At 45.5% G+C, this 57671-nt stretch carries 52 protein-coding genes, 1 tRNA gene and 1 riboswitch (1 of these 54 running past the window's edge); of the genes, 41 read left to right on the top strand and 12 right to left on the bottom strand.

All coding sequences use genetic code 11. The features are described 5' to 3' along the window. The 3 genes in view from FT12353_RS08150 to lepB are tightly spaced (at most 48 nt apart) and all read left to right on the top strand, a layout consistent with a single transcriptional unit that may run on beyond the window. On the top strand, positions 1–129 hold the final stretch of the coding sequence (locus tag FT12353_RS08150; protein ID WP_059394129.1) for a ribokinase. Its footprint begins 807 nt before the window's first position; 129 of the gene's 936 nt are visible here — the last part of the coding sequence; its start codon lies off the left edge, out of view; the stop codon is at positions 127–129. Between the two features lie 44 nt (positions 130–173). Next, positions 174–488 (top strand): hypothetical protein, encoded by a 315-nt coding sequence (locus tag FT12353_RS08145; RefSeq protein ID WP_059394128.1) that lies wholly within the window; start codon positions 174–176, stop codon positions 486–488. A 48-nt stretch (positions 489–536) separates the two neighbouring features. After that, on the top strand, positions 537–1166 hold the full coding sequence (gene lepB, locus FT12353_RS08140) for a signal peptidase I (protein ID WP_059394127.1): 630 nt from the start codon (positions 537–539) through the stop codon (positions 1164–1166). A 252-nt stretch (positions 1167–1418) separates the two neighbouring features. Here the strand turns inward: lepB and FT12353_RS08135 are convergent, their stop codons facing one another. Further along, entirely contained in the window at positions 1419–3077 is a 1659-nt protein-coding gene (locus FT12353_RS08135) for an alpha-keto acid decarboxylase family protein (protein ID WP_059394126.1), read from the bottom strand. Positions 3078–3183: 106 nt separating this feature from the next. Between FT12353_RS08135 and FT12353_RS08130 the strand changes: the two genes are divergently transcribed. After that, positions 3184–3594 (top strand): MarR family transcriptional regulator, encoded by a 411-nt coding sequence (locus tag FT12353_RS08130; RefSeq protein ID WP_059394125.1) that lies wholly within the window; start codon positions 3184–3186, stop codon positions 3592–3594. A 354-nt stretch (positions 3595–3948) separates the two neighbouring features. Here the strand turns inward: FT12353_RS08130 and FT12353_RS08125 are convergent, their stop codons facing one another. Together FT12353_RS08125 and FT12353_RS08120 are read right to left on the bottom strand one after the other, a co-directional pair. Continuing rightward, complete coding sequence (locus FT12353_RS08125) at positions 3949–4458, bottom strand: hypothetical protein (RefSeq protein ID WP_148666526.1); 510 nt, start codon at positions 4456–4458, stop codon at positions 3949–3951. Positions 4459–4777: 319 nt separating this feature from the next. Further along, the gene (locus FT12353_RS08120) at positions 4778–5326 is read right to left on the bottom strand and encodes a YbhB/YbcL family Raf kinase inhibitor-like protein (protein WP_059394122.1); all 549 of its coding nucleotides are present in this window, start codon (positions 5324–5326) and stop codon (positions 4778–4780) included. Between the two features lie 98 nt (positions 5327–5424). Here FT12353_RS08120 and FT12353_RS08115 point away from each other — a divergent pair, with 98 nt between their 5' ends. The 4 genes from FT12353_RS08115 to FT12353_RS08100 all read left to right on the top strand — a co-directional run bounded on the left by FT12353_RS08115 (position 5425) and on the right by FT12353_RS08100 (position 7643). Beyond that, positions 5425–5919: a DUF1440 domain-containing protein gene (locus FT12353_RS08115; RefSeq protein WP_203619373.1), complete on the top strand. Its 495-nt coding sequence runs from the start codon at positions 5425–5427 to the stop codon at positions 5917–5919. A 192-nt stretch (positions 5920–6111) separates the two neighbouring features. Next, positions 6112–6414 carry a helix-turn-helix transcriptional regulator gene (locus tag FT12353_RS08110; RefSeq protein WP_059394120.1) on the top strand — a complete coding sequence of 101 codons (303 nt, stop codon included), beginning with the start codon at positions 6112–6114 and terminating at the stop codon, positions 6412–6414. 16 nt (positions 6415–6430) lie between these two features. Then, entirely contained in the window at positions 6431–7111 is a 681-nt protein-coding gene (locus FT12353_RS08105; protein ID WP_059394119.1) for an HD domain-containing protein, read from the top strand. 16 nt (positions 7112–7127) lie between these two features. Continuing rightward, a complete protein-coding gene (locus tag FT12353_RS08100; protein WP_203619372.1) occupies positions 7128–7643 on the top strand; it encodes a GNAT family N-acetyltransferase in 516 nt (171 codons plus the stop codon). Between the two features lie 96 nt (positions 7644–7739). On the opposite strand, the gene zwf is transcribed toward FT12353_RS08100, so the two are convergent. Beyond that, positions 7740–9200 (bottom strand): glucose-6-phosphate dehydrogenase, encoded by a 1461-nt coding sequence (gene zwf / locus FT12353_RS08095; RefSeq protein ID WP_168778607.1) that lies wholly within the window; start codon positions 9198–9200, stop codon positions 7740–7742. A gap of 236 nt (positions 9201–9436) precedes the next feature. On the opposite strand from zwf, the gene FT12353_RS08090 reads away from it, so the two are divergent. The 8 genes from FT12353_RS08090 to dnaB all read left to right on the top strand — a co-directional run bounded on the left by FT12353_RS08090 (position 9437) and on the right by dnaB (position 17661). Continuing rightward, positions 9437–10663, top strand: a complete 1227-nt coding sequence (locus tag FT12353_RS08090) for an MFS transporter (protein WP_203619371.1) — start codon at positions 9437–9439, stop codon at positions 10661–10663. Between the two features lie 6 nt (positions 10664–10669). Beyond that, positions 10670–12043 (top strand): Na+/H+ antiporter NhaC family protein, encoded by a 1374-nt coding sequence (locus FT12353_RS08085; protein WP_059394115.1) that lies wholly within the window; start codon positions 10670–10672, stop codon positions 12041–12043. Between the two features lie 196 nt (positions 12044–12239). After that, a complete protein-coding gene (gene rpsF / locus FT12353_RS08080) occupies positions 12240–12536 on the top strand; it encodes a 30S ribosomal protein S6 (RefSeq protein WP_059394114.1) in 297 nt (98 codons plus the stop codon). 31 nt (positions 12537–12567) lie between these two features. Beyond that, on the top strand, positions 12568–13092 hold the full coding sequence (gene ssb / locus FT12353_RS08075) for a single-stranded DNA-binding protein (protein WP_047974918.1): 525 nt from the start codon (positions 12568–12570) through the stop codon (positions 13090–13092). Between the two features lie 30 nt (positions 13093–13122). Further along, on the top strand, positions 13123–13386 hold the full coding sequence (rpsR, locus tag FT12353_RS08070) for a 30S ribosomal protein S18 (RefSeq protein ID WP_047974917.1): 264 nt from the start codon (positions 13123–13125) through the stop codon (positions 13384–13386). A gap of 219 nt (positions 13387–13605) precedes the next feature. Then, positions 13606–15639 (top strand): DHH family phosphoesterase, encoded by a 2034-nt coding sequence (locus tag FT12353_RS08065; protein WP_059394113.1) that lies wholly within the window; start codon positions 13606–13608, stop codon positions 15637–15639. Positions 15640–15722: 83 nt separating this feature from the next. Then, positions 15723–16175, top strand: a complete 453-nt coding sequence (gene rplI, locus FT12353_RS08060; protein ID WP_047974915.1) for a 50S ribosomal protein L9 — start codon at positions 15723–15725, stop codon at positions 16173–16175. Position 16176: 1 nt separating this feature from the next. After that, entirely contained in the window at positions 16177–17661 is a 1485-nt protein-coding gene (gene dnaB / locus FT12353_RS08055; RefSeq protein WP_114679981.1) for a replicative DNA helicase, read from the top strand. A 73-nt stretch (positions 17662–17734) separates the two neighbouring features. Here the strand turns inward: dnaB and FT12353_RS08050 are convergent, their stop codons facing one another. Then, a complete protein-coding gene (locus FT12353_RS08050) occupies positions 17735–18241 on the bottom strand; it encodes an aminoacyl-tRNA deacylase (RefSeq protein ID WP_059394112.1) in 507 nt (168 codons plus the stop codon). A 91-nt stretch (positions 18242–18332) separates the two neighbouring features. Here FT12353_RS08050 and FT12353_RS08045 point away from each other — a divergent pair, with 91 nt between their 5' ends. From FT12353_RS08045 to FT12353_RS08010, 8 genes are all read left to right on the top strand, one after another. Further along, positions 18333–19061 (top strand): GntR family transcriptional regulator, encoded by a 729-nt coding sequence (locus tag FT12353_RS08045; RefSeq protein ID WP_047974913.1) that lies wholly within the window; start codon positions 18333–18335, stop codon positions 19059–19061. A gap of 218 nt (positions 19062–19279) precedes the next feature. Beyond that, positions 19280–21733: a phosphoketolase family protein gene (locus FT12353_RS08040; RefSeq protein WP_059394111.1), complete on the top strand. Its 2454-nt coding sequence runs from the start codon at positions 19280–19282 to the stop codon at positions 21731–21733. Between the two features lie 113 nt (positions 21734–21846). Then, positions 21847–22665 carry a Cof-type HAD-IIB family hydrolase gene (locus tag FT12353_RS08035; RefSeq protein ID WP_059394110.1) on the top strand — a complete coding sequence of 273 codons (819 nt, stop codon included), beginning with the start codon at positions 21847–21849 and terminating at the stop codon, positions 22663–22665. Positions 22666–22798: 133 nt separating this feature from the next. Beyond that, the gene (locus tag FT12353_RS08030; protein ID WP_059394109.1) at positions 22799–23788 is read left to right on the top strand and encodes a ribose-phosphate diphosphokinase; all 990 of its coding nucleotides are present in this window, start codon (positions 22799–22801) and stop codon (positions 23786–23788) included. A 157-nt stretch (positions 23789–23945) separates the two neighbouring features. Then, positions 23946–24659 (top strand): response regulator YycF, encoded by a 714-nt coding sequence (gene yycF, locus FT12353_RS08025; protein ID WP_059394108.1) that lies wholly within the window; start codon positions 23946–23948, stop codon positions 24657–24659. A gap of 165 nt (positions 24660–24824) precedes the next feature. Further along, on the top strand, positions 24825–26573 hold the full coding sequence (locus tag FT12353_RS08020) for an ATP-binding protein (protein ID WP_373299358.1): 1749 nt from the start codon (positions 24825–24827) through the stop codon (positions 26571–26573). A 71-nt stretch (positions 26574–26644) separates the two neighbouring features. Continuing rightward, entirely contained in the window at positions 26645–27778 is a 1134-nt protein-coding gene (locus FT12353_RS08015; protein WP_059394106.1) for a S1C family serine protease, read from the top strand. A 146-nt stretch (positions 27779–27924) separates the two neighbouring features. Next, positions 27925–28572, top strand: coding sequence for a deoxynucleoside kinase (locus tag FT12353_RS08010; protein ID WP_203619370.1), 648 nt, complete (start codon positions 27925–27927; stop codon positions 28570–28572). Between the two features lie 137 nt (positions 28573–28709). Here the strand turns inward: FT12353_RS08010 and FT12353_RS08005 are convergent, their stop codons facing one another. Continuing rightward, entirely contained in the window at positions 28710–29666 is a 957-nt protein-coding gene (locus FT12353_RS08005; RefSeq protein WP_059394105.1) for a nucleoside hydrolase, read from the bottom strand. 76 nt (positions 29667–29742) lie between these two features. On the opposite strand from FT12353_RS08005, the gene FT12353_RS08000 reads away from it, so the two are divergent. Both FT12353_RS08000 and FT12353_RS08700 read left to right on the top strand, forming a co-directional pair. Next, complete coding sequence (locus FT12353_RS08000) at positions 29743–30738, top strand: NAD(P)/FAD-dependent oxidoreductase (RefSeq protein WP_059394104.1); 996 nt, start codon at positions 29743–29745, stop codon at positions 30736–30738. A gap of 327 nt (positions 30739–31065) precedes the next feature. After that, complete coding sequence (locus FT12353_RS08700) at positions 31066–32724, top strand: peptidoglycan amidohydrolase family protein (protein WP_239061202.1); 1659 nt, start codon at positions 31066–31068, stop codon at positions 32722–32724. A 134-nt stretch (positions 32725–32858) separates the two neighbouring features. Here FT12353_RS08700 and FT12353_RS07990 read toward each other — a convergent pair. Together FT12353_RS07990 and FT12353_RS07985 are read right to left on the bottom strand one after the other, a co-directional pair. Then, positions 32859–32931: transfer RNA gene (locus FT12353_RS07990), tRNA-Lys, on the bottom strand. Positions 32932–33049: 118 nt separating this feature from the next. Then, on the bottom strand, positions 33050–33379 hold the full coding sequence (locus FT12353_RS07985; RefSeq protein WP_203619369.1) for a VOC family protein: 330 nt from the start codon (positions 33377–33379) through the stop codon (positions 33050–33052). 137 nt (positions 33380–33516) lie between these two features. On the opposite strand from FT12353_RS07985, the gene FT12353_RS07980 reads away from it, so the two are divergent. The 8 genes from FT12353_RS07980 to FT12353_RS07945 all read left to right on the top strand — a co-directional run bounded on the left by FT12353_RS07980 (position 33517) and on the right by FT12353_RS07945 (position 43614). Next, entirely contained in the window at positions 33517–35073 is a 1557-nt protein-coding gene (locus FT12353_RS07980; RefSeq protein WP_047974944.1) for an ABC-F family ATP-binding cassette domain-containing protein, read from the top strand. 225 nt (positions 35074–35298) lie between these two features. After that, positions 35299–36939 (top strand): peptide ABC transporter substrate-binding protein, encoded by a 1641-nt coding sequence (locus tag FT12353_RS07975; RefSeq protein ID WP_203619368.1) that lies wholly within the window; start codon positions 35299–35301, stop codon positions 36937–36939. Positions 36940–37124: 185 nt separating this feature from the next. Beyond that, positions 37125–38042: an ABC transporter permease gene (locus tag FT12353_RS07970; RefSeq protein ID WP_059394099.1), complete on the top strand. Its 918-nt coding sequence runs from the start codon at positions 37125–37127 to the stop codon at positions 38040–38042. Between the two features lie 9 nt (positions 38043–38051). After that, complete coding sequence (locus FT12353_RS07965) at positions 38052–39074, top strand: ABC transporter permease (protein WP_059394098.1); 1023 nt, start codon at positions 38052–38054, stop codon at positions 39072–39074. A 10-nt stretch (positions 39075–39084) separates the two neighbouring features. Next, positions 39085–40137 carry an ABC transporter ATP-binding protein gene (locus FT12353_RS07960; protein ID WP_059394097.1) on the top strand — a complete coding sequence of 351 codons (1053 nt, stop codon included), beginning with the start codon at positions 39085–39087 and terminating at the stop codon, positions 40135–40137. Beyond that, positions 40137–41072: an ABC transporter ATP-binding protein gene (locus FT12353_RS07955; RefSeq protein ID WP_059394096.1), complete on the top strand. Its 936-nt coding sequence runs from the start codon at positions 40137–40139 to the stop codon at positions 41070–41072. Before FT12353_RS07960 ends, FT12353_RS07955 begins: the two co-directional genes overlap by 1 nt. A gap of 138 nt (positions 41073–41210) precedes the next feature. Continuing rightward, positions 41211–42722, top strand: a complete 1512-nt coding sequence (locus tag FT12353_RS07950) for a peptide chain release factor 3 (RefSeq protein WP_059394095.1) — start codon at positions 41211–41213, stop codon at positions 42720–42722. Positions 42723–42860: 138 nt separating this feature from the next. Further along, a riboswitch (THF riboswitch) is annotated at positions 42861–42955 on the top strand. A 32-nt stretch (positions 42956–42987) separates the two neighbouring features. Further along, complete coding sequence (locus FT12353_RS07945; RefSeq protein ID WP_059394094.1) at positions 42988–43614, top strand: folate family ECF transporter S component; 627 nt, start codon at positions 42988–42990, stop codon at positions 43612–43614. Positions 43615–43755: 141 nt separating this feature from the next. Here FT12353_RS07945 and FT12353_RS07940 read toward each other — a convergent pair whose 3' ends face one another. The 3 genes from FT12353_RS07940 to FT12353_RS07930 all read right to left on the bottom strand — a co-directional run bounded on the left by FT12353_RS07940 (position 43756) and on the right by FT12353_RS07930 (position 47270). Next, a complete protein-coding gene (locus tag FT12353_RS07940; protein WP_059394093.1) occupies positions 43756–44466 on the bottom strand; it encodes a DUF6198 family protein in 711 nt (236 codons plus the stop codon). A gap of 90 nt (positions 44467–44556) precedes the next feature. Further along, complete coding sequence (gene rlmD / locus FT12353_RS07935; RefSeq protein ID WP_373299357.1) at positions 44557–46065, bottom strand: 23S rRNA (uracil(1939)-C(5))-methyltransferase RlmD; 1509 nt, start codon at positions 46063–46065, stop codon at positions 44557–44559. Positions 46066–46097: 32 nt separating this feature from the next. Further along, complete coding sequence (locus FT12353_RS07930) at positions 46098–47270, bottom strand: DUF998 domain-containing protein (protein WP_059394091.1); 1173 nt, start codon at positions 47268–47270, stop codon at positions 46098–46100. Between the two features lie 210 nt (positions 47271–47480). Here FT12353_RS07930 and FT12353_RS07925 point away from each other — a divergent pair, with 210 nt between their 5' ends. The 3 genes from FT12353_RS07925 to FT12353_RS07915 all read left to right on the top strand — a co-directional run bounded on the left by FT12353_RS07925 (position 47481) and on the right by FT12353_RS07915 (position 51713). Further along, complete coding sequence (locus FT12353_RS07925; protein WP_059394090.1) at positions 47481–47762, top strand: hypothetical protein; 282 nt, start codon at positions 47481–47483, stop codon at positions 47760–47762. A 61-nt stretch (positions 47763–47823) separates the two neighbouring features. Further along, positions 47824–49986 carry an AAA family ATPase gene (locus FT12353_RS07920; RefSeq protein WP_059394089.1) on the top strand — a complete coding sequence of 721 codons (2163 nt, stop codon included), beginning with the start codon at positions 47824–47826 and terminating at the stop codon, positions 49984–49986. Between the two features lie 431 nt (positions 49987–50417). Further along, complete coding sequence (locus tag FT12353_RS07915; RefSeq protein WP_203619367.1) at positions 50418–51713, top strand: acetylornithine deacetylase; 1296 nt, start codon at positions 50418–50420, stop codon at positions 51711–51713. Between the two features lie 274 nt (positions 51714–51987). On the opposite strand, the gene FT12353_RS07910 is transcribed toward FT12353_RS07915, so the two are convergent. After that, complete coding sequence (locus FT12353_RS07910) at positions 51988–52284, bottom strand: GNAT family N-acetyltransferase (RefSeq protein ID WP_059394087.1); 297 nt, start codon at positions 52282–52284, stop codon at positions 51988–51990. Between the two features lie 116 nt (positions 52285–52400). On the opposite strand from FT12353_RS07910, the gene dut reads away from it, so the two are divergent. The 4 genes from dut to cysS all read left to right on the top strand — a co-directional run bounded on the left by dut (position 52401) and on the right by cysS (position 57406). Beyond that, positions 52401–52871, top strand: a complete 471-nt coding sequence (dut, locus tag FT12353_RS07905; protein WP_059394086.1) for a dUTP diphosphatase — start codon at positions 52401–52403, stop codon at positions 52869–52871. Next, positions 52871–54241 (top strand): DNA repair protein RadA, encoded by a 1371-nt coding sequence (gene radA / locus FT12353_RS07900; RefSeq protein WP_203619366.1) that lies wholly within the window; start codon positions 52871–52873, stop codon positions 54239–54241. Before dut ends, radA begins: the two co-directional genes overlap by 1 nt. A 158-nt stretch (positions 54242–54399) precedes the next feature. Beyond that, positions 54400–55896: a glutamate--tRNA ligase gene (gltX, locus tag FT12353_RS07895; RefSeq protein WP_203619365.1), complete on the top strand. Its 1497-nt coding sequence runs from the start codon at positions 54400–54402 to the stop codon at positions 55894–55896. A 97-nt stretch (positions 55897–55993) separates the two neighbouring features. Then, entirely contained in the window at positions 55994–57406 is a 1413-nt protein-coding gene (gene cysS, locus FT12353_RS07890; RefSeq protein ID WP_059394084.1) for a cysteine--tRNA ligase, read from the top strand. Positions 57407–57671 lie beyond the last annotated feature (265 nt).

Raw genomic sequence — 57671 nt, 5'->3', positions numbered from 1 at the left:
TTTGCCAATATCGAAGGCGCCATCAAGTACGGCGTGGCGGCGGCTTCTTTGACGGTTGCCCAGCCGGGAGCCATGCCATCCATCCCATTTGAGGATGCGATTTTGGCGCAATTACCAAAGACTAAGTAAAATGTAAAACAAGGCGAAAGAAGTAAGGAAGGAGGCTCTTAGCGTTGAAAATTGCTGAGATGAACCTAACGAGAAAGGATTACTGGGTCTCGGTCCAGGAAGAGGTTGACTCTGGGGCTGAAGCCACTCAACCACCCGTGTTGGATTACCGGGTCCTGGCCTTTTCCTTTGAGAACAACCTGATTATTGACTGGCAGAAGGCATTTCCTGGCCCTAACCCGACGGATATCGTTCCTGATTTATACATGGATTCGGACTTAAAAGACCTGCATTTGGCGCACGGTATCTATCATTTTGATACAAACGGGCGAACAAGTGATAAAATCTATCATATAACGATTAATACGGTGCGCTCCTGATTTTTTGTTCAGGACTACATAATAGTAAAATCAATTAAGGAAATGAATATGAAAAAATTTTTGAGCTTTCTTTGGAATTGGATTGCTCCAATTGCTTTTGGTATTGCAGTTTATTTGGTCATAACCACTTTTTTGGTGAACGTCGTGACCATCAATGGTGATTCGATGGCGCCAAACTTGTTAGATGAGCAAAAGGTTTTGGTGACTAAGACCCATGAAGCCAAGCGCGGGGATGTCATTGTTTTTGATGCCCGGAAGGAAGATCCGCGAATCCAGGCCGGCAACAAGGACTACGTTAAGCGTGTGATTGGTTTGCCTGGTGACACGGTTGAATACCGTAATGGTGACCTGTACGTCAACAATAAGAAGGTCAACGAGTCCTTTATTTCATCAGACGAACAGCAGACCGGAACGGAAGCTAGCTTCGGTTCGACTTGGTCGCTTGGTACGCTTTCTTCAACGGGTATGTGGAAGAAATCAGACCAGGGAAAGACGGTTGTTCCCAAGGATGCTTACTTCGTGCTTGGTGATCACCGTTCTGTTTCAAACGATAGTCGTTACTTTGGTTTCGTTTCCAAGGAACACGTCGTGGGTCGTGTAATTGTGCCCTTCTGGTATAGTGACACCGTCAAGAAGAACGTTGAAAAAGAACGTAATCACTTCTTTGCTACTAATTAAAAATAATCAGCCGTTTGGCAGGATAAAACGAGCAATGCCGAAATTTGAACCAATAAGTTTCGTAGTTGTGAGCCAAAAAATCTGCTGAACGGCTTTTTTGCGCCCACAATTGTGGCTTAAGTGGTGGCGATTGATTTTAAAAGTGGCATCAAGTTTTAATAACTAAAAAAGCACCCCCTTTGCCGAAGCGAAGGGGGTGCTGATTTTATATAAGCAATAAGCAGAAAAGTAAATTGGTGAGGATAATGAATCTTAGTGGTTTTGAGCTTCGAAACGGATACCAGTTTCAATCAACTGAGCAGGAGCGTCCTTCATGCCCATGTTGGCCTGAACGATGACCATCTTGTCAGTTTCTTGGTCGGCCTTCTTCATGGCGGCAATCAATTCTTCTTCAGTTGAAACTTCGATGAAGTCGTATTGGTCGTCGCTGGCACCAAAGGCAGGAGCAATCAAGTCATAACGGTACTTTGGTACATCGTTATAAGGTTCGTTCATACCGTGAATAACACGTTCAACCGTGTAGCCGGTGTTTTCAATAATGAACAAAACAGGGTTCAAGCGTTCCTTCAAGGCCAAACCAAAGTCTTGGATAGTCAATTGAAGGGAACCTTCACCAGTAGTCAAGACGGCACGGCGGTCAGGGTTAGCCAATTGAGCACCAATAGCTGCTGGGAAGGCGTAGCCAATTGATCCCCACAATGGTTGGCCGAAGAACTTAGCACCGCTGGCCAAGTTTTGACTTGCCAAACCGAAGAAAGAGGTTCCTTGTTCAGCAATCAAAGTCTTGTTGCCGGTGATGAAGTCTTGCAAGGCTCGGTCATAGAAGGCCTGAGTCAAAGGTTGGTCGCTAGCCTGTAGAGCAGCGGGTTCTGCTGGCTTTTCTACAGCAGGCAAGGCCAAGTTCAAATCAGTTGTGGCCAAGCCTTGGATAGTGGCAACAAAGTCAAAGTCTGCTGGCAAAGATTGACCAAAGATTGTGCCACGGCGTGTGGAGAGCGTGATGGTTTGGCTGTCATCGAATTCCTGCGTGAAGCCACCAGTAACAGAGTCGGTCAACTTGGCACCCAAGACAAAGACAACATCTGCATCAGCAACGAAGTGATTAATTGATTCGTCAGAAATTGTTCCGTTGTAAGTACCAACGAAGTTGGCAAAGCTTTCATCAACGGCTGCCTTACCAAGGCCAAGATCGACAACGGGGATGTTGTTCTTCAATGAGAAGTCTTGAACAGCTTGGCCCAAGTTAAAGCGATCGATTTCGTGTCCAACAACAATCACTGGGTGGCTAGCCTTGGCTGCGGCCTGCTTGATTGCTGCGATTGAAGCAGGAGCTTCTTGCTTTGTTGTGGTGAACAAAGAGCTAATACCTTCCTTTAGGGCAGGGTTAACGGGAGCGTTGACCAAGTCACTTGGCAAAACAAGGTAAGCAGGCTTCTTTTCATTAGCAATGTAAGTCAACGTTTCATTGATCTGATCAATGGCGTGATCTTCATCCAAGACGGTTGTCTTGATGCCCAATGTTTCGTGAGCCTTGATGAAGCGGTCGAAGTTGCTATCACCAAAGGTATGGTGAACTAATTTACCAGCGCGTTGTACGCCGTTTGTTGGGGCACCAACAATTTCCAAAACAGGAACGTGTTCGGCGATACTTCCGGACAAACCGTTGATGGCGCTTAATTCACCAACACCGAAGGTTGTCACAAAGGTCGCAAAACCTTTTTCGCGAGCATAGCCGTCAGCCATGTAAGAGGCATTCAATTCGTTGGCATTGCCGACCCATTTCATATCGTTACGATGGGTGATATGGTCCAGGAATTGGAGGTTGTAATCACCGGGGACACCGAGAATCTCGTCGCCACCCATGGTTTTGATTACATCCAAGAGATAATCTGATATAGTATATTCAGTCATAAAAGTTCTTCCTTTCTTTTAGGTCAATTAACTTTACCTATAACAAGAACTATAGACCCTGTTTTTAATTATGTCAACCTAATTGACCTAAAAAGGAGGATTCCCTTTGGAAATCGATCAAAAATTACCAACAATCTTCTTTGCCTATCAGGAATTTGCTTCACTGGTTGACCTCTCGCAATACGATTTAACCAAGAACCAACACCGGATGCTCTTTATTATTTCTTCCTTAGAGGACGTCAGCATCAAGAAAATTTTGGTCCTCATTGGCATCTCCAAGCAAGCTGCCAACGTTGCCATCCGCGATTTAATGGATAAAGGCCTGGTGACAGAACATCGGTCGACGGTGGATAAGCGCGTCAAATATTTGCAGTTAACCCCAGCAGGCCTTGCCCTTAATGATCAAATCAACTTGGAACAAAAACGTCTCCTGGACCGCTATTTTGATGAGGCAAACGGCGATTGGGAAAAGGCAATGACGAAGCTGGCGCAAAAGTACCTGGACAGGGTGGAATAAAATACAGTAAATTGGAGTACGCATTGAAAACTAAATTGAAACAATATGTATCGATTTTTTTGATCATTGTCTCTTATAAGTTTTTAATAGTCGGTTTGGTTGATTTTATTTATTCACATCAGTATGATTGGACCAACTATTTGCTCGATACGTCTGGTTTGCTATTGTTCTTTATTTTAATCGATATTGTTTATAGAACGATTATTAGTATCTTTAGCAAGCGTTAGAAAATAAAAAATTTTTATTTTTAGTTAGTGGAAAAGTTATCCTTTTTAATACAAGAAGTACAAATCAAGCAAAAAAAGGCCAGTCACCGATAGCATATCGGCGACTGGCCTTTTAGGTCTTAGATTTTTACTTGCTCTGGTCGTTCTTGTCTTTTTTGCTACGAGACCACCAGTGCTTTTTTTGCTCGTCTTCCATTTCAATTCGTTGAACACGAGAGGTAACCTTGTCTAACTGTGACAGGGTTGCCATTTGAATATGTTGTTGCTGGTCAACGGTTGTTTGCGTTTTTTCCAGGTTCTGTTCGGCCTTTTCCAAAGTCGACTTTAAGGTATCGATGTGCTGTTTGCGATCATCGAGTTGTCGGTCCTTATAGCCAAGCTGGGATTCCAACATTTCCAGACGCATCTTTAAGATTTCGATTTCAGCCTCGCTATCAATGTTTAAATCAGCAAGAGCAGACTCTTTGGCGGGCTTTAACGCCGTTAATTCTTCTTCGGTATACGTGCCGTTTAAATCAATCCCGCGCATCTTAGCTCGTTGAAAGAGCGTTTCACGCTCGATGCCCAAGAACAGTGTTAGTTCGGCAGTCGAGGTGAAAGTATAGTAATCTTTCATATTTTCGCGTTTAATTTTCAACAGACAATCCTCCGTTTGTATCTTAAATACCAGGATATAGAACTTGTTTCCGGGTTGTCAAAAAACGCAATAGTTGATTGACAGCTTTATATGAAAAAGTTTCGCCGAGTACTCCTGAAAAAATCAGGATTTGCAAGTGCCATCCAAGGGTTAAGTATACCAAAGAAAAAAATGACCAGGACAAGCTTAAGCATTTCTTAGACAAAAAATGTGAAACTTAAACTTTTAAAAAGTGTTTTTACGGTGATAATCGTTAAGCTGTGGTCAAGATATCAACAAGCGTCGTTTTCGGTCAGTAGTTGGCTATTGGTGAAAACCACTAGGCTTTGGCTAAGATATCAACGCTTGTATCAGCCAAAATGATGGCTGGATTGTCTTGCTTTAAGTGATGAAGTTCGTTTAAGAAAAATCCGGTTTTCACAGGCAATTTCTCCCTGCAAGCAATCACCATCAGGGTGTAACGGTGGTCATGGTCTGGTGGTACGGGACCGATATAAGTCTGCTTGAGTTTGGAATCTTTTTCTTGAATATAGCGAGAATAAGAGGAATTTTCCCCCTGGACGAAACCATCATTGACAACGTCTGTTTCATGATTAGCAGCGAGTTGGGCTAAGTTCGCTGGTATCGAGACCGTGTCTTGAGTCACCGGGTAGTTGGCAGCTAGCCAATGAATCCAAGGAAAACCCATCACGGGAATTGAATCAAAATCAATGAAAGCCCAGGACAGGTACTTGGTGCCAGCGGGGAGGTCTGTCACCTCAAAGGGAAATGATTGAATGGGGTAGCGACCTGATTTTTCGCTATCGTTGGCAAACTTGCTGTAAGCGTCTGGCAAGTAGCCATCTTCTGTTGTCACTTGAATCTGCATAAATGTGACTCCTATCGTCTTTTTCTGCATTATAACACTGCTTTTTCTAAGGGCAAAGTGTTATGATTAAAAAGAATTATTTGAGGAGAAACAGTTCTATGTTCAACATCATCTTTAACGCAGTTTGGGTCGGTGCCCTTGCTGGTTTGTTTGGCGGCATGGTCCGATTCGGTTGGACGAAAACCCTGCCTCCCCGCAGTCAAATGGCTACGGCAAATGGACCGATTACGGTTTTCTTACAGCAACTTGGTTTAACTAAAAAAGAAGCGCAAAAAAGTCTGACCGTTGCCGGCGACCAGGCTGTTCCGGTCGTTGCCCTCAGTGTTTACTACGTTTACTCGATGCTGGTGGCTATCTTCTTTGTTCTAGCCGCAAACTTTGATGGCCGCCTGACCTATGGGCTGGGCACGATGTTTGGCTTCGTTCTTTGGATCGTGGTTGATATTCTTTTTCTACCAGCTTTTAAGACGATTCCGTTTTTCTGGCATCGTTCTGTTTACGAATTAGCGGTCGAGATGGTCGGTTATTTAATCTTTGGTTGGGCCGTTTACTTGGTGGCTCTTGGATTACCCATTTCTGGTATTTACCTATAAAAATTAATCTTGTTAAAAAGTGCTCCGAATTGCTGAAAAATCAGTATTCGGGGCTTTTTAATTAGCAACGAACCGGCTTTTTCTTGGCGCGATAATCTACGGTGCAAATTTGGTCGTTTTTCGTTACAATAGAGGCAAGAATTTAGTATAGGAATTTTTTGATTACGCTCTTCATTCATTGGAGGACGTAATATGGTCACAAATTTCAACTGGGGACCGTCTGGTGATTTGAAAAAGGTTTTAAGAGACCTTTCTTTTCGCTATCGGCTCCAAAAGAAGATTGCGCACGAACTCAAAGTTGGACGCAAGGAAGCCCATTTGACACAGGTTCAGGTGGCGGATGCGTTGAACATTTGTCAAAGTGCGGTTTCTAAGTATGAGGCGGGGAAGGTCAGTCCTGATTTGACCCTCTTACTGTCTTTTTGCTACCTCTACGGTTGGACATTTGAGGAGTTTTTGCTCCGATTAAACATTCGAACGAAGGGGCGTTTTTGAATAGAAGGGGTATCTAGTGGCAATTAACTTAACGGCGATTCGAAACTTTTCAAGAGAAACATTGCAGGATGACACTTCTGGGCATGATTTTTTGCATGCCAAGCAAGTGGCTCGGTTGGCAGTCACACTCTACGAGGAAGACCATGGTCAGGTCAGTGAACAGGACCAGGCAATTTTGGAGGCCGCGGCCTTGCTTCACGACACCATCGACGATAAGGTGGTGGCGGATGTTGCTGCTCAGGAAGTTTTAGTGGAAGACTTACTTCGTGAGTCTGGGATTGCGCCGATTGGCCAGGCGTTGGTAGCCGAAACAATTACCCACCTCTCCTATTCCGCCAACCTGAAAAAACACTATGACCTTCCCTTATTAGGTCAGTATGTCCAAGATGCTGATCGCTTGGAAGCGTTGGGAGCAATTGGGATTGCTCGGACATTTGCTTATGGTGGGCAAAAGGGCCATCCACTGTATGACCCAGCGATTAAACCAGTGCAACTGCAAACGAAGGACCAATACCGTCACCACCAAACTACTTCTGTTAACCATTTTTATGAAAAGTTATTGAAATTAGCGGATCAATTGAATACGCCGGCCGGACAAGAAGAAGGTCAGCGACGGTCTGCCTTTATGGAAAACTTTTTGGCCGAATTTCAGCGCGAAACAGAGGCGTTGTCGGACCCGGCCTTTCGGGTGCAGTAAGAGAAGGAGTGAATTGATGGACAAAATGAAAGAAGTAACGGTCGCGGATATTGCCGACTTACAGGATATTAGCCGGAAAACATTTGCGGAGACCTTTGCCGATGATAATTCAGCGGCTGATTTAAACGAATACTTGGATACCGCTTATGCTACTGATAAATTACTGGCGGAAGTGGAAAATCCAGAGAGCGAGTTCTATTTTGTCTTTCATGAAGATGAGTTGGCGGGTTATTTAAAGGTCAATTGGGGTTCGGCCCAGTCAGAAGAGCAGGGCGACGGTTCACTTGAAGTCGAACGAATTTACCTCTTGGCTGCCTTTCAACGTCTTGGTTTGGGTCGGCAGTTGCTGGACCAGGTCTTTGACCAGGCGAATGCACTTGGCAATAGTCGGGTGTGGTTGGGCGTTTGGGAACACAATCAAAACGCACTCGCTTTTTACCAAAAAATTGGCTTTACGCCCTTTTCCGACCATGTGTTCCAGCTGGGAACGGATGCCCAGCGTGACATTTTAATGGAAAAAGTTTTAAATTAGCAAAAAGCACTGACCTAAAGGTCAGTGCTTTTTTGTGAACTGATTTTTGTGAAAGAAAAAAAGCCCACTGAAGTGGACTTTCTTAGTTTGAAAAGCTTATTCGCCTCGGAAAACCCAAGCGTCGCCGTTCTTGGCCAAAAGGTCATCAGCGGCTTGTGGGCCCATGGTGTCAGATTCGTAAATTTCAAGCGGTGCCTTGTCGGCAGCGTAGACATCTGAGATGGCGTCGGTAAACTTCCAGGCAGTGGCAACACCGTGCCAGTCAGCGAAGTTTGATCCGTTACCGTCCATGGCATCATGGAGCATCCGTTCGTAAGGTGCTGGCGTAACAGCCTTTTGTTCGGCTGTTGGTGCCCAGTTCAACTTAATCGTTTGAGTGTTGAAGTTGTCAGAAACTTCCTTGGCATTCAATGACCAAGTGATTTGTTCATCTGGTGAAACCACGATTGAAAGCACTGTTTCTTGTGGCTCTTGAGCAGAACCAAATGAGAAGGCACCGGCCTTGAAGACAACGTCAATGCGAGTCGTCTTCTTGGTCATGCGCTTTCCTGAACGGACATAGAATGGCACGCCTTCCCAACGAGGGGTGTTGAAGTGCAATTCACCAGCGATATAAGTGTTTGTCTTTGAATCGGCTGGAACGTCTGGTTCTTGGTTGTAGGCAATGTGACCAGCAGTCTTGCCAGCACCGTATTGTCCACGAACGAAGTAACGGTTGACACCGGCTTCGTCATAAATTTCAAGGGCAGAGAAGGCGGCGTTCTTGGCGTCACGGATGGCGACGTCAGAGAAGTCCTTTGGTTCTTCCATGGCCAACCAACCGATGATTTGCATCGTGTGGTTTTGAATCATGTCCAAGAGGGCACCGGCGGTGTCGTAGTAACCAGCACGTTCTTCGACACCCAACGTTTCGGCCAAAGTAACTTGGACGTTCTTGATGTAGTCCTTGTTCCAGGCGTTGTTAATCAATGGGTTACCAAAGCGCAATGGCGCGATGTTCAAGACCATTTCCTTGCCCAAGAAGTGATCGATACGGTAAACCTGGTCTTCGTTGAAGGCTTCCGTTAATTCGTTTTGGAGCTTTTCGGCCGTTGCATAAGAAGTTCCGAAAGGCTTTTCAATCATGATGCGGTTGTAGCCCTTGTCGGCCAAAAGTCCTTCAGACTTCAAGAACTTCGCGATTGTTCCAAAGAAGCGAGGGGCAACAGACATGTAGAAGATGCGGTTGCCAACAACACCAAACTTTTCAGAGGCGTTTTCGATTTCCTTCTTCAGGCCAACGTAACCAGCAGCATCGGTTACGTCAGAGGCACGGTAAGAAAAGTGGGCGATAAAATCAGCAACCTGCTTTTCGTCTTGACCAGCTGAGATTGATTCCTTGACCATGTCTTGGTATTCAGCGTCCGTCAAGTCCTGACGAGCGGTTCCAACCACGGCGAAGTGTTCTGCCAAGTAGCCCTTTTTATATAAGTTAAAGACTGATGGGTAAAGCAAGCGCTTGGCCAAATCGCCAGTTGCGCCGAAGAAAGTTACTAAAGTATTAAGTTCTGCAACCATAAGAGTCCCCTTTATCTATTTTGCGTTCGTTATTATTATAACGGAAACGAGCAAAAAAATCACAAAAAAGGTCAGAATTGAAAAAACTCTAACCCTTAGAGCCAAAAAGAAGTAAGCACTTACATTTATTTTTCCAAACAAAAAAGTAAGCACTTACATTTAGTGGGTGAAAAAAGCTAAATAACCCAGCATGAAAGAACATTCATGTTATACTAATGTAATAATAAGGAGGGATTATGCAAGTCATTCAAAGCAAAAAATTATCAGAACGCTGGCTCTTAACAGCCAATTTATTCGCCAATACTGGTAATGCCATGATTTGGCCCGTCACAACCCTCCACATGACCGTTTCTTTGGGGCAAGATTTGACGATGTCAGGTGTTGTTATTTTGTTTTCTTCCCTGATGAATATTTTGGGAGCCTACATTGCCGGTAAGCTCTTTGACCGTTGGCGACCTTATCCAACATTGATTGGGGCCAGTTTAATCGCCTTTTTCTCCTTGGTGACCTTGTTCTTCTATAATGGCTGGCCGGTCTTTGCCTTTTTGATGATGACAGCTTCATTTGGGATTGGTTCGGTTAACACGCTGCTTAATGCTTATGCAACGACCGTGACCGGCAAGAACACACGAATTATTTTTAATAATATGTACATCGTCCTTAATGTTGGGGTGGTAATTGGAACCTTAGCCGTTGGCTATCTTTTTGACTACGGTTTCCAGTGGTTAATGCTTTTGGCAGCGACGCTTTTTCTGATTTTGACAGGGATTGCGGTCAGCATTTTTAATGTCAATACGGAAATTGCGCCAGTCATGGATGATGATCAGGCTGAAGAAATCAGTCACGAAGATCATGCAGAACCAATCCTGACGCGCGACCAAGAAGCGGTTAAGGAACCCGCTAAGTTTGAGATGTCACCGTTACTTTGGTTTTTGGCCGCCTTCCTCTTTGTCATTTATCTTTCTTATATGCTGTGGGAAACCGTTATGGCCCCACATTTACGCTCGATTGGGATTTCAACCCGTCATTATGCAGACCTCTGGGTCTTGAATGGCTTGACAATTATCCTTTTTCAAAAGATAATTTCAACTTGGGCAAATAAGCATCCGTATCGTCTCTCGGTAATTACGGGTGGCTTTGTCTTTGCCTCATCATTTATTTTAATGTTGTTTGTTGACCAATTCTGGCAAATTGTTTTGGTTTTTGAGTTACTGACTCTTGGGGAAATGTTGGCGTCACCACAGGTACCAGCCTGGGTTGCCCAGTTAACGCCGAAAGAAGTTTCCGGTCAGGCACAAGGCTTTGTCAGCATTATGATTTCACTTGGACGAATGGTTGGGCCTCTGTATGGAGGGATTATGTTGGACCATGGTTGGTTTAACCCGCTGTTCTTCTCCGTATTTATCGCCATGATTGTGGCAAATGTGGGTCTGTTAATTGTGGCCCGAAAAAAGAAGGAATAGTTTTTTATGCAACGTGAAGTAAACCGTAAATTGGCAGTTGGCCTTCTGGCCGGTGTCATTTTTATTTTGGCTGGGGGCATTATTGGCCTTGGTCTTGCACCAATTGCACCTTTGTTGGTTGCCATTGCTTGGATTATCTTAGTCATGCGACTAGCGGGTGTCACTTTTCAAGACGCGCAGGCTGCCTTGATTAAGGGAATTGAGGCCGGGATTGCGCCTTTGTTCCTGTTCTTGTTGATTGGCTCAATGATTGCCCTTTGGTTGGGGACGGGCGTGATTCCAACCATGATTTGGTTGGGCTTTAAATTAATTAACCCAGCCTGGTTTTTGCCAACGGCGCTGTTAACCTCTGCTTTAGTTGGAACGATGATTGGTTCTGCCTTTACGACGATGTCAACGGTCGGGGTGGCCCTGATGGGGGTTGGAACAACCCTGGGCTTTAACCCAGCCTTGGTAGCGGGGATGATTATTTCCGGTGCTATCTTCGGGGATAAGAGCTCACCATTGGCCGACTCGACTAACTTGGCGGCCGCCGTTTCTGGCACTGATCTCTTCGCCCATTTGAAAAACTTGATGTGGACAACCTTGCCAGCAATGGCGGTGACACTGATTTTAGCCTTTGCCTTTGGCTTCTCTGCTCACCATACAGGTGGGGTTAGCGTGAAGACGGCAGCGGTGACACAGTTGATCCAGCCAACCTGGTGGACAATCGTACCGATTGCCTTGATTCTGATTTCGGCTTTGGCTAAGATTCCGGCTATCCCATCACTATTGATTAACGTGGTGGTCAATACGGTTTACTACCTGTTGTCTGGACACTCTTTGAAGGCCTGGGCGAACTTGGTGGTTAACGGTTACAAGACGCCATCAACGAATGCGACACTGGTTGCCTTGTTGGACCGTGGTGGGATGACTGCGATGATGGAAACCATCATGTTGATCATGTTGGCCTTGGCCCTAGGTGGTCTCTTATCAAACCTTGGTATTTTACGAGCAGTGATGAATCCAATCGTTTCGTACCTGAAGAGTCAAAAGTCCATCGTCTTTGCAACCTTGTTGACGGGGATTGCTACGAACTTCTTAGTGGGTGAGCAATATCTGTCAGTGATGTTACCTGGACAAATTTTTAAGGAAGACTACAAACGCTTTGGCTTGTCGCCATTGGCCTTATCGCGGGCAATGGAAGATTCCGGGGCGATTGCCAATTACCTGGTTCCATGGGGGGTTGCCGGGGCCTTTGCAAGTCAGACGCTTCACGTGCCAGTCTTGTCCTTCGTGCCCTTTACCTTTTTAGCCTTGTTCTCACCGGTCTTTTCATTGCTTTCGGCTTTGACTGGAATCGGATTGCGTCAGGCTTCCCAAGACGAGGTAGCCAAATAAGTTATTTACTCGCTATAAAAAATCAGGAGTCGGTCAGAAATGGCCGACTCTTTTCGTCTAATGAATTAACGGTGGAAAACGATGTTGTGCTTGCAAAAAGGCGCCTGATTTAGTATAGTAAATGGATGTGAGTGCAAAGAATGCACGCACTCCTTGCAGCCGTTTGGTTGCCAGAGACCAAAAGGAGGAAAAATACATGGCTACAGCATACGAATTAACATACATTATTCGCCCTGACATGGAAGCAGATGCAAAAAAGGCGCTCGTTGAACGCTTTGACAAGATCTTGACTGACAACGGTGCGGAAATTATTAAGTCAGCTGACTGGTCTAACCGTCGTTTCGCTTACGAAATCGCTGGTTACCGTGAAGGTACTTACCACGTCATCAACTTCAACGCTGCATCAGACGAAGCAGCAACTGAATTTGACCGTTTGGCTAAGATCTCATCTGACATCTTGCGTCAAATGATCGTCAAGCGCGACGCTGAATAAGACACAATTCCACCGGGAAAGGACCTAAAAGATGATTAATCGAGTTGTTTTAATTGGACGGTTAACCCGTGACGTGGAATTGCGCTATACCCAATCTGGTGTAGCGGTTGGCTCCTTTTCACTTGCCGTGAATCGGAACTTTACCAATGCCAATGGAGACCGTGAAGCTGATTTTATCAACGCCGTTATCTGGCGAAAATCAGCTGAAAACTTTGCCAACTTTACTGGTAAAGGGGCTTTGGTGGCAATCGAAGGTCGGTTGCAAACGCGTAATTATGAAAATAATGCCGGACAACGTGTTTATGTAACAGAAGTTGTCGTTGATAACTTCTCGCTACTTGAATCAAAGGCTGAAAGTGAACGCCGTCGGGCCCAAAATGGGTCTGGTCAAGGTCAAGACTTCTCTGGCAATAGCCAGGACTTTGGTAACGCTGATCCATTTGCAAGCGCAAATCAAAATAACAACCAACAAAGTGGTAACCAGCAGGGGGCCAATCCCTTTGCGGCCAACAATAATTCAGAAATTGATATTTCTGATGATGACCTACCATTTTAATTTTACATCTCATTTGAAAGGAGACAGATTATGCCTGAACAAAACGCACGTCCACAACGTCGTCGCCCACAAGGTGGACCACGCCGTCGTCGTAAGGTTGACTTTATTGCAGCCAACCACATCGAATACGTGGATTACAAGGATACAGAATTGTTGGAACGTTTCATCTCAGAACGCGGTAAGATTTTGCCACGTCGTGTGACTGGAACTTCAGCAAAGAACCAACGCAAGGTTACGGCCGCTATCAAGCGTGCTCGTATCATGGCCTTGTTGCCATTCGTCACTGAAGACTAATGTGCAAGGAAAACCAAGACAATTGTCTTGGTTTTTTTGTTCTAAAAGTCAGCCCTTTGATGGTCGTATGCTCAAAAAGGATTATCACTTTTGCGGTATATGCCAGAGTCGGTCTGACTTTTTTCTTTTGGTTAGCTGGTTAGCTTACTTTTCAACAGTCTTTTGTTCGTATGGTAAAATGTTAGGTAAGTATGTAAGCAAAGAATAGTTGAGGCCTTCATGAAAACATTTTCGAAGCTGCGGGTGTTATCCCGCTTTCAACAAAATAAAACCTTTATGACAGGAACCATTGGCATGTTTATCGTGGCCTTTGTTTCTTTGATTTTGGCGCTTTTAACTAATTGGATCTTAGGGTTAGTTTGGTTTGTGCTCTTGGTGGCTTTTTTTGCTACCATGCTCAAAGGGTTAATCCAGGCCGGTCAATCAAATGAGTCCTACTTAGAGGAGTTGACCTACCGCGTTAAATTAGGCCAACAAGAGGCCATTTTAGAAATGCCGATGGGGATTATCCTTTTGGGTAAGGGGGACCGAATTGTCTGGGTGAACCCCTACCTCCAAAACCTATTGGCTGACCAAGACTTAATTGGCGAAAGCCTGTCGGAGGCAGATGGCGACCTGGCCTTTGCTGTGAAAAATTACGCCGATGATAAGGTTAACCGTTTTTCCTGGCTGGATCGTTCTTTTGACATCGCCTACCAGGAACAGCTAGGGGTTATTTACCTCTTAGATGTGAGCCAAAACGAGGCCTTAAATCGTGACTTAGCGGATCATCGCTTGGTCACCGGACTGGTTTCGGTTGATAACTATGAAGAAGTGACAGAAGGGATGCCTGATTCTGAAACGTCGAAGTTGCGGACTTATGTGACTGGACAGTTGACGGATTGGGCTAAAAAGTACCATTTGTATGTCCGCCGTTTGTCACCAGTGACTTACCTCTTGATGGGTTACCAACGTGACTTGGCGCAGGCAGAAGACGAAAAATTCTCGGTAGTCAAGACGGTTCGTGAAGCAACGGCTCAGCAAAATTCACCACTAACGCTTTCGATGGGAATCGCCTATGGGGAACAGGACATCAATTCTTTGGTCCAATTAGCGCAAACGAACTTGGACTTGGCATTGGGTCGTGGTGGTGATCAGGTGGTTGTGAAGGCAGAAGACATGCCAGCCCGCTTCTATGGTGGAACAACGAATCCGATGGAAAAGCGGACGCGTGTCCGGGCCCGGGTGATTTCACAAACCATTGCCGAATTGATGGATCAGTCTGATCAAGTCTTTGTGGTCGGGCACCAAAGGCCGGATATGGATGCCGTTGGTTCAGCAATGGGACTATGGCGCTTTAGCCAAACACGAGGCAAGAAGGCCTTTGTGGTTGTTAATGAGGGCGAAATTTTTTCAGATATCAAATCGCTCTTGGCGACCGTCCGAGCAGATCAGATGGGCGAAGGGGAGCCTGGTGTTGACCTCGGTGCCTCGATTATTAGCGAAAAAGAGGCGCTTGATTTAGCAACGGAGAAATCATTGCTGATTTTGGTTGACCATGCCAAGGAGGCATTGGATGGCGCACCTGATTTGTTGAAGGACTTGAAGGATCGGGTTGTGGTTATTGATCACCACCGTTTGGCTGAAAACGGCCTGCCTGATAAGCCAATGCTGACTTATATCGAGCCATATGCTTCATCAACGTCAGAGTTGGTAACGGAATTGTTGCAGTACCAGAACCAAAAGGGTGCACCAATTACCGGGCTCGAAGCCACTGCCATGCTTGGCGGGATTCAAGTTGATACGAAAAACTTTGTTTTGCGGACGGGATCAAGAACCTTTGATGCAGCTTCGTATTTGCGGGCCAATGGCGCTGATAATGAGTTGCTCCAGTCCTTCTTAAAGGAAAAGTTCTCGGACTTTAAGGCCCGTGCCGAATTGATTCACTTAGCTGAGATTAACAATCATTCAGCGATTGCGGTTGGCGATAACGATACCGTCTATCAAAGCGTGATTGCGGCCCAGGCAGCCGATGAACTGCTTCAGGTTGAGGGCGTCAAGGCTTCCTTTGTGCTCACAAAGCGTGATGACGGTCGGGTTGGGATTTCAGCCCGGTCAAACGGCGATTTCAACGTGCAAACAATTATGGAAGACCTTGGCGGTGGTGGCCATTTGTCCAATGCGGCCACGCAAATGTCTGACGTGACGACAGACGAGGCTGCTGACCAGCTTTTGCAAGCAATTACCAGTCAAGAAGCGGAAGAAGCTGAATAAAACTTTTGACAATGTTGTCATAAAATCAGTAAGATAAAACAAAGTATTTGGCTCGTGATGAACAAGCCCAAAAGGAGGCAAAGATGAAAGTTGTATTTTTGGAAGATGTTAAGGGTCGCGGTAAGAAGGGCGAAGTGAAGGACGTTCCGGATGGTTACGCCAACAACTTCTTAATCAAGAATAAAAAAGCAGAACCAGCAACTGGGAAAAACCTCGGGGCAGTCAAGGGTCGGCAGAAGGCCGAAGAAAAGTTGGCGGCTGAAGAATTGGCTGAAGCCAAGCAGTTGAAGGAAAAGCTAGAAAACGAAAAGACAGTGATCGAAATCAAGGGAAAGGCCGGTACGGATGGTCGTCTCTTTGGAGCTGTTTCAACGAAGCAAATCGTGGCTGCTTTGTCTGACCAATACAAGGTCAAAATTGATAAGCGGAAGCTACTCTTAAATCAGCCAATTCACGCAATGGGCTTCACCACAGTTCCTGTTAAGTTGCACCGCGATGTGATGGCCGACCTCCGCGTGCACGTTAGCGAGGGCTAAAATGGCTGATGTTTCAGTAATGGGCAATGAATATCGACAAGCACCCAATGATGAAGCGGCAGAACGTGCCGTTTTGGGTGCTATTTTCTTTGATGTTCAATCGGAGGCAGCGGTTGTCGCGGCGGAAGCCGTCCTTGACCCAAGCGATTTTTATCGGCAAAAGCACCAAGAAATTTTTAAAGCCATGCAGCTGCTGGTTGAAGAAGAACGACCTGTTGATATGTTGACCCTGCAAGACAAGTTGAATGCCATGGGCCAGTTGGAAAATGTTGGCGGGGTTGACTACTTAGTTGAAATTTCACAGGCTTCAGCATCTGCTTCAAACTTAAAATTTTATGCGCAAATCGTCCATGAAAAAGCGATTTTGCGACGGTTGATTCAAACGTTAACAGAATCGATGACATTGGCCTATGACGGGTCCGAACCATCGAGTGAACTGCTCGAAGACCTTGGTCGTCAGCTCGACCGTCTGGCGCAAAGCCAGGGCGATGATGATCTGCGCCGGATTAAAGACGTCTTGAATGAATTCCAAGAAAACTTGCAGGCGGCTAGCGAAAACGATAGCAAAGTTATCGGGATTGCTTCGGGCTATGATCAATTAGATGAATTAACGCACGGTTTTCGTGAAGACCAAATGATTGTCATTGGTGCCCGTCCGGCCGTTGGAAAGACGGCTTTCGTCTTGAATATTGCCAAAAACGCAGCCAAAACTGAGAAGAAGCCTGTTGTGATTTTCTCTTTGGAAATGGGTGCCGTTGATTTGGTAACTCGATTAGTCGCTGCAGAAGGTGGCATTGATTCTAATAAATTGACCACTGGTGATATGCAAGAAGAGGATTGGGCTGCATTAACCTTAGCCGTTCAATCGTTGGCGAACATGCAGATTTATATGGATGACACGCCAGGGATTCGGATGGCTCAAATTTCGGCCAAGCTGCGCAAATTAGAGCGCGAGGTTGTGGGACGAATGCCAGAAGAAGAACGGGATGAAAACCCCCATCCATTGGGTCTGGTGATGATTGATTACTTGGGTTTGATTGAGTCTGCCAATAGTGAAAGTCGCCAGCAGGCCGTTTCTGAAGTTTCTCGTTCCATCAAGAAGCTGGCAAAGGAATTGCATACGCCGATTATCGCCTTGGCTCAGCTTTCGCGTGGTGTTGAGCAGCGTCAGGACCAACGGCCAATCCTTTCGGATTTGCGTGAATCTGGTTCGATTGAGCAAGATGCTGACATCGTGGCCTTTTTGTACCGGGATGACTACCATCCCAACCGGGCAGGTGAAGAGGATGATGAGGGTGGCAACCAAGTCGAAGAAGAAACGGTTGTCCCAATTGAAGTCCTTGTTGAAAAGAACCGTGCCGGGGCCAGAGGGAAGGCGGAGTTGATGTTTAACAAGCCAACTTTCAAATTCTCGAACATGGCCGGTACTTATCGTCAGGAGCAATCGGGCTTTGGCCCAATTCCTGATATGTCGCAAGGCTGGTAAGCAATCAAATAAAAGCAAAAGGCAGCACATCCATTTTGAATGTGCTGCCTTTTGCTTGTTTTTGAAAATTATTTTATGCTTCAGTTTCGGTCAAATCAGCGAAGGGGGCGTTAATCATCGTCGCCAACTCTTTGGGATTTAACTTATCGGAGCGACCGAGTTCACCGGCCGAAACCAGGAAGTAATCGGCTGTCTCTGCTTCTTTGGCGAAGTAGATGGGAAAACCGTGATTGTGCCAGATACCAACTGGGTTGTTGGCACCGTGAACATAGCCGGTGGTGGCCACTAATTCCTTGAGTGGCAACATATGCGTCTTTTTGTTCCCGGAAACAGCAGCCAATTTCTTCATATCTAAGCGCTTGGTGAGGGGGACGACGGCAACCAAGGGACCGGTCTTGTCGCCCTTGACGGCCAGCGTCTTAAAGATGTCGGATTGTTGAATGCCTAATTCATCCATCTTGGCCGCAATCTCATCTTCACTGAGATCCAAAGCGTTTAGTTCAAGTGGCTCATAGGCTACACCGTGCTTGTCGAGGACTTGTTCGGGTAATGTTTTTTTATCTTTTTTCTTCTTTGCCATGACTCTATTTTAGCACAAGAAAAAATCAGAAAAAAAGCAGTTAGAACCAATTTTAAAAAGTGGTCGGACCAATTATGCTACAATAGATATTATGTCAGAAGCAATTTATGTAACGGTGCAAGCCGATATCAAACAAAAAATTTATCAGGGTCAGTACGAAGACCTCAAATTACCAGATGAGCGAACATTAGCGGCCGATTATCAGGTTTCGCGTTCTTCCATCAAACGGGCCCTCAACGTCTTGGTCCAGCAGGGGATTATCTTTAAGAAGCGCGGGTCTGGAACTTTTGTGAACCCCTTATATCTGAAAAATCAGGCAATTTTTCAACATGAGGGATCAAACTTAGGCGTTTCGGATTCTTTTCGGATTAATGGCCAGGCACCCAGCATTGAGCTCCTGGACTTTCGGGTGATTCAGGCCACGCCAGAGCAGCAATCGGCATTATTTTTAAACGATGGCGACTTCGTTTATGAAATTAAGCGCTTGCGTAAGCTGGATGGCGTGCCATTCATGATTGAGTATGGCTACGTGCCGATTTCTTTATTGCCGGGGCTTAATCGGGAAACGGTGACCAAATCCATTTACGAATATGTTGAAAAACGCAAGTCCAAGACGGTGACAAGGTCGTTTATGACCATCATGACCGAGCCATCCAATGCTGAAGAACAGAAGCTGTTAAAGCTCAAAGCAACTGAACCGGTGGGTATCATGGAAGGGATTTTCTTCATGGATGATGGGACACCGTTGGAATATTCTAATATGCGCTTGCACTACAAATACCTACGTTATAATGCTTTCGTCTCGCTTGGTTCAGAATAAGGAAGCTGATTTAGCAAACAATTTTATGGAATGTGTTTAATAAAGGTTAATTGGACCGGTCCAATTAATAAAGAAATGCAACCAAAAACGAAAAAGTTAGGTCCAAAGGGCTTTTTTTCTTGAACGAATGGAATACTCTCGATATAATAGGACTTGTAAATATATATCCGGAGTTTGCAGAAGCGGGCTTCGTTGAAAGAAAAAGGAGTACTATTTACATGGTTGATTACAACTCAAAAGAGTACTTGGAACTTGTTGATAAGTGGTGGCGTGCAACCAACTATTTGTCAGCTGGGATGATTTTTTTGAAGTCAAACCCATTGTTCTCAGTAACTAAGACGCCTATTCAAGCTGAAGATGTTAAGGTTAAGCCAATCGGACACTGGGGAACTATCTCAGGTCAAACATTCTTGTATGCTCATGCTAACCGTTTGATCAACAAGTATGACTTGAACATGTTCTACATCGGTGGCCCTGGTCACGGTGGCCAAGTCATGGTTACGAACGCTTACCTTGATGGTGAATATACTGCTGATTACCCAGAAGTTACTCAAGACTTGAAGGGTATGTCAACTTTGTTCAAGCGCTTCTCATTCCCAGGTGGAATTGGTTCACACATGACTGCCCAAACTCCAGGTTCATTGCATGAAGGTGGAGAATTGGGTTACTCATTGTCACACGCATTCGGTGCCGTTTTGGACAACCCTGACCAAATCGCTTTTGCCGTTGTTGGTGATGGTGAAGCCGAAACTGGTCCATCAATGACTTCATGGCACTCAATCAAGTTCTTGAATGCCAAGAACGATGGTGCTGTTTTGCCAATCTTGGATTTGAACGGATTTAAGATCTCAAACCCAACTGTCTTCTCACGTATGTCAGATGAAGAAATCAAGAACTTCTTTGCAGGTCTTGGTTACTCAGCTCGTTTCATCGAAAACGATGACATCCATGACTACATGGCTTACCACGAAAAGGCTGCTGATATCTTCGATACTGCTATTGAAGACATCCAAGCTATCCAAAAAGATGCTCGTGAAAACGGTAAGTATGAAGATGGTACAATTCCTGCATGGCCAGTGATTATCGCTCGCTTGCCAAAGGGTTGGGGTGGACCTACCCACGACCAAGCTGGAATGCCAATTGAAAACTCATTCCGTGCCCACCAAGTTCCATTGCCTTTGGCACAAGGAAAGTTGGACACATTGCCACAATTCGAAGAATGGATGAACTCATACAAGCCTGAAGAATTGTTTAACGCTGATGGTTCATTGAAGGATGAATTGAAGGCTATCGCTCCTAAGGGCGACAAGCGTATGTCAGCTAACCCAATCGCTAACGGTGGTCGTAAGCGCGGTGAAGATCTTAAGGATCTTGACTTGCCAGACTGGCGCGATTACGTAAACGACATCAACGATGACAACCGTGGAACTATCTTGCCAGATGGTAACCGCAACATGGACATGTTCACTTTGTCAAACTACCTTGAAAAGGTAATGCAAATGAACCCTAAGTCATTCCGTGTCTTTGGTCCTGATGAAACGATGTCAAACCGTTTGTGGTCATTGTTTGATACTACTAACCGTCAATGGATGGAAGAAGTTAAGAACCCTAACGACCAATACGAAGCTCCAGAAGGCCGTATCTTGGATGCTCAATTGTCAGAGCACCAAGCTGAAGGTTGGCTTGAAGGTTATACTTTGACTGGTCGTGTTGGAATCTTCGCTTCATACGAATCATTCTTGCGCGTTGTTGATTCAATGATTACTCAGCACTTCAAGTGGTTGCGTCACGCTTCAGAACAAGCATGGCGTAATGACTACCCATCATTGAACTTGATTTCTACTTCTACTGCTTTCCAGCAGGACCACAACGGTTACACTCACCAGGATCCTGGTATGTTGACTCACTTGGCCGAAAAGAAGTCAAACTTCATCCGTCAATACTTGCCAGCCGATGGTAACTCAACTTTGGCAGTGATGGAACGTGCCTTCAGCGAACACTCAAAGGTTAACCACATGGTTATCTCAAAGCAACCACGTCAACAGTGGTTCTCAGCTGCTGAAGCTGAAGTGTTGGCTACTGAAGGTTTGAAGGTTATCGATTGGGCATCTACTGCACCATCAGCTGATGTGGATATCACATTTGCTTCTGCTGGTACGGAACCAACAATCGAAACTTTGGCCGCATTGTGGTTGGTTAACCAGGAATTCCCTGAAGTTAAGTTCCGCTATGTAAACGTTGTTGAATTGCTTCGTTTGCAGAAGAAGTCAGAATCAGCTGGAAACGACGAACGTGAATTGTCAGATGACGAATTCAACAAGTTCTTCCAAGCTGATACACCAGTTATCTTCGGATTCCACGGATACGAAGACTTGGTTGAATCATTCTTCTTCGAGCGTAAGTTCCGCGGTGACGTCTTTGTTCACGGATACCGTGAAGATGGTGACATCACAACTACTTACGACATGCGTGTTTACTCACACCTTGATCGTTTCCACCAAGCTAAGGAAGCTGTTGCTGTCCTTGCAGACCGTGGTGCGGTTGATCAAGCTGCTGCTGATACATTCATCACTAAGATGGATGACATCTTGGCAAAGCACTTGAAGGTGACCCGTGAAGAAGGTCGCGATATCGAAGAATTCACTAAGTGGCAATGGTCTGCTTTGAAGTAAGCTATTAACGCTTGAAAGAATCGCCTCGGCGGTTCTTTTTTTATACTCATTTATCGGCAAAATCTAACTAAACTTTGCTATAATTGACATAATCTTGAAAAGGGGCTAATTTTATGCAAGCAATTAAACTTGTTTCAATTGACATTGACGGCACGCTTTATAATGATAATCGCGAGATTACACCGGCGGTAAAAAGTGCTATCCAAAAAGCGACGGCACAGGGTGTTCATGTGGTGATTACCACCGGACGACCAGAAACAGGCGTTAAAAAGATTTTGAATGAATTAGATCTCTTAGGTGAAAACCATTATGTGATTACCCACAATGGTGGCTTGGTCCAAACAACGGACGGGCAAAAGACCCTCCACCGAGCTGCCTTGCCATGGACCACTTTTTTGAAGGCACAGCAATTTGCAGCCGATAATAATACCTATATCCAAGTTGAATCGGACTCAGATGCTTACACGGTCATGACGAATGTCAACGTTTTTGCCAGTCAAGAAAACTTTGTGGTTAGTCTTCCATTGACCATTAAAGACGAAGTTTCAGAGATGAAGGAAACCTCCTTTGTCAAGGCAATTGCGATTGGCGACGAGGCCTTTATGGACAGTATTCAAGCAAAGGTCCCAGCAGAGTTGAAGCAAGAGGCCAATGTGGTTCGTTCAACCCCAAATAACCTTGAATTTATGAATACGGCTGCTTCTAAGGGCCAGGCGCTGTTGGCCTTGGCCAAGGAATTGGGCATCGACCAGTCAGAAACAATGGCGATTGGTGACCAGGAAAACGATCATACCATGATTGAAGCTGCCGGAATTGGAGTCGCCATGGGAAATGCGGTACCATCAATTAAGGCCATTGCTAACCAGGAGACGACTGATAACAACCATGATGGTGTCGCAAAAGCCATCGAGCGCTTTATTTTAGCCGATTAATTGGTAACAATCGATTAGTAACTTAAGATTACAAGCGACGATGATAAAATCAGTCGCTTTTTTTGCCCAGTTGTCCTGATTTTATTGTTATAATATATAAGAAATCGTTGTTCTTTAATCTGGAGTAGCAAAAATGACTAAGTCAAACCTAAAACTCTTTTCTCTCTCATCGAACCACCCCTTAGCAGAAAAAATCGCTGCTGAAGTCGGTGTGCCATTAAGTGACATCTCGGTGAAGCGCTTTGCTGATGGTGAAGTGCAAATTAATATTGAAGAATCTGTCCGTGGCGCAGATGTCTTTGTGATTCAATCAACATCCCAACCGGTTAACGACAACCTGATGGAATTGTTGATTATGATTGATGCCTTGAAGCGGGCATCAGCGGACCAAATCAACGTGGTTTTGCCTTACTACGGTTATGCTCGTCAGGACCGGAAGGCTCGCTCACGTGAACCAATTACAGCCAAGTTGGTTGCTAATATGATTGAACGAGCAGGAGCCACTCGCGTGATGGCTCTTGACTTGCACGCTGCTCAAATTCAAGGGTTCTTTGACCTACCAATGGATCACTTGCAGGGAGCTCCATTGTTGGCCGATTACTTGATTGAAACTGGTATTGCCGACAAGGAAAACGCCGTTGTTGTTTCACCTGATCACGGTGGAATGACACGTGCCCGCAATTTGAACAACATGCTTGGTTTGGAAGCGCCGGTTGCCGTGATTGACAAGCGTCGTCCGAAGCCAAACGTGGCAGAGGTTGGCTCAATCGTTGGTGATGTTGCTGGTAAAACGGCCATCATGGTCGATGACATGATCGATACAGCCGGAACGATTACGCAGGGTGCTCAATTAGTCTTGGAGCACGGTGCTAAGGAAGTTTACGTGGCCGCATCACACGCTGTCTTCTCAGGACCAGCTTTGGAACGTTTGCAAAATTCCGTTTTCACTAAGGTGATTGTGACCGATTCCATTAACTTGCCAGACTCAAAGAAGTTTGACAAGCTGGAAATTGTTTCTGTTGGCGAGTTGATTGGTGAAGCTATTCGTCGTGTTTCATTGAACGAAGCGATTAGTCCAATGTTTAAGCACCGCTTCCGCCGTCGTAGTTCACAAGAAGACTAAGGCGTAGTAAGTTAGACAAAGCAATTGATAAAAGACTATTTTTTTGGCTGAAGTGTCAAAAGAGGTCTTTTTTTGTGAAGATTATTCGTAAATTGGCTGAAAGGCCAATTTTTTATGTTACAATAACGAATGAAAAATGTTTTAATTGGAGACGCTTATGTATAAAATTTTAGTGGTTGATGATGAAAAGCCAATTTCGGATATCATCAAGTTCAACTTGGTCAAAGAGGGTTACGAGGTCGTAACGGCCGGTGACGGAGCCGAGGCATTGGAATTGTACAAGTCAGAAAACCCTGATTTGGTATTGTTGGATCAAATGCTCCCTGAAGTCGAAGGGATTGAAGTTTTACGCCAAATTCGGGCCAAGGACAAGACACCCGTCATTATGGTAACGGCTAAGGATTCTGAAATTGATAAGGTGATCGGTTTGGAAATGGGAGCGGATGATTACATCACCAAGCCGTTCTCGAACCGTGAACTGGTTGCCCGGGTCAAGGCGAACTTACGTAATCGCCACACACCAAGCCGGTCAGATGATCCAGCGGTTAACCAGGAAGACATCCAACTTGGTAATTTGGTCATCCATACCAAGACTTATATGGTCACAAAAGACGGTGTCGACCTTGAATTGACACACCGTGAATTTGAATTGCTCTCATACATGGCACAACACATTGGTCAAGTCATGAACCGTGAAAACTTGCTTCGTCAAGTTTGGGGCTATGACTACTTCGGCGACGTTCGTGCGGTTGATGTGACTGTTCGTCGTTTACGAGAAAAGATTGAAGATGTACCATCACATCCCGTTTGGTTAGGAACACGACGTGGTGTTGGTTACTACCTCTCATCTGGTAAGAACCAAAATAAATAAAAATTATGAAAGGACAGGCACTCGCTGTCAGGGATTATGAAAGTCATTGTTAAACTCTTACAATCGATTCGATTCCGGATAACGTTTGTCTTTGTCCTTTTTTTAATTGTCATTTTAGAATCGTTCGGAGTTTTCTTTGTCCATCAAATTGAACAGCATGATTTAATGGCCAGTGAAGCAGAGTTAACGATGCCGACCTATGTGACAAAGAAAATTGTTGAGGGTCTGGATACTGGAACTGGCAAAGTGAACCAGGAAAAAATGCACACTGCTGTGAAGGATTTTGATTCGAACTTAGTTGAAAACGTTTTGGTTTATGATAAGTCCGGCAAAATTGTATCCAGTCAGTCAACTAAGAAGTCACTGTTGCCAAAAACGATTGATTCTAACAGTGAAATTGCCCTGGACGGTGGTAATTCTTATCTTAAAATTCGGACACAAGACCGTGATCAAGGAAGTGGCCAACAGGCGGTAGTGACCCGGCAACTTTATGCTAACGGCACCAATTCTCCTAGCAAATCAGGTGAAAAACCTGTTGGTGTGGTGGTGGTTTATGCTAGCCTCGCTAAGGTATACGCCAATGCGCGCCAGATTTTAGTTTTGTTCTTGTTGGCTGGTTTGCTAACGCTGGTGGCTTCAGTTTATTTGGCCTTTATTCTGTCCCGGACATTGACACGTCCAATTGAAATCATCAATAAACAGACAGCTCGGATTGCGGCTGGTGACTATTCGATGGTTAACACGATTTCTGGTTCGGATGAGATTTCGCAATTGGCCCATTCGGTCAATACGTTGTCAAACCGGATTGCGGAATCAACCGAAATCATTAGCAATGAACGCAACCGCCTCCATTCAGTTCTCCATCATATGGCTGATGGGGTTTTGCTGACGAATGCGAACGGGCAGTTGACGATTATTAACCAAGCAGCAACCAAGTTGCTTGGTGTCAGCGAACAAGCAGCGCTGGGTCAGCAGGTCTTTGACCTGTTGGACCTCCCTGAATACCAAAGTGTTCGAGACTTGATTAAGCAACAGCGAGCGATGACGGTGGATGTCGGTCAGCGGATTATTGAGGTTCGGGTCTCTTTGATTAAGAACCCTTCTGGCTTGATTAATGCCATGGTTCTGATTTTGCATGATATCACGGAACAGAAGAAGATTGATCAGGACCGCCGTGACTTTGTTTCCAACGTTTCTCACGAACTGCGAACACCGTTGACCACTGTAGCGTCCTACGTCGAGTCTTTGCAGGAAGGCGCTAAGGAAGATCCTAAAATTCTTGGCGAATTTTTGACGGTGATTCAAAACGAAACGGACCGCATGTCACGGATGGTATCTGATTTGCTTGAGTTGTCGCGGATGGACCAGGGGACGATGGAAGTTAAGACGGAGTTGGTTCAACTGAATACCATGTTGAACTTTATTTTGGACCGTTTTGATATGATTCTGTTGTCACCGTCAAAGGACTTAAATTCGGATCGAAAGATTAAGATTGTTCGTCATATCCCAACCGATCAAGAATTCTGGGTTGATATTGACCACGATAAGATGACCCAGGTCATCGATAATTTGATGAACAACGCCATTAAGTATTCGCCTGATGGTGGTACAATCACGGTTTCTCTTGAAAAATCAGGAGATAAAGCACTGATTAGTATCAAAGATCAGGGGCTAGGAATTCCGGCAGCTGACCAGGAGAAGGTCTTTAACCGCTTCTTCCGTGTTGATAAGTCACGGTCACGGGCCCAAGGTGGGACCGGACTGGGCTTGGCAATTTCCAAGGAAGTCATTGAAAAGTTTAATGGTCGCATCTGGGTCGAGTCAAAGGAAAACGAAGGTTCAACTTTTAAGATGACTCTTAATTATGTGCAAGACGATTTGTTATCGACTGAAAAACAGTGGGATGAGGATTAAGTCTTTCGTGACCTTAATTTCTGCTTAATTTCACTCAGGTATAGTAGTGTTAACAAATTTTGGAGACGACCATGCAAAAGAACCTAACGAATTTAATTTTGGCTGGAGCCCTAGCCGGTGTAATTGGTGGTGGGGCTGTTTTAGCTGGACAAGAAATTTATCAAAATTATCAAGTGACGCATAGTCCGGTTCGGACAAAGGCGACAGCAACGAAAACGATGACATCAAAGGACACGGCTACCAATGCCTATAATAAGGTCGCCAATTCTGTTGTCTCGGTAATTAATTTTAAGAAGAGTGGTAACACTTATAACGAATCATCAGAAGGGTCTGGGTTTGTTTATAAAAAGGCCGAGGGTTCAGCCTTTATCGTGACCAATAACCACGTGATTGACGGTGCTGATAAGCTTCAGGTGATCACCAACGATAATAAGACGGTGACGGCGGAGTTGGTCGGTAAGGACTCCTTAACTGATTTGGCCGTTTTGAAGATTACTGACTCTTCGACGATATCAACGGCTTCCTTTGGCGATTCTGCTAAAATTTCCGTTGGTCAACAGGTATTGGCGATTGGGTCACCATTGGGATCACAATATGCTTCCTCTGTAACGGAAGGGATTATTTCGGCCACGAAGCGTTTGGTTCAAGCGGATGATGATTCTGGCCAAAATTATGGTGGTTCAACGGTTATTCAAACCGATGCCGCTATTAATCCCGGAAACTCCGGTGGTCCTTTGATTAACTTAGCGGGACAGGTTGTTGGAATTAACTCGATGAAGCTGTCATCGTCATCAAACGGCACGGCAGTTGAAGGTATTGGCTTTGCCATTCCTTCTGATCAGGTTGTTGATATCGTCAATAAGCTGGTAAAGGATGGTAAGGTGACAAGGCCGGCACTGGGAATTCAGATGATTAATCTGTCGCAGGTGCCCGTTAACGAGCAGCAGTCAACGCTGAAGATTCCAAACACCGTTAACGGTGGTGTGGTTCTCTACAAGGTCAACAGCGGTTCACCAGCTGATAAGGCAGGTCTGAAGAAGTATGACGTGATTGTTGGTATTGATGGTAAGACAGTTGCCAACCAGGCTGATTTGCGTGAACAATTGTACACGCATAAGGTCGGCGATAAGACAACGCTGACTTACTACCGTGGTACTGAGAAGAAGACAGTTACTCTTAAGTTAAATCAGACTTTGCAGTCTTAAGATGTCTGATACTTATCGGTTTCAAAACAAAAATCGACCAAAATGTTGGTCGATTTTTTTATGTTAAAAGTTGACGACGAAGGCGGAATTGCTGTTGGGATTTTGCTATACTTAAAAAAGCGATAAATGAGGAGAACGATGAACATATGATTGTATTAGCCGGGACAATTGGTGCTGGAAAGACCAGTTTAACAGAGATTTTAGCAAAGCATTTGGGTGGTCAGGCCTACTATGAGAGTGTGGATAATAACCCAATTTTGCCACTCTTTTACCAGGACCCCAAGAAATACAGCTTCTTGCTCCAAATTTACTTTTTGAATACCCGTTTGGACCAGATTCACGAAGCGCAAAAAGAGAAGAATGCGGTCTTGGATCGGTCAATTTTTGAAGATGCTTTACTTTTCCAGCTCAATGCTGATTTGGGCCGAGCAACACAGACTGAAGTCGACATTTATAAGGATTTGGTCAACAACGTTTTGGAAGAAGTTTCAGAGGAAAACAAGACCAAGACACCGGACTTACTAATCCATGTTCGCGTTTCCTTGGACACCATGTTGGCTCGCATTAAGAAGCGCGGCCGTCCATACGAGCAAATTGAGCAGGACCCGGACTTGTACCAATACTATGCGGACTTGAACGCCCGCTACGATGCTTGGTTTGACCAGTATGACCGCTCACCAAGGCTTCAAATTAACGGTGATGAGTTGAACTTTGTTGAAGATGCTGCTGCTCAGGAAAAGGTTTTGGCCTTAGTTGACCAGAAATTAGCAGAATTGGCTGCTGACAAGGATTAAAAAGCAGGTGAGGTGGTCAGACTAAGTGCGGCTCATGCCCCAAAGCACCTGAACCAGTTAAAATCACAGCAAAAAAGACTTAACCAAGTGGCTGCTAAGCCTGTCACTGGTTAAGTCTTTTTGTTTAGTAAAAAATGTTAGGCAAGAACCTTGATCATCATCTGCTGAAAATCAGAGACAAAGCGGTCTTGATCAACTAGGACGGCAGCCTTTGAAATCGTTGGTTCCAAAAGCTTGGCTTTGTCGCCAATTGTGCGGCCGTAGTCGCCTGACTCTTGGTCGTAAGTGACCTGCATGTTTAAGTCCAAAGTGGTGACGTAGCTTGGGTCGACGGCAACTGCAACGGCCAATGGGTCGTGGAGTGCGGCTCCTTTTTTATCGATATCTAAGTTATAATAAGCATCGATGTAGTAGTCCATGATGTCGGCGTAGTTTTGACCGGCAGTTGTGCCGAGGTCACGCCATTCTTGCGTATGCCTCTTTGTTAAAAGCGTCCGCAGAGTGACATCGAGGCCAACCATGGTCAGGTTTTCCTGATTTTTAAACACATAGTCGGCGGCTTCGGGGTCTTGGTGAATGTTGGCTTCCGTAAATGGTGTCACGTTACCAGGAACCGTCAGGGCACCACCCATCAAAGTCGTTTGTCCAATTAACTTGGCGATGCTTGGGTCCTTTTTTAGGGCCTTGGCCAGGTTCGTCAAGGGACCAGTTGGCAGGTAAATCAGTTCGTCTTTGTACTGGTGAGCGGCTTCAATCAAGAAGTCGATACCATTTTGGCTGTCAACGGAACGCGTTGAGGCTGCCACTTCGACATCACCGATACCGTTTTGGCCGTGAATGGCCTGTGAGATTGGCATGACGGTGAAATCAGTGGTGGTTGATGAATGTGACTCACCAATGAAAACGGGAACGTCATGGGCGCCTAAGAGGTCTAAGAGGTCAAGTGAATTCTTGGCCGTGACATTGGTCAGGGCATTGCCATAGGTGGCAATAATCCCAATCAAGTCGATGTCATCATGACCGATGGCGTAAGCCAGGGCCAAGGCATCATCGATACCAGTGTCGAGATCTAAAATCATTTTTTTGCGAGACATTGCGCATTCTCCTTTAGTTTGGGTACACTTTATTATAGCAAAATTGTTAGGTAAAACACGAAGAAAGCGAGTCGAAATGGAAAAAACGTACGATATTATTATTGTTGGTGGTGGTCCGGTTGGCCTCTTTGCTGCCTTCTATGCTGGCTTGCGCAATACCAAGGTGCTTTTATTAGAAGCATTGACGGACCTTGGCGGTCAGGTGCAAACGCTGTACCCCGATAAAAAAATTTGGGACGTTGCGGGGTTACCAGGTGCTTCTGGTCGCGAATTGATTGACCGTCTCAAAAAACAGTTGGCGAAGTTTCCGGTCGATGTTCAGACGGAAGCCAAAGTAACGGATATTGTCCGTGTTGGTGGTAACTGGCAAATCGCGATTAATGACGGGCAAACGAGCGTGACTGGCCGTTCAGTGATTTTAGCCACTGGGAAGGGGGCCTTTGAGCCCCGCCGGTTGCAAATTGACAACGAGGCTGAACTGGAAGGGCATGGCCTGTCTTATTTTGCCCCGGACCTTTCACTATACAAAAATCAGGAGGTCGCGGTTCTTGGTGGTGGTGACTCGGCAGTTGATTTAGCGGAGCAACTAGACTCGATTGCTAAGAGGACTTATCTGATTCATCGCCGGGACCAATTCCGAGCTTTGGAACAGGCTGTATTGGCTTTAGAGCAAACCAAGGTGATTAAGAAAACACCCAAAAAGGTTAAAAGCGCTCAAAAAACGGCCGATGGCCGACTAGAATTGACTCTCCAACACGTCAAAGATAAGGACCAGCAGGAGCAGCTGGTTGTGGATAACCTCCTTGTTCAGTATGGGTTCTTAACAAAGGGACAAGCCGATACTGGTTGGCAAGTTGATCTTGATTGGGATTCAGCTGGCATCGTTGTGACTGACCAGATGAAAACGAAGCAACCAGGCCTCTTTGCCATTGGGGATGCTTCATCTTATCCGAATCATGTTGATTTAATTGCCACTGGCTTTGGTCAAGCACCGGCGGCCGTGAACGCAGCAATTGCTGCCATTGACCCTGACCGAGGTGGTCCTGGTCATTCATCTTCAATGAATTTGTAAAGGAAAGTTTTCGCTACTAAGACAGAAGCGGAAGCTTTTTTGTCTGTTGTCGATTTGGTTATCAAAACAAAATTTTTTGCTTGATTTTGATAAGGTTGCCTTTTTTGACCTGCTACTGTAACAATTTCGAGGCTAATGCTGTAAAATAGAATCGGAGAGGGTTTATGACGTAGTCGGGTAATTTTTTTCTTTGGGGATAACTAAATTTTTTGAAGTTAGATAACCAGTCTGATTTTAAAACTATCGAAAAGATGGACGAAATGATTACGTTCGGTTTAGTTTGCTACGTTCAAAATATTGCAATTAAGAAAGCGGAGGTAACCAACCATGATGCACAATAATCAAGATAATCACCCTAGGCACCGATTAATGTTTACAGCCGGTGCGACAACATTAGCAGCAACGGGGGCTGTTTTTGGGGCGACCGTGTTGAATCAAAATCAAACAGCCAGTGCTGATCAAGTTCAGGGGCAGGCACAATCCCAAGTCGACCAACAAAGTCAATGGCAAGCAAATTCGCTTGACCAGGTAAAGGCTGCCATTGCCAAGCAGGGTCAAGGACAAAATATTCATGGCTATGCGACGCAGTGGGGGGACACCTTGGGTGTGATTGCCCAGGCTTATGGTCTTAGTACGGAACAGGCAGCCCAGCAGTTGGGCTTGGATGACCAAGGACTGTTGATTTCAGGATATCGCTTGGGTGACCAGGCTCAAGTGATTCAAAAACTTAAAAACGCTGGTGTCTTGCTGTCTGCTGGAGCTGTTCAAGTAAGTCAGAGTCAAACGAGTCAGCCGAACTTGGTGTTGATGCAAAAGGGCGCACCAACGACTGATTCTGCTCAGGTGGCAGCCGATTCACAGGCCATTTCACAAGCAATTAGTCAGGGAAGTCAGACGGGTAGCCAGGCAGCAACGACGGCCGCTGCCCAATCAGTTGCTCAGAGTCAATCTTTGTCGGTGACTAGTTCGCAGGCCACAGCTCAGTCAATGACGGCAAATGTCAACCGAAGCCAAGCAAGTCAAGCACCGTCTATTTCTGGTTCGAGTGCTGGTGCACAACAGGCAAATACTGACAAGACCTATGCAATGGAGCAAAATGCCACTCAAGTAGCTGGTTCACAGTCAGTTGATTTGTACTCACAGACGCAGTCGTTGAGTCAGGCGCAAGCTGCAGCTTCACAGGCACCTAGCTCGCAGGCTACTGTTTCACAGGCTGGTACTTCGCAAGTAGCCAATTCAGAAGCAGTTACCTCTCAGGCACAAAGCTCTCAGGCGGCCACTTCACAGGCTACTAATTCTGAAGTAGCTACATCGCAGGCATCAAGCTCACAAGAAGCGTCATCGGAGGCTGCTACTTCTCAAGAGCCCGCTTCACAAGCAGTGGCATCCCAAGCACCTGCCTCACAGGCTGTCGTTTCAGAGGCACCGGCTTCTCAAGAAGTAACGTCACAGGCAACTACTTCACAGGCCCCAGCTTCAACAAGCGTAGCAGTGCAGCCGACTGCTACTGCGAATAAGGTCAACACGGATCAGGTAATTAATTGGTTCTATGACCATCAGGGAAAGTTGACTTATTCCATGACGGGATCGCGTAATGGTGCCGATGGCACGGCCGATTGTTCTGGTGCGATGACAGAAGCCTTGTATGAGGCCGGTGCATCAAAGCCTGCTTACCTGTACAATACGGACTCTTTGCACGGTTATTTGGAACAAAACGGTTATCAACTGATTTCAACGAATACACCATGGGATGCACAACGTGGTGATATCGTTATTTGGGGTCAGCAAGGTGCCTCAGGTGGATCTGCTGGTCACGTTCAAATTATTGTCTCAAACGATCCAAATGCCCGCGCCATTTCCGTTAACTACGTAACGGGTGGCCAAACGGGTACGGCTGTTCAAGAATGGAATTATGACGCAGCCTATAATTACACGGCAAATGCCAATGGCGGTAGTCTGGCATACTATGTTTACCGACAGATATAAGTAGTTAAAAAGCTAATGAAACCAGAGATGGTGTCATTAGCTTTTTTTGATGCTTGATTTAAAAAAATCAGGTTAAGTAAACAATTTTTAAGACACAAAAAAATCCTTGAGGAATTCCTCAAGGATTACTGTAGTGGTCAGTCAGGGGCTCGAACCCTGGACCCACGGATTAAGAGTCCGTTGCTCTACCAACTGAGCTAACTAACCATGGAGTTGTCTTAAACAACAAAAAATAGTATATCATGGTTATGGCAGTTGAGCAAGCTTTTTAGCGAAAATAAATGGATATTTTCAATAATTTTTTAGTGAGTTCGTTGATGTTACATCAGGCGTTGGCTTCAATGACCACGGTATTACCCTCGGAGTCCTTGACTGTGACTGCGATCTTATTGTTAAAACGTGCTTCTTCTTTTTCGATTGCCACAAAATTATTGGCTAAGTGCTTTTTTAATTCAGGGAGGTGGTCACGTACTAAGAGTTCAAAATCAGCTCGCGGTTGGCCCTGAACAAAAGTAAGGTCTTCGTGATCAACCACTAAGATGCGGTCAGTTTGAGCGCCACTTTGAGGGAGGTCAAAGACGTCGCGCCAAAAACGAAAGGCACGATTGGGGTCTTGTGCGGGAATTTCTTTATGGTTCAGTTTACGAGCTTTCATCTACTTTGATTCTCCAAGAAACAGGTTCGCGTTATAATAACAAGGAACAGTGATTTGTCATGTTCTTTTATCCAGTATAGCCCAAAGAGGGGGCCTTGACCATGCTTGTAATGGCAAAGTGTGGTAAACTAAATCTTATGGCATTATTAGAAGTAAGTGGGCTCTCAATGGCCTACGCAGAAAAAACATTATATGACGATGCTGACTTGGAATTGCAAGCCGGCGAACACATGGGGATTGTCGGTCAAAACGGGGCCGGTAAGTCAACTTTGATTCGGATTTTGACGGGGCAAGTCTTGCCACTATCAGGTCGAATTGATTGGGCGAAAAACCTGAAAATTGGCTACTTGGACCAGTATGCAGAAATCCCAGAGGGGATGACTCTGGTTGATTTCTTGCATACAGCTTACAAGGACCTCTATGATAAGCAGGATCGCGCAACGGAATTGTACGAAAAGTACGCCGCTACTGCCGATGATAAGCTGCTTGAGCGAGCAGGACGCTTGCAAGAGGAACTGGATGCGGCTGGTTTTTACGACGTTGATACCGAAATCGAACGGGTTATTTCCGGTTTGGGCTTGGAAGCCATCGGTCGTGACCGTGAATTGGAACACATGTCCGGTGGTCAGCGTGCCAAGGTTATTTTGGCCAAGTTGCTCTTGGAAAATGACGATGTCATTATCCTTGATGAGCCCACCAACTATTTGGATGTTTCCCACATCGAATGGTTGGAAGGCTTTTTGCAGGGCTTTGAAGGCGCAGCCATGATTATTTCGCACGATTTTGATTTCTTGGATAAAGTGACCAACGCGATTGCTGATGTTTCCTTTGGTAAGATTACCAAGTATCGTGGTTCTTTCCAAAAGGCGATGCGCCAAAAGGAAGAACGTTCTGAACAGCAAATGCGTCAGTACGAGAAGCAGCAGGTTGAAATTGCCAAGGCTGAGAAGTTCATTGCAAAAAACAAGGCGCGGGCTTCAACTTCTAAGCAGGCGAAGTCTCGTGAAAAGATGCTGGCCCGGATGGATAAGGTTGATCCACCTTCAGAAAACCTGAAGGCTAAGTTTAACTTCCCATATGTCAATTCCCAGTCGGCGGCCGCTTTGACCGTGACTGATTTGTCAGTTGGGTATGAACAGGCAATTTTGGAACCAGTGTCATTCTCGTTGACAACGGAAAAGAAGATTGTCTTTGCTGGTTTCAACGGGGCAGGAAAGTCGACGTTGATTAAGTCAATTTTGGGCGAAATTCCCTCTCTTGGCGGTCAGGTGGAATTTTCACCATCAGCCGTAGTTAATTACTTTGACCAGGACTTGGACTGGGATAACGACCAGCAAACGCCATTACAAGCGATGCAGGACTTATTCCCAACGATTTTGCCAAAAGAATTGCGGCAACGATTGGCAGGAGCCGGTATTAATGCTGAAAATGCGCAAAAGCCGTTGTTCCAGCTTTCCGGAGGGGAACAGACGAAGGTCAAGCTCGCCATTATGGAAATGAAGCCTTCGAACTTCTTGATTCTTGATGAGCCAACGAACCACTTGGATGAAGAAACGAAACAAGCTTTGTATAAGGCGATTAAGGCGTTCCCAGGTAATGCCATTATCGTTTCCCACGAAGTTTCCTTTACGAAGGATTTAGCGGATCAAACTTTAAACGTGGCCGCTTTGTCTTACAAGGAAAATCCGGAATAAAGCAGATAAAAGTGAATAATAAAGGCCAAAAGGATAATTTTGTTAACAAAATTATCCTTTTTTGATGTTAGGAAAAATAACAAATCCCGTCAAAATGAGCATTTTAAGCGGTAAACTAGGCCACGAAACAACAAAGTAATCGTTTTTATTAAAAAATTATTTGAAAACGGTGTGTTTGTCTGATAAGATTAAACAAACATTAAGTTGTACCGAGGAGGAAGCATAATGAAACGATGGCAGAAATGGACTGTTGCGGCAGTCGTTGTTCTGGTCGCAGTTGGAGGTTCTCGAGCTGCAGGCTGGTGGGGCACAAGTCCCGCAGATGATAAATCAACGTTAAACTTTGGTTTGGCAACTGATATTCAAACATTGGATATGTCGAAAGCGACTGACCAATATTCTGATACGATTCTTGGTAATACGGAAGCCAACTTGTTACGGACAAATTCTAAGGGAGACGTTGTCCCTGACTTGGCTAAGTCATATAGCGTCTCATCAGACGGTTTGACTTATACCGTTCAATTGCGTTCTGGATTGAAGTGGTCAGATGGCTCCGCCTTGACTGCTAAGGACTTTGTATACTCATGGCAGCGAATTGCTGATCCAAAGACTGCCTCACAGTATTCATACCTGACATCAGGTGTGAAGAATGCTGATGACATCGTGGCTGGTAAGAAGCCGGTTTCTGATTTGGGTGTTAAGGCTGATGGCAATACATTGACTTTCACTTTGGAAAAGCCAATGCCACAATTTAAGTACCTATTGAGTTTTGCTCAGTTCACACCACAGAAGGAGTCCTTCGTTAAGGAAAAGGGTTCTAAGTATGGAACAACTGCAGCAAATCAAATCTATTCAGGTGCTTACAAGTTCGAAGGCTGGAATGGAACCAATGGTAAGTTCAAGATGGTCAAGAACGATAACTATTGGGACGCCAAGAATGTGAAGACAAAGACGATTAACTGGCAAGTTATCAAGAACCCTGAAACTGCTATTAAGTTGTACAAGCAAGGTAAGATCGACCGCGCTGCGATTACTAACTCACCTGAAATGTATTCAGCAAACAAGAGCAACAAGGATGTTGTGAATAGCGCAATGGCTTCAGCAACTTATTTGGAGTATAACCAAGCTAAGAACCCATTCTTGCAAAACGAAAAGATTCGCGAAGCTTTGAACTTGGCAACTAACCGTAAGGACTTGGCTTCACAGGCAACGGGTGGAACTCGTGATGCCGCTAAGAGTTTGGTTTCAAACAACTTGGTTAAGGCTGCAAATGGTCAAGACTTGTCTAATTATGTTGCTCCTGGCTACACTTACGACAAGGAAAAGGCAAAGCAACTCTTCGCTGAAGGAATCAAGGAAGTTAACAAGGGTAAGATGAGTGTTACCCTTGAAACGGATGCTGATAGCCCAATTGCTAAGAACACTGTTGACTACTTGAAGCAAGCTTACGAATCAACGTTTGGTGACCAAATTTCAATCACTGAGAAGATTGTGCCATTCAAGCAACGTTTGCAAGATTCACAAAACGGTAACTTTGATATTGTTGTTTCTAACTGGAACGGTGATTATCCTGATGGTTCAACCTTCTACGACATGTTCAAGGCAACTGACACTGGTATGAACAACGGTCAGTTTAAGAACCAAGATTACATTGATGCCGTGACAAAGGCTGAAAGCACGGATGCTAACAACCCATCTGCCCGTGACGCTGACTGGAAGGCAGCTGAAAAGGCTTTGATGGATTCCGCAAACATCAACCCATTGCTTTCATGGAAGGGTGCTTCATTGGCCCGTCCAAATGTTAAGGGCATTGTGACAAACCCTGCTGGTTTGCCATTAGATGTTACCCGGGCATACCGTAAGTAATGTAATTTAACAATTATTCAATTTGAATACACTAGGCAGGTCATTGAGAGAGACGTCCCGTATCATAATGGACACCCTTTATGTGACCTGCCTTTGATGTGAAGCGTGTCTTTCTAAAAAGGCCATATTAAATTAGTTTAAACCAACAACGATAATTTCGTTATAGCGCTAGGAGAGTCATTAAAATGGCCAAATACATTTTAAAACGAGTGTTAATCCTGCTAGTCACGTTGTGGATTGTGGTTACGGCCACGTTCTTCTTGATGCAGATTTTGCCAGGAACACCGTATAATAACCCGCATTTGTCGGCCTCGGCAATTGCCCAATTGAATCAAACCTATGGTTTGGATAAACCCGTTCTGGTTCAATACTTTGATTACCTTGTTAATCTGTTGCATGGTGACCTTGGTACTTCTTATCAGTACCAGAACCAATCAGTTTCAACGCTGATTGGTCAACGATTGCCAGTTTCTGCGCAACTTGGTTTGCAAGCTTTAGTTGTTGGAATCTTGCTTGGCCTTTGGTTCGGAGCGGTTTCTGCTAAGAACCAGAATAAGAAGACGGATGGTTTCTTGGGAATTATTTCCACTCTGGGAATCTCGGTTCCTTCCTTTATCTTAGCCATCGTCTTGCTTTACGTCTTTGGTTACAACCTTGGTTGGTTGCCAGTTTCCGGTTGGGGTGATAGCTTCTCCGAAACAATTTTGCCAACTTTGGCCTTAGCTGTTGGCCCTGCGGCAACGACTACGCGATTTGTTCGTTCCGAAATGATTGATGTTTTGCATTCGGATTATATCCAACTGGCCCGGGCGAAGGGATTGACCGGAACACAGTTAATCCGTAAGCACGCTTACCGGAACTCGATGATTCCGATTTTGACGCTGATTGGTCCAATGGTTGCCAACCTGTTGACCGGATCAACTTTGGTTGAAAACATCTTTTCAATTCCTGGAATTGGGCAACAGTTTGTTTCCTCAATTCCAACAAAGGATTATCCGGTTATTATGGGAACCACTATTGTTTATGCGGCGATGTTGATGGTCTGCATCTTGATTACCGATATTTTGACGGCAATCGTTGATCCACGAGTTCGGTTGAAGTAGGGGGAGAACATGGAAGAAGTACAAAATGAATTTTCCCTCGTTGGGATTGAAGATAAGTCGGCCAGCGAAAATATCGTGAAGCCCGCTTTGTCGACTTGGCAAAGCGTTTGGCACCGTCTTCGTAAGAATAAATTAGCAGTTGTCAGTTTGGTTTTCTTGGTTTTGGTTATGCTCTATGCGCTGATTTCAATACCACTTGTTAGCCAAAATTCAGCGAACCAATTTGATACGGGTACCGCTAAATATAAGAATTTGCCACCAAAGTCAGGTTTGCCAATTCCAGGTTGGGATGGCAATATGACCACTCCAGGTGCTACTGAGTCGGTTGATGTTTATGCTAAGAACGATGTTGACCAAAACTTTATTTTGGGAACGGATAACCTTGGCCGTTCAGTGGCCAAGCGTGTGACGGTTGGTTTGAGAATTTCACTCTTTATTGCCATCGTTGCCACAGCCATTGACCTTTTGATTGGTGTTGGCTACGGGTTAATCTCCGGTTGGCTTGGCGGTTGGGTTGATACCGTTTTGCAACGTGTGATTGAAGTGATTTCAGCCATCCCAAACTTGGTTGTTGTGACCCTGCTGGCCATGCTTTTTGGTTCAAGTATGTGGTCAATTATTTTAGCCATTGCTTTGACCAGTTGGACCGGAATGGCCCGTCAGGTTCGTAATTTAACTTTAACTTATAAGGAACGTGATTTCGTCCTGGCGGCCAAGACTTTGGGTGAGTCTGGACCAAAGATTGCTTTGAAGCACTTGGTACCAAACATGTCTGGAACAATTATCGTGCAAATCATGATGACGATTCCATCTGCCATCATGTTCGAAGCTGTTTTGTCAGCTATCAATTTGGGTGTTAAGGCACCAACTGCCTCACTGGGAACATTGATTACTGATGGACAGAACATGTTGCAATACTACCCATATCAGATTTTGATTCCATCAGTTGTCTTGGTCTTGGTATCATTGGCTTTCATCCTCTTGGGTGATGGTTTGCGCGATGCTTTTGATCCAAAGATGGCGGATGAATAAGGAGGCCTTCATGGTAGCACCAATTTTACAAGTAAAAGACCTCCGCGTGGACTTTAACACTTATGCTGGAAAAATCCAGGCGATTCGAGGCGTTAATTTTGATTTAAATGCTGGCGAAACCCTTGCTATTGTTGGGGAATCTGGTTCTGGTAAATCAGTGACGACAAAGACCCTCCTCGGTCTAAATGCTCAAAACGCTGAATTAGGTGAAGAGAGTCAAATTCTCTACAACGGTAAGAATTTGGCCAAATTGTCTGAAAAAGAATGGGAAAGTTATCGTGGCTCTGAAGTCGCCATGGTCTTTCAGGATCCAATGACTTCATTAGACCCAACGATGAAGATTGGCAACCAGATTGCGGAACCAATCATGAAGCATCACGAAGTTGAAAAGGCCGAGGCACTCAAGAAAGCCTTGCAACTGATGAAGGATGTTGGTATTCCAAATGCCGAAGAACATATCAATGATTATCCTCACCAATGGTCTGGTGGAATGCGTCAGCGTGCCGTTATCGCCATTGCGCTGGCCGCTGATCCAAAGGTTTTGATTGCTGATGAACCAACGACTGCCTTGGATGTGACGATTCAGGCCCAAATCTTGCAGGTCTTGAAGAAGTTGCAAAAGAAGAACAACACGGCGATTATCTTTATCACCCACGATTTGGGTGTCGTAGCTGGAATTGCCGATCGAGTGGCTGTTATGTATGCCGGTAAGATTGTTGAAACAGGCCTGGTGAACGAAGTCTTCTATAATCCACAACATCCATATACATGGGGATTGTTGGGTTCAATGCCATCAACGAAGACGGAGTCTGGTACCTTGCAAGCCATCCCGGGTACACCACCGGACTTGCTTTACCCACCCAAGGGTGATGCTTTTGCGGATCGAAACGTCTATGGTTTGGCAATCGATCATGAAAAGCAACCACCACTCTTTGAAGTGTCACCAACTCATTTTGCAGCCACATGGCTCTTAGATGATCGGGCACCAAAGGTAACACCACCACTTGAGATTCAGCGTCGCCAAGCATTTTGGCAGACCTTAGAAAATGAGGGGGCCAAGTAATGCAAAATCCAGATGCAAAGAAATTAGTTGAAATTAAGGACTTGAACCTGACTTTTAACGCTGGTAAAAGCAACGCCACCAAGGCCATTGATGAGATTTCCTTTGATATTTACGAAGGAGAGACTTTTGGTTTGGTTGGGGAATCAGGCTCAGGAAAGACGACGATTGGTCGGACGATTCTGAAGCTTTACAACCAAGACTCAGGAACCATTACTTTTGATGGCCAAGATTTGGGTCAGTTGAAAAAGCAGGGGATGAAGGACTTTCGTAAGCAAGCGCAAATGATTTTCCAGGACCCACAGGCCTCATTGAACGGCCGTTTGCGGGTTGAAGATATCATTGGTGAAGGTCTTGACCAGGTTGGTTACAGCAAGAAGCGTGCCGAACGCGAAGCGAAGGTATTGGAATTGTTGAAGCTGGTTGGCTTGAACAAGGACCACGCCTCACGATACCCACACGAATTCTCTGGTGGACAGAAGCAACGAATCGGAATTGCCCGTGCGTTGGCTGTTCAGCCAAAGTTTATCATTGCCGATGAACCAATCTCGGCCTTGGACGTTTCTGTTCAGGCCCAGGTTGTCAACTTGTTGGCTGATTTGCAAAAGCAAAACAAATTGACTTACCTCTTTATTGCCCACGATTTGGCTATGGTCAAGTACATCTCTGACCGAATCGGTGTGATGCACTGGGGAAAGTTGGTTGAATTGGGTACTGCGGATGAAGTTTATAACCATCCATTGCACCCATATACCAAGAGTTTGCTTTCGGCTGTGCCCGAACCTGATCCAATCGTTGAAAAGCAGCGTGTGATTAAGCCATACGATGCCAGCTTCGAAAAGGATGGACAGGAACGGAAAATGGTTGAAGTTGAACCTGGTCACTTTGTCTTGGCAACACCAGCGGAAGCTGAGCAATACAAGGCAGAACAAAAGTAAATCAGGTCACTTTACGTGCCCACTGTTTTCTAACTAAAACAGTTTAAATTAAAAAAGCGTTTCAGGATGAACTGAAAGCAGATGTTTCTGCGCTCAGCCCTAGCCCTGAGCGCTTTTTTCATGTAAAATAAGCTTATTATGGAAAACTTTGAACAAGAATTACAAAATCGGCGGACATTCGCCATTATTTCCCATCCCGATGCGGGAAAAACAACCTTAACGGAGCAATTACTCCTCCATGGTGGCGTTATTCGCGAAGCCGGAACGGTCAAGGGTCGTGGGGCCAAGAAGATGGCTTCATCGGACTGGATGGCCATTGAGCAACAGCGTGGTATCTCTGTTACCTCATCTGTCTTGCAGTTTGACTATGAGGGTAAACGTATCAACATTTTGGATACACCGGGGCACGAAGATTTCTCGGAAGATACTTATCGAACACTGATGGCCGTTGATTCGGTTGTCATGGTTGTTGATGCCGCGAAGGGAATTGAGCCACAAACCAAGAAGCTGTTTGAGATCGTTTCAAAACGTGGGATTCCTGTCTTCACCTTCTTTAACAAGATTGATCGTGATGCCCGGTCACCATTAGATTTGGTTGACGAATTGGAAAGCATTCTGGGGATCCAAGCATACCCAATGAACTGGCCAATTGGGTCTGGACAGATTTTGCAGGGCATTTATGATTTGAAGCAAAAGGAAATGATTCCCTTTAAAAATGCAGCTGATCATCCAGAAGTTCGTCAAGAAGGTTTGGATGAAGTCGAATTGTTGGAAGATGCTGGGAACCAATTTGATGAAGAGGCCGTTGCCACGGGTAAGTTAACACCTGTCTTCTTTGGTTCCGCCTTAGCGAACTTCGGTGTGACCGAATTTTTGCGAGAATACCTGACTTACGCGCCAATGCCTGCGCCGGTCACAACAGTTGATGACCGAGTGATTGAACCAGATAATCCTGAATTTACTGGATTTGTCTTTAAGATTCAAGCCAACATGGATCCTCGTCACCGTGACCGAATCGCTTTTGTGCGAATTGTCTCCGGTGCTTTTGAACGGGGCATGGATGTCACGCTGGAAAGAACGGGCAAGAAGCTTCGTTTGGCCAATGTGACCCAGTTTATGGCGGAAGAGCGTGAAAACGTTCAGGGAGCCGTTCCGGGCGATATTATCGGTGTTTATGATACCGGGAACTTCCAAATTGGGGATACGATTTTCTCTGGTAAGAAGGCTGTGCATTTCCCTGATTTACCAACCTTTACTCCTGAGTACTTTAACAAGGTCATTGCCAAAGATGTGATGAAGCAAAAGTCATATCACAAGGGCATTACCCAATTGGTCCAAGAAGGAACCATTCAGCTTTATAAGTCATGGAACTCAAGCGAATATATTCTTGGTGCCGTTGGACAATTGCAATTCGAAGTATTCAAATTCCGAATGGAAAATGAATATAACGTTGAAATTCAATTTGAGCCGATTGGTTCGAAGGTTGCCCGCTGGATTAACCCAGACCAAGTGGACGAAAAGATGGCTTCATCGCGGAACTTGTTGGTCAAGGATCGCTATGACCGTCCCGTCTTCTTATTTGAAAATAATTTTGCATTGAACTGGTTCAAGGATAAGTATCCGGACGTTCAATTGGAAGCAAAGATGTAAGTAAAAATGCCACCATTGCGATGGTGGCATTTTTCTTTGGATTAATATAAACGAACGTGATATAATATATATCGTTGATTGTTCGTTTTATTTCAAGAAAATCATTTTTGAATAAAATAATAGTTGGCAAAAAATAAATATGGGGTAGGAACCCGTGCGTTAAGTGCAGTGGAAACGGAATGTGAGCCACTGACGAAACATTTATGTGCGGTACGGGTTTCGCATTCACCAACCCGGTGAACGCTCCTTTAGGAGGTTCAAGAATATGAACAAGCACACAGTTTTCAAGCAGTGGGGGCTGTCTTCTTTGTCGATCCAACAGCTCGTTTTGCTAGCGGTCTTAATGGCCCTGTCGTTGGTTATCGGTAAGTTTTCAGTCATGCTGACACCAACCATCAAGATTTCTTTTGTCTTTTTGGCATCGTCTCTGATGGGACGGTTCTTCGGTCCAATCTGGACGATGCTGGTGATGGTCTTACTCGACTTCGTTAACGTGACCTTTTTTGTGGCCCATGGCGCCTGGTCGCCAATTATGGCCTTTGGCGTTGTGTTAGCTGGACTCATTTATGGTGGGTTCTTCTACCAACAGCCGCTGACAAAAACCGTTCACTGGGGTAAAATCCTGGTGGCCGTTTTGCTGATTACCTTTGTGGTTAACTTTTTAGTGAATACCTTTGCCTTGATGGTCATGTACTCACCACAACATTCATGGTCGGTCTTTTCGGCCATGTTATCAGCCCGGTTGCCAAAGCAATTGATTTTCTTCCCAATCCAGTTGATTCTAACTTATTTGGTTTTGAATAACCGTATTGTGACCCAGATTGGTCAACAATTCTTTGCACCACAGAGGAAGGAAACGGCGCAAGCTGATTCAATTCAAACAAAAGCATAAAAAATCAGGTCAATCCCAATTCGAAAACGGGATTGGCTCACGGTGCAAAGTGGCTTTTATGGTTCTCTTTGCTAGTAAACTGAAAAGGCACTCGCGTTCGATTTGAAACGTGAGTGCCTTTTTGTTGTTTGAAGCTGATTTTTAATCCTTGTTTTGGACTGGAATATCCTTGTGGGTTAAATCCATATTGCCGTGAACAAGGTGAGGGAAGACGAGGTTGTCGGACCAGGCGATAATTTGTCCCTGCAAGAAGAAGGAGACGGCCGTTCCGATGTTAATGGAAACGATACTACCCGAATAGGCCCAACAAGCCAAAGAAATACCAATGGCAAAAATAAAGTTGGAAATTTGTGCCTTGGGAGCGGAGCCCCGGAAGTAGGAGAAGCGCAGGATGTTGGTCATATCATCAATCGGATGAAGGATGAAGTTCACCCGCTGGTAAACCGAAATGGCGACTCCAACGACGGCAACACCAAAAAGATCGAGTGGGATGCGGAGCCACAGTGGGACTGTCCGAACACCCATCTGAACAAAAATGGTATTGAAAAAGCCGGCTAAAAAGGAAAAAAGAAGGCCGAAGGTGATATTTCCTAGGAAACGCTTCAAAACAAATTTTTTAGCTAAAAAGATATTGGCAATCGCAACCAAAACAGTCGTTGCTGCCAGATAAATCGAAATCGGCACTCCGGTAACGTGAGCCAAATTGGCTGCGCCGGCAGTCCACGGCGCGGAACCAAGGTTCGTTGCCACGGAGAGCCCGTTTCCAAGGGCATCAAGTGTTAGTGAAAGCAAAAAATAAAAGTAAATCTGTCGCCAACTTAATTCAAAATATCGTCCATCACGGTGGTACATAGAAGCATCCGCCTTTCCAAAAGATAAAAATCACATTATTTTTATTATAAAAGAAAGAGCCGCTAAATAAAACGGCTCTTTTCTTTCTTTTTATTTCAGTGACAGTTTGACGACGCCTTCCCAACGGGGAGTCTGAGGAAACATGTCGATTGGTTGAATAAAGTCCACTTGATAGGCAGAATCGAGGTCTGCTAAGTCACGGGCTAGCGTCGATGGGTTGCAAGAAATATAGACTAATTTCTTAGGCTTTGTCTTAAGTAAAGCCCTCTTGAAGGCATCATCCAAACCTGGTCGTGGCGGATCGACGACCACGGCAGTTGGCGCAAAGCCTTCCTTAGCCCACTTTGGAAAGACCTTTTCGGCCGTTCCGACTTCATAGAAGGCGTTTTCGATACCGTTTTCTTCAGCGTTTAGGCGAGCATCTTCAACGGCTTCTGGGATTACTTCCATTCCGCGAACTTCCTTAACCAAGAAGGCCATTGATAGCCCAAGGGTCCCAACCCCTGAATAGGCATCGACTAGGGTGTCATCCTTGTTGAGGTCCAGTGCCTTAATCGCGATTTCGTAGGTTTTGGTCATCTGCTCGTGGTTCAGTTGCAAGAAGGCCCGTGGGGAAAAGGCAAAGTTTAGTCCTAAGATTTCCTCATGGAGGTAGTCATCACCCCAAAGCTTGATGGTTTCATCACCCCAAATGAGCGATGTCTTACCAAAATTGATATTTTGGAAAATACCAGTCAGGGCAGGAATCTTTTCCGTTAGGGCATCGATGACCGCTAAACGACCAGGGAATTCCTCGACATTTGTGACCAGTACCAATTGGGCCTGGCCCTCTTGGTTGGCACGAACGATGATGGTTTTGACCAGACCGGTGTTCTTGGCCTCGTTGTAAAAGGAAACAGAAGCGTCGGACAAAATTTGGCCAACCTGACGAACGATGGCCATTGATGTTTCATCTTGGGTAGCGATTGTTGGTAAGTCCACGATATCGTGGGTGCCACGCTTGTAGAGCCCTAATTTGACTTCGCCTTTAATCTTACGAATTGGTAAGGAAGCCTTATTGCGGTAGTGGTAGGGGACGTCCATCCCAATCGTGTCGTTGATTTGATAGTGTTCAAAGCCCTTGGGTTGGAACTTTTCTAAGGCCTGCACGATTAGGTCTTTTTTGAAGGCTAATTGGGCTGGGTAAGAAAGGTGGGCGAGTTCGAAGCCACCAACCAGGTCAGCAGCCGGATCTTCTGGCGTGACGCGGTCCTGGCTTTCTTCGCGAATCGTGACAACCTTAGCCTCAATATACTTTTCGGTAAAATCAGTTACCTTAGCGGTAACGACTTCGCCTGGCAAGGCACCAGGGATGAAGACAATCTTGCGCTTAAAGTAGCCGATTCCTTCACCATTAATACCAAGGCGTTTGATGGTTAATGGGAACTTTTGCCCAATTTTGACCTCAACGGGTTGGTGGCGGTTGGAACTGTTACCCTGATTTTTTGAGTAACGGTTAGGGCGGGAGCGATTCCCCTGTCCCTGATTGCGCACTGAACTCTTTGACCGACTGACGGTCTTTTGATGAGTGTTATTTTTTTCTGCTGACATCGGTGTCATTCCTTTTCATGGTACAAAAGCGGGTTCTGATTTTATTCAATTGATTTGAGTGTGACTTGGTACGATTGTGACTTCGTCTCGTACAGCATATGAATATTTTGCATTAAAAGCAAGAGCCAAGAAATACCAAGGCCTAAAATGATGATTTCAAAGGCGGTCAAAGACAAGTAGCGAATCCCGTAGAAGAGAAAGGCGGTGACTACCATGCTGAGAGCGGTTCCTAATGAAAAGAGTTTAAATTCGCGGTTGGCATTGGGCAAAAGCCAGTAAATTAAAAGCATGGGCCCACCCGTACCAACAATTAACAAGTTGGCCGCTGTGTCATGGGCGATATGGAGAAGGCCGGGATTATTTGGAAGTGCACCGATGGCCAACAAGCACAGGGCATCAAATGTTAGAAAGACCCTTAAAATGGTCAGTCGGTGGTGCTGTTTGTAGCGCTTTTGAATAGGCACAAACAAATAGTCAATTAAAGTTCCCCAGAGGATGCCGGCAATGATTAATGTAGCGTTAAAGGTCCAGGAAAAGTGAGCCTTGGCCGTGCCCAAAAAAGAAAAATTATGCTGCCACCATAAAAGGCGCGAGTTGGTTACCATGGCCACTAGGACCCCGCAGACAATGGTAATAATCAAAAGGACCATCATAAAGGGCGTGGAAATTAGTGTGACGGTGTAAACCATTAAATAGTTGACGATACTGACAAAGACGAAAAAGAGGATGGTCGCCGTCAATCGGTCAAAGATTGCCGCCTGAAAGAGGTAGCCAATTGCCCAGAAAAAAGCAATCATGGCAAAGGCCTGAATGAGGGCGATTGAAAAAAACAGGGTTGGTGCGAGACGCGTGTCGGTTTTCTTCTTAATTAGGTCTTTTTCTTGGCGGATATTTTTGAGGTGAAGACGGATAAAGGACCCCATTCCAGTAATTTCACCAAAGAAAATCACGGCTGTTGCTAGTGAGCTGTCGCCGGTTAGCGGGATTAAAGGGTTTTTTTGCCATAAAATCCAAAAGGCAAAGGCGATGGTTGCCAAGAATGATGGCACCAAAAACCGCCGGATTGAGAGTTCCTGTTTATTGTTTTCAGTTAGGACTGGTGTCAAAGTTAAGGAAGCGTCATTGACAACTAGGCCGAGTTTGGCCCCGTCAGTTAAGTCGAGATCATTGACGGCCTCTTCTGGAATTTCGATTTCGTAACGCTGGTTGGCCATTCGGCACCCCTTTTTATAGGAAAATAGTTTTTATTTTGCTGGAATCATTATAGCTAGAACCGCTTGGCTCTAGGGCAACTACTCTATTTTAATCAAAAAATAAAAAAAATAATATAGCACACTTGTGTTATACCACATATGTGTTATAATAATAGATGTGGAGGAGGAAGAAAATGTTAGAAAAGAGATATCAAAACTGGGGTGATCAGAATGGTACGTTTTAACATTAAGGCTTATTTGATGGATAAGTCGTTAACCATTTATCGGGTTTCGAAAGAATCCGGCTATGGTTACACGACGATTCATCGGTCTTTCAATAAGGCCCAAAGCCAGGCAACTTCACTAAATATACGAGATTTAGATGCCTTAGCCCGGGCCCAGCAAATGGAAATGTGGCAAGTATTAAAGGAATTGGAAAACGGTTATCAGAAACCTGATCCAGATCAAGAATCACTCGTTAAAAATAAGCGGGATTCGAAATCCGACGGTTGAGATGACACTGCCAATTTCGAAAAGAAAGTAAATTTATATAAAGAGGAAGGTATATTAATTTATGGCAAATCAAAACGATGCATTTAACAACGGATTTAACTCAGATATGAACAATATCTTTGATAGTATGATGGGTAACTTGAATGGTTTAAACTCTGAAAACCGCCGTTATCTAATTAACGGTCGGGAAGTGACACCAGAGGAGTTTGCACAATATCGGCAAACTGGTCAGTTACCAAATGACGCACAACAAGGTCAGACAGCAGGTAATGGTCGTCCTCAGGCCGCAAAGCCAGGACAAATTAAGCAAGATGGCATGTTGGCAAAATTAGGTCGGAACTTGACCCAAGAAGCCAAGGATGGTTTGCTTGATCCAGTTATCGGCCGGAACAAGGAAATTCAAGAAACAGCCGAAATTTTGAGCCGACGGACAAAGAATAACCCTGTCTTAGTTGGGGATGCCGGTGTTGGTAAGACGGCGGTTATCGAAGGCTTGGCTCAGGCCATTGCCGCTGGGGATGTGCCAGCCGCTATCCAAGATAAGCAAATTTACTCAATTGATATTTCAGCACTTGAGGCTGGTACGCAATACCGTGGTGCCTTTGAAGAAAACGTGCAGAAGTTAATTGATGAAGTCAAGAACGCTGGTAACGTGGTCTTGTTCTTCGATGAAATCCACCAAATTCTTGGTGCTGGTTCAACCGGTGGCGAAGACGGTGGTAAGGGCTTGGCCGACATTTTGAAGCCAGCCTTGTCACGTGGCGAATTATCTTTGATTGGTGCAACGACCCAAGACGAGTACCGGAACACGATTTTGAAGAACGCCGCTTTGGCTCGTCGATTTAACGAAGTCAAGGTTAATGCTCCTTCAGCAGCAGATACGTTGAAGATTTTGGAAGGAATCGCTCCTCTTTACGAGAAGCACCACAACGTTGAATTGCCAAAGGATGTCTTGCAGGCAGCTGTGGATTACTCAGTGCAGTATATTCCACAACGGTCATTGCCTGACAAGGCCATCGATTTAATTGATATGACGGCTGCTCATTTGTCAGCTAAGAACCCAGCAACCGACAAGGTTTCTTTGGAAAAGAAGTTAGCTGATTTGAAGAAGGACCAAGAAGATGCTGTTGGTCAAGAAGACTATGAGAAGGCTTTGAAGGTTAAGAATGAAATTGCTGACGTTCAAAAGAAGTTAGATTCTGCTAAGAACGTTGAAAAGATTAAGGCAACGCCAAACGATGTTGCTCAAGCAGTTGAACGGTTGACGGGTATCCCTGTTTCACAGATGGGTGCTTCAGATATCGAACACTTGAAGCAAATCGACAAGCGCTTGGCTGGTAAGGTTATTGGTCAAGATGAGGCCGTCGACCTCGTTGCCCGTGCAATTCGTCGTAACCGTGCCGGATTTGATGAAGGAAACCGTCCAATCGGTTCGTTCCTCTTCGTTGGACCAACTGGTGTTGGTAAGACGGAGTTGGCAAAGCAGTTAGCACAAGACCTCTTCGGTTCGAAGGACTCCATTATCCGTTTGGATATGTCAGAATATTCTGATTTGACAGCCGTGTCAAAGTTGATTGGTGCAACAGCCGGTTATGTTGGCTATGACGATAATAGCAACACTTTGACAGAAAAGGTTCGTCGTAACCCTTATTCAATTGTCTTGTTGGATGAGATTGAAAAGGCTAACCCACAAGTCTTGACCTTGCTTTTGCAGGTCTTGGATGATGGTCGCTTGACGGACGGTCAAGGAAACGTGGTAAACTTCAAGAATACCGTGGTCATTGCCACTTCAAATGCCGGATTCGGTAACAAGGATGTGGAAAAGGGTGACTTGATGGACCGGTTGTCCAAGTTCTTCCGTCCAGAATTCTTGAACCGTTTCAACGGTGTGGTTGAATTCTCAGCTTTGACTAAGGACGATTTGAAGCAAATCGTCGACTTGATGTTGGCGGATGTGGATAAGACCTTGGCTAAGAAGGACTTGACGTTGCGGATTTCTGATGGTGTCAAGGAACACTTGATTGAAGATGGTTATGATGAAGCCCTCGGTGCTCGTCCATTGCGTCGAGTAATTGAGCAACAGATTCGTGATCAAGTAACTGATTTCTACTTGGATAACCCTGGTAAGAAGGCATTGTCAGCTGACTTGGTTGATGGCAAGGTTGTCATTTCAGCTATCGAAGAAGATGACGATGCAAAGTCTGATGACAAATCAGCAAAGTAATCGCTTTTAAAACGAGCCCCAGTCGCAGGTTGCGGCCGGGGCTTTTTTGTTGGCTGGGCGTGTTGAATCGGGTTTAGCCTCGCAAGCCGAGGGCTTTCGGTGAGTTTTTTCGGCAGTTCGTGGCAGCAATCAGGCGATTTTTGGTGGTTTTCTTGGCAGTTTCCGCCAGCAATCTGACGGCTTTCGGTGGACTTCTCGCGGCCCTTGGCAACAATCACAACACTTTTCTGCGATTCTGCACAAAAGTGTGCTATTCTAAAAAGGCTAGGGGAGCCATCCGCTGAGACCTGAAAAGGGACCCTTTGAACCTGAGAGTTAGCACTCGCGTAGGAAAGCCAAATACGTTGATACTAAATTAGGGCTCATTGTCCAACTCGAAACTTCTCTAGCGCGGAATACTGTTGCAGAGAAGTTTTTTGATTGGAGAAAAAATGACTACTGATGAGAAAGAAGCAGTTTTTGCTGCTATTGACCAGGGGCAAGAAGAGTTTTTACACATTCTTGAGCGTTTGGTCGCCTTTGAAACGGTTTCGCCGCCGGCACGAAATACCACCCCACTACAAGAGTGGCTGGCCAGCGAATTAGCGCAATATGGCTTGGAAACCAAACTTGAAGATTTTTATGAAAAAGACCGGTTGCTCGAAGCCAAGAAGCCGGGGAGCGCACCGGCAACCCACCACAACCTTATGTTAAATGGCCATGTTGATGTGGCCGCCTTGGAAAATCAGGACTTGTGGGAAACCGACCCCTTTGTGCTAACTAAAAAGGGTGACACCTTAATTGGCCGCGGGGTGAGTGATATGAAGGGGGCAATGGCCGCCTATGTCTTTATCTTTAAAATCCTGGCTGATTTGAACATTGATTTACCCGGTGACCTTTATCTACAGTCCGTGGTTGGCGAAGAGTTGGGCGAGGCGGGCACTAAGACTTTGTTGAACCACCATCAGAACCCCATTGACTTTGCCATCGTTGGTGATACCAGCGATACGCATTTTCAAGGGCAAGGTGGGGTAATCACGGGCTGGATTACGCTGAAGTCGCCTCATACCTACCATGATGGCAACCGGATTAAAATGGTCCAGACTGGTGGTGGCCTGAAGGCAGCTAGCATGGTTGAAAAGATGCCGGTCGTCATGAGTGCCCTCCAGCAACTTGAGCGCTATTGGGGCATCACAAAGTCCTATCCTGGCTTTGCACCAGGAACCGATACGATTAACCCGGCCTATATCGAGGGTGGTATCCACCCGGCCTTTGTGGCCGATGAATGTCGGCTGTGGATTACGGTTCACTTTTATCCTAATGAGACGGTCGAGGGAATTGAACAAGAGGTTGAAGAGGCTGTCTTGGCAGCTGCCAAGGCCGACCCATGGTTGAAAGATAACCTGCCAACTTTTGGGTGGGGCGGGGATTCGATGCTGGTTGATCAAGGTGAAATCTTCCCAGCGCTGGAATTAAATCCGGATGGCGCTGCCTTTAAAAAATTAGCGCAGGCCCATGAAGAAAACTTCGGCCAAAAGCCGGTGGTGGGGATGTCAACTTCGGTTTCAGATGGTGGTTGGTTTGGCTACTATCATATTCCGGCCGTCGTCTACGGTCCGGGTCAGCTTGTTCAAGCCCATAGCGATAATGAGTCGGCGAGTCTAGCACAACTGCAAACCTACACCAAAACGATTGCTGCCTTTATTCTTGACTGGTGTCAGAGTGAAAAATCAGAAGTGACGGATTAGTCATTGGGTTGCTGATTGCTAACTAGAAACAATGTAAAAGAAGGCACTTCGCTCGGTGGACGATACTCGAACTGGCGGAGTATCTTTTGCACAATGGGGCCGACATCTGCTAAAAAAACCGTCAAAGTAAACTTGGATGAAACGCTGTTCTTCCAATTAGCTTTGACGGTTTTTGATTGGGGATGGGGATGCTTTGTACCTTTGTTGACGTTTGGGTTGCGACTTATCTTACTTTTAACGTTTTTGGGGCGGCTGGATATACAATCCATTCAGCCTATTTTTGATTTGACTGGATCGTCGTATCAACGTCCTGGTATTCGTCGCGGAAGCGCCGGAATAAAACGGCGGCGTACCGGCAGGCTGGTTGAACTAGTTTGCCTTCCGCCCGAGCCTTGTTGACGACTTCGTCAACCAGCTGGCGCGCAATGTTTTGGCCGCGCAGGCTGGGGTCGACGAAGGTGTGGTTTAAAACAAGACTATTTTCGGCCTGATTTTCCACGTAGGTCACCTCGCCGAGTTGTACGCCGTCCTTTTCGTAGTAGAATGCTCCTGGTTTTGCAGTGATGGCCATTAGAACCTCCCAAAATGATGTGGCGGTTTAGAAATTAACCGCAATGACGTATAATAAATTAGTTAAATAATAAGTTGGTTATATGCCAGATTAATGGAAATGTAAAGGGGTTTGGAATGAAAAAGCGTGGATTTGAAATTGTCAGTCAGTATGAAAATGCCGGTCTGACCCTGCCAGCTCGGTCAACCGAACGAGCAGCGGGCTATGACTTTGCCGCAGCAACTGATATTGTCATTCCAGCACCAACAGAAGGTGTGCAAAAGCCAGTCTTGATTCCAACGGGTATCAAGGCCTATATGCAGGCAGATGAATACCTGCAATTGGTTTCACGGTCATCTTTGCCAAAGAAAAAGCACCTGGTGATGCCAAATGCGGTTGGGATTATTGATGCGGATTACTACAATAATGAACAAAACGAGGGCGAAATCATGTTGCAGGTCCTTAATATTAGCCAAGAGGACGTTGTGATTAAGAAGGGTGATCGAATTGCCCAGGGGATCTTCTTACCATATTTGCTAGCCGACCAGGATGAAGATACTATCAAGGCCGTTCGTGCCGGTGGCTTTGGTTCAACCGGGGAGGGCTAATGGCCAAAACGAAAACCCAATTTATTTGTTCCAATTGTGACTTTATTTCGGCCCGCTACCTTGGTCGCTGTCCAAACTGTGGCGAATGGGGCACTTTTGTCGAAGAAAAAATCCAACCAGAAACGACCAATCGCAAGGCACGAGTCGGTATTGACGGTAAGGTCGCTAAGGTCCAAGCCATTAACGAAGTCTCTTTGGAAGATACGCCCAAGGTCACCACGGGCCTGAAAGAATTGAATCGTGTCCTTGGTGGCGGAGTTGTTGCCGGAACCTTGGTGCTAATTGGTGGGGACCCCGGTATCGGGAAGTCGACGCTTTTGCTTCAGGTTTCGGGCGAACTTTCCAACCATGGGAAGGTGCTTTATGTGACCGGTGAAGAATCGGCCTCGCAGGTTAAGTTGCGGGCGGACCGGTTAGATGTCGGTGGTCAGCAATTCTACCTTTATCCGGAAACCGATATGACGGCGGTGAAAAAGCAGGTCGAGGAAATGAAGCCGAACTTTTTGGTGATTGATTCCGTGCAGACGATGCAGGAACCTGATTTGACCTCACCAATTGGATCCGTTGCTCAGATTCGGGAAGTGACGGCTGATCTGTTGCAGATTGCCAAGACCAATAACATTACGGTCTTCATTGTTGGCCATGTGACCAAGGATGGGGCGATTGCCGGTCCAAAGATTTTGGAACACATGGTTGATACGGTTCTCTACTTTGAAGGGGACCGCCACTATAAGTACCGGATTCTGCGGGCGGTCAAAAACCGTTTTGGTGCGACAAACGAGCTCGGCATTTTCGAAATGCGTGACCAGGGACTGGTTGAGGTTGCCAATCCTTCCGAAATTTTCTTGGAGGAGCGCCTGGCCGGTGCCACTGGGTCGGCAATTGTGGCGACATTAGAGGGAAACCGGCCAATCTTAGCGGAGCTCCAGGCCCTCGTGACCCCGTCTGTCTTTGGAAATGCGCAACGGACGGCTACTGGCCTGGACCGTAACCGCGTTTCGGTCATTATGGCGGTTTTGGAGAAGCGGGCGAACCTGCTGCTACAAAATCAGGATGCCTATCTCAAGGCGGCTGGTGGTGTGAAGCTCGATGAACCAGCCATCGATTTGGCAGTCGCGGTCGCGGTTGCCTCGTCTTACCAGGATAAGGAAACTAGGGCCAGTGATGTCTTTATTGGCGAGCTGGGCTTAACCGGTGAAATTCGGTCGGTGGCTGACTTAGAAGGCCGGTTAAAAGAAGCAACCAAGTTAGGCTTTTCGCGGGCAATTGTGCCTAAGAACAACTTGGCTGGCTTGCGTTTGCCGGATGGTCTTGAGGTCGTTGGCGTGACGACGATTAAAGAGGCACTGCACCTGGCGCTTGGTGACTAGGCTGGCGGAATCGCTAGCACCTGCGGCCGATCAAACTGTTTTAAAATCAGGACCAAAACAATCCTGATTTTTTCATGAGGGCTGAAAGCCTGCCCGACTTGTTGTATACTTAAGAAAGAATTTTTCAGCGTTAGGCTGTACTGAGGAGAACAATATTCATGACTGATGACTTTCGTGTTCGTTATGCCCCATCACCAACGGGCTATCTACACATTGGAAACGCCCGAACGGCGTTGTTTAACTGGCTTTTTGCCCGCCACTACAATGGAACTTTTGTAATCCGAATCGAAGATACCGATTCTGCGCGAAACATTGAAAATGGTGAACAGTCACAGTTGGAAAACCTGAAGTGGTTAGGCTTGGATTGGGACGAAGCGCCTGATAAGCCTGGTCAGTATGGACCATACCGCCAATCAGAACGAAATGAACAGGGAATTTACCAAGAATTCATCGATGAACTCTTGGCAAAGGGCCTTGCTTATAAGTCTTACAAGACTTCTGAACAATTAGCCGAAGAACGAGCAGCACAACAGGCTGCCAAGCAAGCCCCTCACTATATCTATGAATATGAGGGCTTGACCAACGAAGAGCGCGAAGCGAAGTATGCTGAATTTGAAGCCCAAGGCTTGAAGCCAGTTGTTCGTTTCCGCGTTCCAGAAGAAAAGGTCTATGCTTGGGATGACATCGTTAAGGGTCATATCGAAATCGGTGCCAAGGAAGTTGGTGGTGACTGGGTTATCCAGAAGGCCGATGGGATGCCAACTTATAACTTTGCCGTTGTAGTGGATGACCACTTGATGAAAATTTCGCACGTTTTGCGTGGGGATGACCATGTTTCCAACACGCCAAAGCAAATGATGATCTATGAAGCCTTGGGCTGGGATGTACCAAAGTTTGGCCACATGGCCTTGATTATCAATGGTGCAACAGGTAAGAAGTTGTCAAAGCGTGACAACGATGTTTTGCAGTTTGTGGAGCAATACCGCGAATTGGGTTACCAACCAGAAGCTATGGATAACTTCATTGGGTTGTTAGGTTGGTCACCAAAGGGTGAAGACGAAATCTTCTCACTGGAAGAATTCAAGGAAATGTTTGACGAGCACCGCTTGTCAAAGGCTAACGCCAAGTTCGACCAAAAGAAGCTGGAGTGGATTAACAACCAGTGGATCCGTAAGGACAAGGACCGCATTATGCCACAGCTCTTTGATCAAATCATCGCTGCTGGCCTGATTTCAAAGGAAGACGCTGAAAAGCGTGCTGACTGGCTGAAGGAAGTTATCGAAGTCGCTGGTGTTGACGGTATTTCTTATACGAAGCAAATCGTTGACTTGGTCCGCGAACCATTCTTCCAATTAGGCGAAGTGACAGATGAAATGGTCGACTATTTGACATCGGAAGACGGACGTAAGGTCTATGACGCTTGGGAAAAGGCTTATACTGCCTTACCAGATGATGCCGATGCCGATACTTATATGGCTACCATTCGTGGTATTCAAAATGATCTTGAAATTAAAGGTCGTAATTTGTGGAACCCAATCCGAATTGCGACAACTCACCAAATTCAGGGGCCAAACCTACCTGAAATGCTTGTCTTGTTGGACAAGCCGGCCGTCTTGAAGACGATGGCTGATGTCAAGGCCAAGTACCTCGACTAAGGTTTTAAAACAGCACTCACTTTGAGTGCTGTTTTTTGTTGGTTTTGCTATAATGAGAGCAAACAATGACGATTACTAAAGTAAAAGAGGTCCGCATATGCTCCAAGTCTATAACACCTACAGCCTGGAAAAAGAAGATTTTGCCCCGCAAGAAGCAGGCAAAATTACCATGTACCTGTGTGGACCGACGGTTTATAACTACATTCATATTGGTAACGCTCGATCAGCTGTTGCTTTTGACACGATTCGCCGCTATTTGGAATGGCGTGGTTATGAAGTGAACTTCGTTTCCAACTTTACTGATTTGGGTGATAAGGTTATCGCTCAGGGTGAAAAGGAAGGCTTGACCGAGCAGGAAGTGGCCGATAAGTATGCGGCTGCCTTTGCAGAAGATACACGGCAATTAAATATTAAGCCGGCTACTAGCCGTCCACGCGCGACCGAATATATGAAAGAAATGGTCGAATTCGTTGAACGATTGCTTGAGCAAGGTCAAGCCTATGAAGTGAACGGTAATGTTTACTTTTCGACGAAGAAGTTTAAAAACTATACGGCACTCTCCCACCAAAACATGGAACAGTTAGAGGAAAATGCTGCTGGTCGCCTTGGGGAAGAAGACCAAGAAGATAAGCAGGACCCAACTGATTTTGCCTTGTGGAAGAGTGAAAGTCGGCCGGATGTCGTTGCCTGGCCATCGCCATGGGGACCGGGTCGCCCTGGCTGGCACCTTGAATGCTCGGTCATGAATGACCAGTTGTTAGGAGAAACGATTGACATTCATGCTGGTGGCATTGATCTAACATTCCCACACCATACGAACGAATTGGCGCAGTCGGAGTCATACCATCATCGGCAGTTTGTCCGTTACTGGTTGCATAACGGCTTCGTCAACGTTAATGATGAAAAGATGTCGAAGTCACTGGGAAACTTTGTTACCATCCACGACTTGTTAAAAACGGATATTGACCCGCAGGGTCTGCGTTTCTTCTTGGCCAAGACCAACTACCGTCGGGCGATTTCTTATAGTTCAGATCGTTTGGACCAAACCCAGGGTGAGCTCGATCGGTTGTACCGGGCATATCAAGGTCTCTTAGATGCCCAGGTGGTAGCGCCAACTGGTCAGGTTTCAGAACAGGTGCAAAATCAGGTAGCGGAATTGGAAGAGTCTTTCATTGAAGCGATGGATGACGACTTTAATACAGAGAACGCGGTTACCGTTATCTTTGATTTGGCAACTTTGGCTAATAAGGTGCAAAATCAGGAAACTGCAACACAGGGTGACCTAGAGTGCCTGGCTAATCGTTTGCAAACTTGGCTTGGTATCTTTGGAATTGAAAAGTTGACTCAAGAAATCATTCTTACTCCAGAACAAGAGGCTTTGTTGGCCGAACGAGCAACAGCACGTGCTGCTAAGGATTTCCAAACATCGGATGCTATTCGTGATCAACTGTTGATAACTGGCCTGGTTGTTCGTGATAGTCCACAGGGGCAAACTTGGGAATTGAAGTAAAACCGAACGTTATTGATTAAAGAAACGGATAAATTTGTTTAAATCGAACGAATTTATCCGTTTTTTATTTAAAAAACGTCTTTAGTTTTTTAGTTAAAAAGTCTTTGCAAAACTATTGACGAACCAAGGGGTAAAGGCTATACTAGTTATTGTTCGTTATGAAGCAAACGTGCTTCTAGCGAGGCGTTGGTTATCTCTGGTAGCCGGCAGTTGATAAAAGTTTTTTCAGAAAGTTGTTGACATCGTTCAACATTCCTGATAAACT

The sequence above is a fragment of the Fructobacillus tropaeoli genome (assembly GCF_016860625.1).
GTDB classification, from domain to species: Bacteria; Bacillota; Bacilli; order Lactobacillales; family Lactobacillaceae; genus Fructobacillus; species Fructobacillus tropaeoli.
This window is presented reverse-complemented; position numbering and strand designations above follow the sequence as displayed.

What these genes read in the sequence shown, in the direction of transcription:
- lepB (WP_059394127.1), top strand. Translation starts at nt 537, where the DNA reads ATGAAAAAATTTTTGAGCTTTCTTTGGAATTGGATTGCTCCAATTGCT.
- FT12353_RS08135 (WP_059394126.1), bottom strand. Translation starts at nt 3,077, where the DNA reads ATGACTGAATATACTATATCAGATTATCTCTTGGATGTAATCAAAACC.
- FT12353_RS08120 (WP_059394122.1), bottom strand. Translation starts at nt 5,326, where the DNA reads ATGCAGATTCAAGTGACAACAGAAGATGGCTACTTGCCAGACGCTTAC.
- FT12353_RS08115 (WP_203619373.1), top strand. Translation starts at nt 5,425, where the DNA reads ATGTTCAACATCATCTTTAACGCAGTTTGGGTCGGTGCCCTTGCTGGT.
- FT12353_RS08110 (WP_059394120.1), top strand. Translation starts at nt 6,112, where the DNA reads ATGGTCACAAATTTCAACTGGGGACCGTCTGGTGATTTGAAAAAGGTT.
- FT12353_RS08100 (WP_203619372.1), top strand. Translation starts at nt 7,128, where the DNA reads ATGGACAAAATGAAAGAAGTAACGGTCGCGGATATTGCCGACTTACAG.
- zwf (WP_168778607.1), bottom strand. Translation starts at nt 9,200, where the DNA reads ATGGTTGCAGAACTTAATACTTTAGTAACTTTCTTCGGCGCAACTGGC.
- FT12353_RS08090 (WP_203619371.1), top strand. Translation starts at nt 9,437, where the DNA reads ATGCAAGTCATTCAAAGCAAAAAATTATCAGAACGCTGGCTCTTAACA.
- FT12353_RS08085 (WP_059394115.1), top strand. Translation starts at nt 10,670, where the DNA reads ATGCAACGTGAAGTAAACCGTAAATTGGCAGTTGGCCTTCTGGCCGGT.
- rpsF (WP_059394114.1), top strand. Translation starts at nt 12,240, where the DNA reads ATGGCTACAGCATACGAATTAACATACATTATTCGCCCTGACATGGAA.
- ssb (WP_047974918.1), top strand. Translation starts at nt 12,568, where the DNA reads ATGATTAATCGAGTTGTTTTAATTGGACGGTTAACCCGTGACGTGGAA.
- rpsR (WP_047974917.1), top strand. Translation starts at nt 13,123, where the DNA reads ATGCCTGAACAAAACGCACGTCCACAACGTCGTCGCCCACAAGGTGGA.
- FT12353_RS08065 (WP_059394113.1), top strand. Translation starts at nt 13,606, where the DNA reads ATGAAAACATTTTCGAAGCTGCGGGTGTTATCCCGCTTTCAACAAAAT.
- rplI (WP_047974915.1), top strand. Translation starts at nt 15,723, where the DNA reads ATGAAAGTTGTATTTTTGGAAGATGTTAAGGGTCGCGGTAAGAAGGGC.
- dnaB (WP_114679981.1), top strand. Translation starts at nt 16,177, where the DNA reads ATGGCTGATGTTTCAGTAATGGGCAATGAATATCGACAAGCACCCAAT.
- FT12353_RS08050 (WP_059394112.1), bottom strand. Translation starts at nt 18,241, where the DNA reads ATGGCAAAGAAGAAAAAAGATAAAAAAACATTACCCGAACAAGTCCTC.
- FT12353_RS08045 (WP_047974913.1), top strand. Translation starts at nt 18,333, where the DNA reads ATGTCAGAAGCAATTTATGTAACGGTGCAAGCCGATATCAAACAAAAA.
- FT12353_RS08040 (WP_059394111.1), top strand. Translation starts at nt 19,280, where the DNA reads ATGGTTGATTACAACTCAAAAGAGTACTTGGAACTTGTTGATAAGTGG.
- FT12353_RS08035 (WP_059394110.1), top strand. Translation starts at nt 21,847, where the DNA reads ATGCAAGCAATTAAACTTGTTTCAATTGACATTGACGGCACGCTTTAT.
- FT12353_RS08030 (WP_059394109.1), top strand. Translation starts at nt 22,799, where the DNA reads ATGACTAAGTCAAACCTAAAACTCTTTTCTCTCTCATCGAACCACCCC.
- yycF (WP_059394108.1), top strand. Translation starts at nt 23,946, where the DNA reads ATGTATAAAATTTTAGTGGTTGATGATGAAAAGCCAATTTCGGATATC.
- FT12353_RS08020 (WP_373299358.1), top strand. Translation starts at nt 24,825, where the DNA reads ATGGCCAGTGAAGCAGAGTTAACGATGCCGACCTATGTGACAAAGAAA.
- FT12353_RS08015 (WP_059394106.1), top strand. Translation starts at nt 26,645, where the DNA reads ATGCAAAAGAACCTAACGAATTTAATTTTGGCTGGAGCCCTAGCCGGT.
- FT12353_RS08010 (WP_203619370.1), top strand. Translation starts at nt 27,925, where the DNA reads ATGATTGTATTAGCCGGGACAATTGGTGCTGGAAAGACCAGTTTAACA.
- FT12353_RS08005 (WP_059394105.1), bottom strand. Translation starts at nt 29,666, where the DNA reads ATGTCTCGCAAAAAAATGATTTTAGATCTCGACACTGGTATCGATGAT.
- FT12353_RS08000 (WP_059394104.1), top strand. Translation starts at nt 29,743, where the DNA reads ATGGAAAAAACGTACGATATTATTATTGTTGGTGGTGGTCCGGTTGGC.
- FT12353_RS08700 (WP_239061202.1), top strand. Translation starts at nt 31,066, where the DNA reads ATGATGCACAATAATCAAGATAATCACCCTAGGCACCGATTAATGTTT.
- FT12353_RS07985 (WP_203619369.1), bottom strand. Translation starts at nt 33,379, where the DNA reads ATGAAAGCTCGTAAACTGAACCATAAAGAAATTCCCGCACAAGACCCC.
- FT12353_RS07980 (WP_047974944.1), top strand. Translation starts at nt 33,517, where the DNA reads ATGGCATTATTAGAAGTAAGTGGGCTCTCAATGGCCTACGCAGAAAAA.
- FT12353_RS07975 (WP_203619368.1), top strand. Translation starts at nt 35,299, where the DNA reads ATGAAACGATGGCAGAAATGGACTGTTGCGGCAGTCGTTGTTCTGGTC.
- FT12353_RS07970 (WP_059394099.1), top strand. Translation starts at nt 37,125, where the DNA reads ATGGCCAAATACATTTTAAAACGAGTGTTAATCCTGCTAGTCACGTTG.
- FT12353_RS07965 (WP_059394098.1), top strand. Translation starts at nt 38,052, where the DNA reads ATGGAAGAAGTACAAAATGAATTTTCCCTCGTTGGGATTGAAGATAAG.
- FT12353_RS07960 (WP_059394097.1), top strand. Translation starts at nt 39,085, where the DNA reads ATGGTAGCACCAATTTTACAAGTAAAAGACCTCCGCGTGGACTTTAAC.
- FT12353_RS07955 (WP_059394096.1), top strand. Translation starts at nt 40,137, where the DNA reads ATGCAAAATCCAGATGCAAAGAAATTAGTTGAAATTAAGGACTTGAAC.
- FT12353_RS07950 (WP_059394095.1), top strand. Translation starts at nt 41,211, where the DNA reads ATGGAAAACTTTGAACAAGAATTACAAAATCGGCGGACATTCGCCATT.
- FT12353_RS07945 (WP_059394094.1), top strand. Translation starts at nt 42,988, where the DNA reads ATGAACAAGCACACAGTTTTCAAGCAGTGGGGGCTGTCTTCTTTGTCG.
- FT12353_RS07940 (WP_059394093.1), bottom strand. Translation starts at nt 44,466, where the DNA reads ATGTACCACCGTGATGGACGATATTTTGAATTAAGTTGGCGACAGATT.
- rlmD (WP_373299357.1), bottom strand. Translation starts at nt 46,065, where the DNA reads ATGACACCGATGTCAGCAGAAAAAAATAACACTCATCAAAAGACCGTC.
- FT12353_RS07930 (WP_059394091.1), bottom strand. Translation starts at nt 47,270, where the DNA reads ATGGCCAACCAGCGTTACGAAATCGAAATTCCAGAAGAGGCCGTCAAT.
- FT12353_RS07925 (WP_059394090.1), top strand. Translation starts at nt 47,481, where the DNA reads ATGGTACGTTTTAACATTAAGGCTTATTTGATGGATAAGTCGTTAACC.
- FT12353_RS07920 (WP_059394089.1), top strand. Translation starts at nt 47,824, where the DNA reads ATGGCAAATCAAAACGATGCATTTAACAACGGATTTAACTCAGATATG.
- FT12353_RS07915 (WP_203619367.1), top strand. Translation starts at nt 50,418, where the DNA reads ATGACTACTGATGAGAAAGAAGCAGTTTTTGCTGCTATTGACCAGGGG.
- FT12353_RS07910 (WP_059394087.1), bottom strand. Translation starts at nt 52,284, where the DNA reads ATGGCCATCACTGCAAAACCAGGAGCATTCTACTACGAAAAGGACGGC.
- dut (WP_059394086.1), top strand. Translation starts at nt 52,401, where the DNA reads ATGAAAAAGCGTGGATTTGAAATTGTCAGTCAGTATGAAAATGCCGGT.
- radA (WP_203619366.1), top strand. Translation starts at nt 52,871, where the DNA reads ATGGCCAAAACGAAAACCCAATTTATTTGTTCCAATTGTGACTTTATT.
- gltX (WP_203619365.1), top strand. Translation starts at nt 54,400, where the DNA reads ATGACTGATGACTTTCGTGTTCGTTATGCCCCATCACCAACGGGCTAT.
- cysS (WP_059394084.1), top strand. Translation starts at nt 55,994, where the DNA reads ATGCTCCAAGTCTATAACACCTACAGCCTGGAAAAAGAAGATTTTGCC.